Annotated in this window: 58 protein-coding genes and 3 tRNA genes (2 of these 61 running past the window's edge); 40 read left to right on the forward strand and 21 right to left on the reverse strand. The window is 70.3% G+C overall.

Going from position 1 to position 53,195, the window contains the following annotated elements; translation table 11 throughout:
- From HYN04_RS04490 to HYN04_RS13415, 7 genes are all read left to right on the forward strand, one after another.
- Nucleotides 1-469, forward strand: the 3' portion of a protein-coding gene (locus HYN04_RS04490) for a class I SAM-dependent methyltransferase (protein ID WP_110449650.1). 254 nt of this gene lie to the left of the window's left edge; only the last 469 of its 723 coding nucleotides appear in the window; the start codon falls outside the window, past its left edge; the stop codon is at nt 467-469.
- 110 nt (nt 470-579) lie between these two features.
- Nucleotides 580-2,088, forward strand: a complete 1,509-nt coding sequence (locus tag HYN04_RS04495; protein ID WP_162599539.1) for a hypothetical protein — start codon at nt 580-582, stop codon at nt 2,086-2,088.
- The gene (locus HYN04_RS04500) at nt 2,085-2,441 is read left to right on the forward strand and encodes a hypothetical protein (protein WP_110449652.1); all 357 of its coding nucleotides are present in this window, start codon (nt 2,085-2,087) and stop codon (nt 2,439-2,441) included. Before HYN04_RS04495 ends, HYN04_RS04500 begins: the two co-directional genes overlap by 4 nt.
- Entirely contained in the window at nt 2,441-3,589 is a 1,149-nt protein-coding gene (locus HYN04_RS04505) for a hypothetical protein (protein ID WP_110449653.1), read from the forward strand. The genes HYN04_RS04500 and HYN04_RS04505 overlap by 1 nt, the downstream gene beginning before the upstream one ends.
- Nucleotides 3,589-3,933 carry a hypothetical protein gene (locus tag HYN04_RS04510; protein ID WP_110449654.1) on the forward strand — a complete coding sequence of 115 codons (345 nt, stop codon included), beginning with the start codon at nt 3,589-3,591 and terminating at the stop codon, nt 3,931-3,933. The genes HYN04_RS04505 and HYN04_RS04510 overlap by 1 nt, the downstream gene beginning before the upstream one ends.
- A complete protein-coding gene (locus HYN04_RS13410) occupies nt 3,930-4,199 on the forward strand; it encodes a hypothetical protein (RefSeq protein WP_162599540.1) in 270 nt (89 codons plus the stop codon). Before HYN04_RS04510 ends, HYN04_RS13410 begins: the two co-directional genes overlap by 4 nt.
- Complete coding sequence (locus HYN04_RS13415) at nt 4,196-4,648, forward strand: hypothetical protein (RefSeq protein ID WP_162599541.1); 453 nt, start codon at nt 4,196-4,198, stop codon at nt 4,646-4,648. Before HYN04_RS13410 ends, HYN04_RS13415 begins: the two co-directional genes overlap by 4 nt.
- Nucleotides 4,649-4,758: 110 nt before the next feature.
- Here the strand turns inward: HYN04_RS13415 and HYN04_RS04525 are convergent, their stop codons facing one another.
- Complete coding sequence (locus HYN04_RS04525) at nt 4,759-5,307, reverse strand: DUF2239 family protein (RefSeq protein WP_110449657.1); 549 nt, start codon at nt 5,305-5,307, stop codon at nt 4,759-4,761.
- Nucleotides 5,308-5,946: 639 nt separating this feature from the next.
- A tRNA-Thr gene (locus tag HYN04_RS04530) sits at nt 5,947-6,021 on the reverse strand.
- Between the two features lie 311 nt (nt 6,022-6,332).
- Between HYN04_RS04530 and HYN04_RS04535 the strand changes: the two genes are divergently transcribed.
- The 8 genes from HYN04_RS04535 (at nt 6,333) to HYN04_RS04570 (ending at nt 10,955) form a co-directional block, all read left to right on the forward strand.
- Nucleotides 6,333-6,770 (forward strand): DUF2948 family protein, encoded by a 438-nt coding sequence (locus HYN04_RS04535; RefSeq protein ID WP_110449658.1) that lies wholly within the window; start codon nt 6,333-6,335, stop codon nt 6,768-6,770.
- A 75-nt stretch (nt 6,771-6,845) separates the two neighbouring features.
- Nucleotides 6,846-8,132, forward strand: a complete 1,287-nt coding sequence (gene hisD, locus HYN04_RS04540; protein ID WP_110449659.1) for a histidinol dehydrogenase — start codon at nt 6,846-6,848, stop codon at nt 8,130-8,132.
- A gap of 50 nt (nt 8,133-8,182) precedes the next feature.
- A complete protein-coding gene (locus HYN04_RS04545) occupies nt 8,183-8,662 on the forward strand; it encodes a UPF0262 family protein (RefSeq protein ID WP_110449660.1) in 480 nt (159 codons plus the stop codon).
- A gap of 131 nt (nt 8,663-8,793) precedes the next feature.
- Nucleotides 8,794-9,012 (forward strand): translation initiation factor IF-1, encoded by a 219-nt coding sequence (infA, locus tag HYN04_RS04550; protein ID WP_110449661.1) that lies wholly within the window; start codon nt 8,794-8,796, stop codon nt 9,010-9,012.
- A gap of 7 nt (nt 9,013-9,019) precedes the next feature.
- Nucleotides 9,020-9,598, forward strand: coding sequence for a Maf family protein (locus tag HYN04_RS04555; protein ID WP_110449662.1), 579 nt, complete (start codon nt 9,020-9,022; stop codon nt 9,596-9,598).
- Nucleotides 9,595-10,635: a ribonuclease E/G gene (locus HYN04_RS04560; RefSeq protein ID WP_110449663.1), complete on the forward strand. Its 1,041-nt coding sequence runs from the start codon at nt 9,595-9,597 to the stop codon at nt 10,633-10,635. The genes HYN04_RS04555 and HYN04_RS04560 overlap by 4 nt, the downstream gene beginning before the upstream one ends.
- 10 nt (nt 10,636-10,645) lie before the next feature.
- The gene (locus HYN04_RS04565) at nt 10,646-10,813 is read left to right on the forward strand and encodes a DNA gyrase inhibitor YacG (protein ID WP_110449664.1); all 168 of its coding nucleotides are present in this window, start codon (nt 10,646-10,648) and stop codon (nt 10,811-10,813) included.
- A gap of 66 nt (nt 10,814-10,879) precedes the next feature.
- Nucleotides 10,880-10,955 (forward strand) — tRNA-Phe (locus tag HYN04_RS04570).
- A 21-nt stretch (nt 10,956-10,976) separates the two neighbouring features.
- Here HYN04_RS04570 and HYN04_RS04575 read toward each other — a convergent pair.
- The 3 genes from HYN04_RS04575 to HYN04_RS04585 are packed head-to-tail and all read right to left on the reverse strand — an operon-like array spanning nt 10,977 to nt 14,244.
- Nucleotides 10,977-12,464 (reverse strand): bifunctional 3-(3-hydroxy-phenyl)propionate/3-hydroxycinnamic acid hydroxylase, encoded by a 1,488-nt coding sequence (locus tag HYN04_RS04575; RefSeq protein ID WP_241962711.1) that lies wholly within the window; start codon nt 12,462-12,464, stop codon nt 10,977-10,979.
- 11 nt (nt 12,465-12,475) lie between these two features.
- Entirely contained in the window at nt 12,476-13,309 is an 834-nt protein-coding gene (locus HYN04_RS04580) for a fumarylacetoacetate hydrolase family protein (RefSeq protein WP_110449666.1), read from the reverse strand.
- Nucleotides 13,309-14,244, reverse strand: a complete 936-nt coding sequence (locus HYN04_RS04585) for a VOC family protein (RefSeq protein WP_110449667.1) — start codon at nt 14,242-14,244, stop codon at nt 13,309-13,311. The genes HYN04_RS04580 and HYN04_RS04585 overlap by 1 nt, the downstream gene beginning before the upstream one ends.
- A gap of 106 nt (nt 14,245-14,350) precedes the next feature.
- On the opposite strand from HYN04_RS04585, the gene HYN04_RS04590 reads away from it, so the two are divergent.
- Nucleotides 14,351-14,986 (forward strand): TetR/AcrR family transcriptional regulator, encoded by a 636-nt coding sequence (locus HYN04_RS04590; RefSeq protein ID WP_162599543.1) that lies wholly within the window; start codon nt 14,351-14,353, stop codon nt 14,984-14,986.
- A gap of 27 nt (nt 14,987-15,013) precedes the next feature.
- On the opposite strand, the gene HYN04_RS04595 is transcribed toward HYN04_RS04590, so the two are convergent.
- Nucleotides 15,014-15,346 (reverse strand): hypothetical protein, encoded by a 333-nt coding sequence (locus HYN04_RS04595; RefSeq protein ID WP_110449668.1) that lies wholly within the window; start codon nt 15,344-15,346, stop codon nt 15,014-15,016.
- A gap of 519 nt (nt 15,347-15,865) precedes the next feature.
- Between HYN04_RS04595 and HYN04_RS04600 the strand changes: the two genes are divergently transcribed.
- From HYN04_RS04600 to HYN04_RS04625, 6 genes are all read left to right on the forward strand, one after another.
- Nucleotides 15,866-16,765: a MotA/TolQ/ExbB proton channel family protein gene (locus HYN04_RS04600; RefSeq protein ID WP_110449669.1), complete on the forward strand. Its 900-nt coding sequence runs from the start codon at nt 15,866-15,868 to the stop codon at nt 16,763-16,765.
- A gap of 5 nt (nt 16,766-16,770) precedes the next feature.
- Nucleotides 16,771-17,208 carry a biopolymer transporter ExbD gene (locus HYN04_RS04605; protein WP_110449670.1) on the forward strand — a complete coding sequence of 146 codons (438 nt, stop codon included), beginning with the start codon at nt 16,771-16,773 and terminating at the stop codon, nt 17,206-17,208.
- 10 nt (nt 17,209-17,218) lie between these two features.
- Nucleotides 17,219-17,899 (forward strand): energy transducer TonB, encoded by a 681-nt coding sequence (locus HYN04_RS04610; RefSeq protein WP_110449671.1) that lies wholly within the window; start codon nt 17,219-17,221, stop codon nt 17,897-17,899.
- Between the two features lie 118 nt (nt 17,900-18,017).
- Nucleotides 18,018-18,094, forward strand: a tRNA-His gene (locus HYN04_RS04615).
- 50 nt (nt 18,095-18,144) lie between these two features.
- Nucleotides 18,145-18,480, forward strand: a complete 336-nt coding sequence (locus tag HYN04_RS04620; protein WP_110449672.1) for a hypothetical protein — start codon at nt 18,145-18,147, stop codon at nt 18,478-18,480.
- A gap of 148 nt (nt 18,481-18,628) precedes the next feature.
- Nucleotides 18,629-20,116 (forward strand): carotenoid oxygenase family protein, encoded by a 1,488-nt coding sequence (locus HYN04_RS04625; protein WP_110449673.1) that lies wholly within the window; start codon nt 18,629-18,631, stop codon nt 20,114-20,116.
- On the opposite strand, the gene HYN04_RS04630 is transcribed toward HYN04_RS04625, so the two are convergent.
- Nucleotides 20,085-20,882: a DUF1295 domain-containing protein gene (locus HYN04_RS04630; protein ID WP_110449674.1), complete on the reverse strand. Its 798-nt coding sequence runs from the start codon at nt 20,880-20,882 to the stop codon at nt 20,085-20,087. The two genes, HYN04_RS04625 and HYN04_RS04630, sit on opposite strands and share 32 nt — an antisense overlap.
- Before the next feature lie 56 nt (nt 20,883-20,938).
- A complete protein-coding gene (locus tag HYN04_RS04635; RefSeq protein WP_110449675.1) occupies nt 20,939-21,388 on the reverse strand; it encodes a thioredoxin domain-containing protein in 450 nt (149 codons plus the stop codon).
- A 134-nt stretch (nt 21,389-21,522) separates the two neighbouring features.
- On the opposite strand from HYN04_RS04635, the gene HYN04_RS04640 reads away from it, so the two are divergent.
- Nucleotides 21,523-22,926 carry an AMP-binding protein gene (locus HYN04_RS04640; RefSeq protein ID WP_110449676.1) on the forward strand — a complete coding sequence of 468 codons (1,404 nt, stop codon included), beginning with the start codon at nt 21,523-21,525 and terminating at the stop codon, nt 22,924-22,926.
- Nucleotides 22,927-23,012: 86 nt separating this feature from the next.
- Complete coding sequence (locus HYN04_RS04645) at nt 23,013-23,294, forward strand: hypothetical protein (protein ID WP_110449677.1); 282 nt, start codon at nt 23,013-23,015, stop codon at nt 23,292-23,294.
- 9 nt (nt 23,295-23,303) lie between these two features.
- On the opposite strand, the gene HYN04_RS04650 is transcribed toward HYN04_RS04645, so the two are convergent.
- Complete coding sequence (locus HYN04_RS04650) at nt 23,304-24,113, reverse strand: DUF169 domain-containing protein (protein ID WP_110449678.1); 810 nt, start codon at nt 24,111-24,113, stop codon at nt 23,304-23,306.
- A gap of 181 nt (nt 24,114-24,294) precedes the next feature.
- Between HYN04_RS04650 and HYN04_RS04655 the strand changes: the two genes are divergently transcribed.
- The 7 genes from HYN04_RS04655 (at nt 24,295) to HYN04_RS04685 (ending at nt 34,060) form a co-directional block, all read left to right on the forward strand.
- Nucleotides 24,295-25,638: a L,D-transpeptidase family protein gene (locus HYN04_RS04655; protein WP_110449679.1), complete on the forward strand. Its 1,344-nt coding sequence runs from the start codon at nt 24,295-24,297 to the stop codon at nt 25,636-25,638.
- A gap of 71 nt (nt 25,639-25,709) precedes the next feature.
- Nucleotides 25,710-26,234, forward strand: a complete 525-nt coding sequence (gene mepK / locus HYN04_RS04660) for a peptidoglycan L,D-endopeptidase MepK (protein WP_110449680.1) — start codon at nt 25,710-25,712, stop codon at nt 26,232-26,234.
- Between the two features lie 26 nt (nt 26,235-26,260).
- Nucleotides 26,261-26,656, forward strand: a complete 396-nt coding sequence (locus tag HYN04_RS04665) for a hypothetical protein (protein ID WP_110449681.1) — start codon at nt 26,261-26,263, stop codon at nt 26,654-26,656.
- A 315-nt stretch (nt 26,657-26,971) separates the two neighbouring features.
- Nucleotides 26,972-28,042: a recombinase RecA gene (recA, locus tag HYN04_RS04670; RefSeq protein ID WP_110449682.1), complete on the forward strand. Its 1,071-nt coding sequence runs from the start codon at nt 26,972-26,974 to the stop codon at nt 28,040-28,042.
- 182 nt (nt 28,043-28,224) lie between these two features.
- Entirely contained in the window at nt 28,225-30,867 is a 2,643-nt protein-coding gene (alaS, locus tag HYN04_RS04675; protein ID WP_110449683.1) for an alanine--tRNA ligase, read from the forward strand.
- An 86-nt stretch (nt 30,868-30,953) separates the two neighbouring features.
- Nucleotides 30,954-31,772 carry an SDR family NAD(P)-dependent oxidoreductase gene (locus tag HYN04_RS04680; protein ID WP_110449684.1) on the forward strand — a complete coding sequence of 273 codons (819 nt, stop codon included), beginning with the start codon at nt 30,954-30,956 and terminating at the stop codon, nt 31,770-31,772.
- A 74-nt stretch (nt 31,773-31,846) separates the two neighbouring features.
- The gene (locus HYN04_RS04685; RefSeq protein ID WP_110449685.1) at nt 31,847-34,060 is read left to right on the forward strand and encodes a S9 family peptidase; all 2,214 of its coding nucleotides are present in this window, start codon (nt 31,847-31,849) and stop codon (nt 34,058-34,060) included.
- Nucleotides 34,061-34,320: 260 nt separating this feature from the next.
- On the opposite strand, the gene HYN04_RS04690 is transcribed toward HYN04_RS04685, so the two are convergent.
- Nucleotides 34,321-35,538 carry an NADP-dependent isocitrate dehydrogenase gene (locus tag HYN04_RS04690; RefSeq protein WP_110449686.1) on the reverse strand — a complete coding sequence of 406 codons (1,218 nt, stop codon included), beginning with the start codon at nt 35,536-35,538 and terminating at the stop codon, nt 34,321-34,323.
- 129 nt (nt 35,539-35,667) lie between these two features.
- Between HYN04_RS04690 and HYN04_RS04695 the strand changes: the two genes are divergently transcribed.
- From HYN04_RS04695 to HYN04_RS04710, 4 genes are all read left to right on the forward strand, one after another.
- On the forward strand, nt 35,668-36,453 hold the full coding sequence (locus HYN04_RS04695; protein ID WP_110449687.1) for an RNA methyltransferase: 786 nt from the start codon (nt 35,668-35,670) through the stop codon (nt 36,451-36,453).
- The gene (locus HYN04_RS04700; RefSeq protein WP_110449688.1) at nt 36,450-37,700 is read left to right on the forward strand and encodes a DUF1254 domain-containing protein; all 1,251 of its coding nucleotides are present in this window, start codon (nt 36,450-36,452) and stop codon (nt 37,698-37,700) included. The genes HYN04_RS04695 and HYN04_RS04700 overlap by 4 nt, the downstream gene beginning before the upstream one ends.
- A gap of 164 nt (nt 37,701-37,864) precedes the next feature.
- Nucleotides 37,865-38,482, forward strand: coding sequence for a 30S ribosomal protein S4 (rpsD, locus tag HYN04_RS04705; protein ID WP_110449689.1), 618 nt, complete (start codon nt 37,865-37,867; stop codon nt 38,480-38,482).
- 103 nt (nt 38,483-38,585) lie between these two features.
- On the forward strand, nt 38,586-38,957 hold the full coding sequence (locus HYN04_RS04710; protein ID WP_110449690.1) for a hypothetical protein: 372 nt from the start codon (nt 38,586-38,588) through the stop codon (nt 38,955-38,957).
- On the opposite strand, the gene HYN04_RS04715 is transcribed toward HYN04_RS04710, so the two are convergent.
- The 3 genes from HYN04_RS04715 to HYN04_RS04725 form a co-directional block, all read right to left on the reverse strand.
- The gene (locus tag HYN04_RS04715; RefSeq protein ID WP_110449691.1) at nt 38,926-39,369 is read right to left on the reverse strand and encodes an acyl-CoA thioesterase; all 444 of its coding nucleotides are present in this window, start codon (nt 39,367-39,369) and stop codon (nt 38,926-38,928) included. The two genes, HYN04_RS04710 and HYN04_RS04715, sit on opposite strands and share 32 nt — an antisense overlap.
- 10 nt (nt 39,370-39,379) lie before the next feature.
- Nucleotides 39,380-39,712, reverse strand: a complete 333-nt coding sequence (gene grxD, locus HYN04_RS04720; RefSeq protein ID WP_110449692.1) for a Grx4 family monothiol glutaredoxin — start codon at nt 39,710-39,712, stop codon at nt 39,380-39,382.
- A gap of 63 nt (nt 39,713-39,775) precedes the next feature.
- Nucleotides 39,776-40,018 (reverse strand): BolA family protein, encoded by a 243-nt coding sequence (locus HYN04_RS04725; RefSeq protein WP_110449693.1) that lies wholly within the window; start codon nt 40,016-40,018, stop codon nt 39,776-39,778.
- Nucleotides 40,019-40,102: 84 nt separating this feature from the next.
- Here HYN04_RS04725 and HYN04_RS04730 point away from each other — a divergent pair, with 84 nt between their 5' ends.
- Nucleotides 40,103-40,642: a hypothetical protein gene (locus tag HYN04_RS04730; protein WP_162599544.1), complete on the forward strand. Its 540-nt coding sequence runs from the start codon at nt 40,103-40,105 to the stop codon at nt 40,640-40,642.
- 7 nt (nt 40,643-40,649) lie between these two features.
- Here HYN04_RS04730 and HYN04_RS04735 read toward each other — a convergent pair whose 3' ends face one another.
- Nucleotides 40,650-41,879, reverse strand: a complete 1,230-nt coding sequence (locus HYN04_RS04735) for a serine hydrolase domain-containing protein (RefSeq protein ID WP_162599545.1) — start codon at nt 41,877-41,879, stop codon at nt 40,650-40,652.
- Nucleotides 41,880-41,982: 103 nt separating this feature from the next.
- Between HYN04_RS04735 and HYN04_RS04740 the strand changes: the two genes are divergently transcribed.
- Nucleotides 41,983-42,474 carry a CinA family protein gene (locus HYN04_RS04740; protein ID WP_110449696.1) on the forward strand — a complete coding sequence of 164 codons (492 nt, stop codon included), beginning with the start codon at nt 41,983-41,985 and terminating at the stop codon, nt 42,472-42,474.
- 3 nt (nt 42,475-42,477) lie between these two features.
- On the opposite strand, the gene purL is transcribed toward HYN04_RS04740, so the two are convergent.
- Nucleotides 42,478-44,673, reverse strand: a complete 2,196-nt coding sequence (purL, locus tag HYN04_RS04745; protein WP_110449697.1) for a phosphoribosylformylglycinamidine synthase subunit PurL — start codon at nt 44,671-44,673, stop codon at nt 42,478-42,480.
- A 110-nt stretch (nt 44,674-44,783) separates the two neighbouring features.
- Here purL and HYN04_RS04750 point away from each other — a divergent pair, with 110 nt between their 5' ends.
- Both HYN04_RS04750 and HYN04_RS04755 read left to right on the forward strand, forming a co-directional pair.
- Nucleotides 44,784-45,281, forward strand: a complete 498-nt coding sequence (locus tag HYN04_RS04750; protein WP_110449698.1) for a DUF4188 domain-containing protein — start codon at nt 44,784-44,786, stop codon at nt 45,279-45,281.
- A 98-nt stretch (nt 45,282-45,379) separates the two neighbouring features.
- The gene (locus HYN04_RS04755; protein WP_110449699.1) at nt 45,380-46,960 is read left to right on the forward strand and encodes an amino acid permease; all 1,581 of its coding nucleotides are present in this window, start codon (nt 45,380-45,382) and stop codon (nt 46,958-46,960) included.
- Between the two features lie 91 nt (nt 46,961-47,051).
- Here the strand turns inward: HYN04_RS04755 and purQ are convergent, their stop codons facing one another.
- From purQ to HYN04_RS04770, 3 genes are read right to left on the reverse strand one after another with little or no spacing between them, the layout of a single operon-like run.
- Nucleotides 47,052-47,714, reverse strand: a complete 663-nt coding sequence (purQ, locus tag HYN04_RS04760; RefSeq protein ID WP_110449700.1) for a phosphoribosylformylglycinamidine synthase subunit PurQ — start codon at nt 47,712-47,714, stop codon at nt 47,052-47,054.
- 2 nt (nt 47,715-47,716) lie between these two features.
- The gene (gene purS / locus HYN04_RS04765) at nt 47,717-47,956 is read right to left on the reverse strand and encodes a phosphoribosylformylglycinamidine synthase subunit PurS (RefSeq protein WP_110449701.1); all 240 of its coding nucleotides are present in this window, start codon (nt 47,954-47,956) and stop codon (nt 47,717-47,719) included.
- Nucleotides 47,956-48,714 carry a phosphoribosylaminoimidazolesuccinocarboxamide synthase gene (locus HYN04_RS04770; RefSeq protein WP_110449702.1) on the reverse strand — a complete coding sequence of 253 codons (759 nt, stop codon included), beginning with the start codon at nt 48,712-48,714 and terminating at the stop codon, nt 47,956-47,958. Before HYN04_RS04770 ends, purS begins: the two co-directional genes overlap by 1 nt.
- Before the next feature lie 221 nt (nt 48,715-48,935).
- Between HYN04_RS04770 and HYN04_RS04775 the strand changes: the two genes are divergently transcribed.
- Nucleotides 48,936-49,259: a DUF1476 domain-containing protein gene (locus HYN04_RS04775; protein ID WP_110449703.1), complete on the forward strand. Its 324-nt coding sequence runs from the start codon at nt 48,936-48,938 to the stop codon at nt 49,257-49,259.
- Nucleotides 49,260-49,440: 181 nt separating this feature from the next.
- Here HYN04_RS04775 and purB read toward each other — a convergent pair whose 3' ends face one another.
- The 3 genes in view from purB to HYN04_RS04790 are tightly spaced (at most 51 nt apart) and all read right to left on the reverse strand, a layout consistent with a single transcriptional unit that may run on beyond the window.
- A complete protein-coding gene (gene purB, locus HYN04_RS04780) occupies nt 49,441-50,745 on the reverse strand; it encodes an adenylosuccinate lyase (RefSeq protein ID WP_110449704.1) in 1,305 nt (434 codons plus the stop codon).
- Between the two features lie 51 nt (nt 50,746-50,796).
- Nucleotides 50,797-51,750: an aromatic ring-hydroxylating oxygenase subunit alpha gene (locus HYN04_RS04785; RefSeq protein ID WP_110449705.1), complete on the reverse strand. Its 954-nt coding sequence runs from the start codon at nt 51,748-51,750 to the stop codon at nt 50,797-50,799.
- Nucleotides 51,750-53,195, reverse strand: partial view of a spinster family MFS transporter gene (locus HYN04_RS04790; RefSeq protein WP_110449706.1) — the 3' portion only. 54 nt of this gene lie beyond the right edge of the window; the window shows 1,446 of its 1,500 coding nt (coding positions 55-1,500); its start codon lies off the right edge, out of view — the gene reads right to left on this strand; its stop codon occupies nt 51,750-51,752. The genes HYN04_RS04785 and HYN04_RS04790 overlap by 1 nt, the downstream gene beginning before the upstream one ends.

The following is a 53,195-nucleotide window of genomic DNA, read 5'->3' on the forward strand; positions in this document are numbered from 1 at the left end:
TTCAGCGAGAGAAGTTCTCAGTGAAGATCAGCTGAAACGAATTATCCTTGCCAAGAGAGATTCATCGAGCCTCGAATTCTTCGAGTGGGCAAGGTTAATGGGAGAAAAGGCTCGTTTTGTCCATGTAGATGGTAACCACACGAACCTAGCTGTACGATACGACATTATGCTTGCTGCGTCGCACATGGCTAAGGGGGGTGTCGTCCTTATCGATGATTTTCTACACGACTGGTATCCGGACGTGACAGAGGGGATCATCGAAGCGCTTAAAGTGATCCCGAATATCGCCCCTGTCGCAGTCATTCCCAGAAGCGGAAAACTCCTGAACGGTGGCACGAAGCTCTTGTGTGTCGAGCGAAGCGCGATCGAGGATTATAGAAATCTGATGATTTCTGAGTTTTCCGAGCTTAGGCCGCGCCGGATTATGCTGGCCGGTGCCACTGTAACGGCATTCATGAACGCCGATTGAGTCGCCGACAGACGTTCCTAGGCCCAGCCGGCCCACGGGGCCGGACCTGATTTCCTGACTTCATCGCCGCCCCGTGGGGCGGCGTCATCCCAATCGCGGGAGCCTTCACCATGCGTTTCATACTCGACCCGCCGCCAGGGCTGGCGGCGGATGACACTTCGTTTGCGGCGGCGGGGCGTTGGGCGGAGGGGTCCAATGTCCGGTTCTGGCGGGGGCGGCCCCAGGTGATCGGGGGGTGGGAGCGGTTGCACCCCGGGCGGCTGGACGGGCCCTGCCGGGGGCTTCTGGGCTGGAGCGACCTGTCGGGAGGGCTGATGCTGGCCTTTGGCGGGCCCTCGCGGCTGGAGGTCTGGCGCGGCGGGGAGCTGGCCGATGCGACGCCGCAGGGCCTGGCGCCCGGGGCGGCGGACGGCTCCGGCGGGCGGGGATACGGCACGGGCGCCTGGGGCGTCGGGGCCTGGTCGGAGCCCTCGGACGGGGAGCTGGCGCCGCGGACCTGGTCGCTGGCGGCCTGGGGCGAGACCCTGCTGGCGGCGCCGCGAGACGGGACCCTCTACCAGTGGTCGCCGGGACCGGGCGGGCGGGCGCGGCCCCTCGCGGGAGCGCCGGCGCGGATGAGCGCCATGCTGGTCTCGGCCACCGACCAGGTCTTCGCCCTGGGCTGCACCGAGGAGGTCTCGGGCCGGTTCAATCCCCTTTGCATCCGCCACGGAAGCGTGCGGCGGCTGGACCAGTGGACGACGGCGGCGGACACCACGGCGCGGGAATACGTGCTGCCGGGCGGCGGCCGGATCGTGGGCGGGCGGACCCTGGGGCCGCACCTGCTGGTCTGGACAACCCACGCCCTGTTCCTGGGGGTCTTCACCGGCAGTCCCGGCCAGCCCTGGCGGTTCGACCGGGTGGGGCAGGCCTGCGGCCTGATCGGCCCCAATGCGGCGACGGTGAGCGGGCAGACGGCCTTCTGGCTGGGGCCGGACCTGCAGGTCTGGCGCTATGCCCTGGGCGGGGCGCCAGAGTCACTGGGCTGCCCCCTGCGCACAGACCTGGCCGAGAACCTGGCGGCGGGGCAGGGGGACAAGGTGTTCGCCTCGACCCTGTCGGCCTTTTCCGAGGTGCGGTTCGACTATCCTGACCGGCGCGACGGTGCCGAGAACAGCCGTTGCCTGTTGCTGTCCCTGGCCGACGGGGCCTGGAGCCGGGGAGCGACGCCGCGGACGGCCATGATCGACGCCGGGCCCGCCGAGCATCCCGTGGCGACGGCGCCGGACGGCTCGATGTTCTGGTGCGAGCGGGGGGCGAGCGCGGACGGGGCGCCCTTCGCCTGGTTCCTGGAGAGCGCCGACCAGGTGCTGGACGAGGACCGCACGGCCCTGGTGCGCGGGGTCTGGCCGGACCTGGCCGGGCAGCAGGGGCCGGTGGTGCTGGAGGTCTCGGCCCGGCGCACGCCCCAGGGGCCCGAGCGGCGCGCACCGCCGGCCGCCCTGGCGCCGGGACAGGCGCGGACGGACCTGAGGCTGTCGGGACGGCTGTTCCGGGTGCGGCTGAGCGGCTTTTCCTCACCCACGGCGGGGCGGATCGGGAAGCTGGTCTTTGACCTTGCGCCGGCGGGGGGCCGGTGAGGGCGGAGGCTGAAGACCGGGAGGCCCTGGCCCTGGTGCTGGAGGCCCTGGCGACGGACGCCGGGCCGGCGGACCTGGCCGGGGCCCTGAGGACCGGGCGGGCGCGGATCTGGATGGGCGAGGGCGCCGTGCTGGCCACCGAGCTGGCGGACGAGCCCGAGGGGCCCTGCCTGCACGTCTGGCTGGCGGCGGGGCGGCTTGAGGCGGTGCTGGCCCTGAGGCCGGGCCTGGAGGCCTGGGCCCGGGGGGCCGGCTGCACGCGGATCACCCTGGACGGACGGAAGGGCTGGGCCCGGGTGCTGGCGCCCTTTGGCTACCGGCGGGCGGGAAACGAGATCGAGCGGAGACTGTGATGGGAAAGAAGAAGACCAAGACGAGTTCCACCGAGACGAGCCGGACGGTGACGACGCCGACCCGGCCGGACTGGGTGGACGCCCAGGCGAAGGGGCTGAACGACGCCCTGACGGACCTGGGGCGGGCGGACCCGGCGGCCTCTGTGGCGCCGCTCTCAGACCTGGAGCGGCGGGCGTCGGAGACGGCGGGCGGGCTGGGGGTCGGCGGCGGCTGGGGTTCGGGCTGGGGAAGCGGCGGGACGGACTGGGCCAACTGGGGTCGGGCGACCCCGGCGACCGGTCCGGCCCCGGCGGCGACGGCGCCTGACCTGTCCGGCGCGCGGCTGGAGGGGCGGGGCGAGGTTCCGCAGGCGGCCAGCGTGCTGGACAACCTGTCGGCCTACATGACCCCCTTCCGCGACCAGGTGCTGGCGGCGGCCATGGGCGACTACGACGCCGAGGCGGGACGCCGGCGCGCGGCCCAGGACCTGGAGATGGCGGGGCAGGGCGCCTTTGGCGGGTCGGGGGCGGCCCTGACGCGATCCCTGACCGAGGGCGAGCTGGCGCGGGGCCGCAACAGCCGGCTGGCGGGCCTGCTGGACCAGATGTTCGCGCAAGGGGCGAGCCTGTCGGCCGGGGATGCGGACCGGCGCCAGCAGGCCTCGACGGCAGCGGCCCAGCTGGGCCAGGCGCGGGAGATCGAGCAGGCCCAGCTGACCCAGGCCCGGGACATCGAGCGGGCGCGCCTGGCCCATGAGGGCGGGCTGGAGGCGGCGCGGCTGGCCCAGGCCGCCGAGGCGGGGCGGATGCAGGACGCCCTCGCCCGGGCCCAGCTGGGGCAGGAGGGCGAGCTGGCCCGCCAGCGCCTGGGCCTGGACGGGGCGGCCAGCCGCCGGGCCGACGCCGAGACCCAGGCGCGGATCGGGGCGCAGGTGCGGGCCGCCGAGCAGGCGCGGCTGTCGGCGTCCGAGCAGGCCCTGGCCCGGCGCATCGAGATGTTTTCGGGGCTTCCCCTGGGCCTGTTCCAGGGCAGCGTGACGGACAGCCAGGGCCAGAGGAACGGGACGGAGACGACCAGCGGGGCGACCCTGGGCGAGATCGCCCAGCTGGTGAACAGCCTGACCGGGTCGCCCCTGTCGCGGCTGTTCCAGAAGAAGGGACAGGCGTGATGGCGGAGACGGGAACCCTGGGCGAGGCCCAGCTCTTCGCCCTGAGGCAGATCAGCGACAACCTCGCGGCCCAGACCCGGCGGCTGGAAGGGCTGGGCGCCAAGGTGGACGACGTGCGCGAGCGGCTGGCCCGGCTGGAGGCGCAGGAGGCCGGCGTGCTGGTGGAGGCCGTGCGGCGCGAGCTGAAGTCGGCCCTGGCGCGTATCGACGCCCTGGAGGCCCAGCGCGACCGGGTGGCCGGGGCGGCGGCCTTCTGGACCTGGCTGGGGCGGCACGCGCCCTGGCTGGCGGCGGCCCTGGCGGCCTTTGGCGCGGGCCTGGTCTCGCGGGAGGCGGGACGATGAGCGGGGGCGGGCGCCCGCCGGTGGAGGTGACCTGGATCTGGCGGCGGGTCTTCACCTACCTGACCAGCCTGGCCAACGCCGGCCTGCTGGCGGCGGTGATCGCGAAGGTGAAGGACCCGCGGCACCTGGCGGCCCTGGGCCTGGCCCTGGTGGCGGCCAATGTGGTGCTGGCCACCCTCTACCTGGCCGGGGCGACCGTGACGGACTGGGCGCGGATCGCCGGGGCGGCCAGGGGGCTGCCGAAATCCGGGGAGGGCGGATCGTGATCCTCGCGAGCCTGAACGGGCTGAGGCTGGCGCTCGGCCTGGCGGCGGCCATGGTGCTGGCCCTCGCGGCGGGGCGGCTCTGGGAGGCGGGGCGACGGGCGGGGGCCGCGCCCCTGATCGCCGAGGCCGCCGCCCTGCGCGCCGAGGCGGCCCGCTCGGCCCTGGAGGCGGAGGGGGCGCGGGGCCAGCTGGCCCGGGCCGAGGCCGCCGCCCGCGCCTCCGCGCGGCTGGAAACCGAGACCCGGGCGCGGATCGACGCCCTCAACCGACTGGAGGACGCCGATGCGCCGCTGGATCCTGACCGCCTTCTTGAGCTTCGCCGGGCTGACCGGGGGCTGTGCGAGCCGCCCGGCGGCCCCGCCTGTCGCCCTGCCGCAGCTGACGCCCCCGCCGGCGGCGGAGGCGCCCTGCGAGGCCTACGTCCTGCCGCCGGACGCGACCCGGGCTGACCTTGACGAGGGCTATGTCCGCCGCGGCGCCCAGATCGCCGCCTGCGACGCCGCCCGGAGACTGGCCCTCGAGACCCTGAAGGCCGAGCACGCCCTGGAGGCGGAGACCCTCAGGCGGATGGGGCGGCGGCGGCGCTGAAGGCCGGGGCGGCGAGGTGGGCGAGGTAGTCGCGGACGTCGTCGGGCCAGGCGGCGGTCTCGCGCGAGAAGGTCGCGGGGTCGCCGGCGTAGAGGGCGCGGACGGCGGCTTCGGCGCCGGGGGCGTCTCCGGCCAGGGCCGAGAGGACGGCGCAGGCGGCGTCGGCGGCGCGGCGGCGGGCGGCTTCGGGGCTCTCCGGCGCGCGGGCGGCGGCCTCGACCAGGCGTCGAAGGGCGGCGGAGGCGCCGCCGGGCTGGGCGGACAGCCAGTCCCAGTGGCGGGGCAGGAGGGTGACCTCGCGGGCCGAGACGCCCAGGCGGGGCCGGCCGCGGCCGGCCTTGGCCGGAGTCGCGCCGGAAGGCGGCGCGAGGGGCTGGGCGGCGCCGGTCCTGTCGCTGAAGACCCGGGGCTCGACCGAGTCGCGGGTGAGGGCGGCCCAGGCGGCGGCGAGGACGGCTTCCGGCGCGCCCGAGGCGATGCGGCGGCCGTGGTGGAAGGCGGTGAAGGTGTCTTCAGTCATGGCCCGGGGATAGGCCGCGCCGGACGGAGAGTCAATAATACCCGGATAAAAAAGGTCGGAGGGGGTCAGCGGCGAGGGGGATTGACCCCCTCAGTCGGCTCCGCCGACAGCTCCCCCTTGGGGGAGCAATGGCTCTGAAATTCCTCCCCATCAGGGGGAGGTGGGCCGCGCAGCGGGTCGGAGGGGGTCTGCTGAGGGGCCGATGACCCCCTCACCGACCTTCGGTCGGAGCTCCCCCTTGGGGGAGCAATGGCTCTGTAATTCCTCCCCATCAGGGGGAGGTGGGCCGCGCAGCGGGCCGGAGGGGGTCTGCTGGGGGGCCGATGACCCCCTCACCGACCTTCGGTCGGAGCTCCCCCTTGGGGGAGCAATTGGCTGTGTAATTCCTCCCCATCAGGGGGAGGTGGGCCGCGCAGCGGGTCGGAGGGGGTCTACTGAGGGGCCGATGACCCCTTCACCGACCTTCGGTCGGAGCTCTCCCTTGGGGGAGCAATGGCTGTGTAATTCCTCCCCATCAGGGGGAGGTGGGCCGCGCAGCGGGCCGGAGGGGGTCTGCTGGGGGGCCGTCGAGATATTGCTCCGCCCCTGCGACAGGGGAGGGCCCCGGAGGGGAAGGGGAGGAACTGCGAAGGGAATGAATGGTGCCGCCGGGCAGGATTGAACTGCCGACCTCAGCCTTACCAAGGATGCGCTCTACCACTGAGCTACGGCGGCGAAAGGCGAGGCGCGGGCTATAGCCAAAGCCGCGCCGGACGGGAAGGGGAAAAACGAGGGCCGGCCGGGAGGGCCGGCTTGACCGGCGGGGGCGGGGACGGCATCCGGGGCGGGTGAAGACGCCCCCATCCCCTGAACCGACGGAGGCCGAACGGCGTGAGGCCCGGCGGGCCCAGGCCCTTCGGGTCAACCTGCGCCGTCGCAAGGCGCCGGCCCCGCCGCCGCCCGCCGATCCGGACGCGGCCGCCGATCCCCCTTGCGACTCCCGCCCGCCCGTCTAGAACCGGAGGGTGCGGCGGAGACGGATTGACGTGGCGAAGCAGCCCCCGAAGGCGAAGGCCCTGAAACTCCTGGCGCAGGACGCCGAGGACCTGGAGGTGGTGGCCGCCGCCCTGCAGGACGCCGTGCTGAAGATCGGCGACATCACCTGGGAGGCGAAGGCCCGGCGCCTGACCCTGCAGGTGAACCGCTATCGCTGGGGCGCCGAGGAGCCCGAACGGGTGCGCGCGGCGATCCAGGTGGGCTCGGTGCTGGGGGTGCAGGCCCGGCGCCTGCGGCGGGGCGCCTCCGAGGCGGTGGTCGAGATGCTGACCCTGGCCTTCGAACCGGGCGAGGCGCCGGGCGGGCGTCTGGTCTTCCGGTTCGCCGGCGACGCCGACCTGGCCGCCGAGGTGGAGTGCATCGACCTGGTGCTGGCCGACATCTCCGATCCCTGGGCGGCGAAGTCGGAACCCCGGCACGAGGACTGAGCCGACGACCGGATTTGCAGCGAGTGTGGCGCCGGCCCCATGGCCTCGCCGCCGCGCCGGGTCTAGATAGGCCCCATGCGCCGCTTCAACTTCCAGGACCCCGACTTCGACGCCCGCTTCGGCGCCTTCGCCGACGCCCGCCGGGACACGCCCGAGACGGTGGACGCCGCCGTGCGCGAGGTGCTGGAGGCGGTGCGGGCCCGTGGCCTGGAGGCGGTGCTGGACTACACCCGACGTTTCGACGGGGTGGAGCTGGACGCGGCGGGCCTGAAGGTCGGCGCCGACGAGATCGCCGAGGGCGCCGAAGCCTGCGCCCCGGAGGTGCGGGAGGCCATCGCCTTCGCCGCCCGCCGCATCGAGGCCTACCACACCCGCCAGAGGCCCGCCGACGCCCGGTTCACCGACGAGGCCGGCGTTGAGCTGGGCTGGCGCTGGACGCCGTTGGATTCCGTCGGGATCTATGTGCCCGGCGGTCGGGCGGCCTATCCCTCGACCGTGTTGATGAACGCCGTGCCGGCCCGCGCCGCCGGGGTGGGCCGGGTCGCCATGGTCACTCCGCCCGGTCGGCTGCAGCCTGCGGTGCTTGCGGCGGCCCAGGCGGCGGGGGTGAGCGAGATCTGGCGGGTGGGCGGGGCCCAGGCCGTAGCCGCCCTGGCGTATGGAGCCGGCCCCATCCGGCCCGTGGACAAGATCGTCGGGCCTGGCAACGCCTGGGTGACGGCGGCCAAGCGGCGGGTCTATGGCCAGGTGGGCATCGACGCCCTGGCCGGCCCTTCGGAGATCGTCGTGGTGGCCGACGCGGACAATGACCCCGCCTGGATCGCCGCGGACCTGCTCTCGCAGGCCGAGCATGACCCGGCGTCCCAGTCCATCCTGATCACGGATGACGTCGCCTTTGCTGACCGGGTGGTCGCCGAGGTGGAGGCCCAGCTGAAGACCCTGGCCACGGGCGAGACCGCCGGACGGTCCTGGGCCGACCACGGGGCGGTGATCCTGGCGCCGATGGACGCGGCCCCCGCCCTGGTCGACCGACTGGCGCCCGAGCACGTGGAGCTGGCCGTGGCCGATCCGGACGCCCTGTCGGCGAAGATCCGGCACGCCGGGGCCATCTTCCTGGGGCGGCACACGCCCGAGGCCCTGGGCGACTATGTGGCGGGCTCGAACCATGTCCTGCCCACCAGCCGGGCGGCGCGGTTCTCCTCGGGCCTGTCGCTCTATGATTTCCTGAAGCGCACCTCGCTGGTGAAGGCCGGCGAGGCGGGCTTCGCCGTCCTGGGTCCGCCCACCGTCGCCCTGGCCGAGGCCGAGGGCCTTCCCGCACACGCCCGCTCTGCCGCCCTGCGGCTGGGCCGGGACGGGTGACGGCGATGGTCGCCTCGGTCTAGGATCGGCGGGCAGCTTGCGAACCGGACATGGCCGAGCCTGACCGCACCCTCCAGCGCCTGCAGACCGTCGAGCTGGACCCGGAGTCCCTCGCGGCGGTCTCGCGCGACCAGGAGCAGGAGCGGAAGATCGCCATCTTCGACCTGCTGGAGCAGAACTATTTCGCTCCCGAGGGCGCGGCGGGCGGTCCCTACGACCTGAACATGGGCCTGATCGAGAACCGCCTCGTCCTGGACGTGACCGGGCCGGACTACCAGCGCCGGCACATCCTTTCTCTGTCGCCCTTCCGCGGCCTGATCCGCGACTACTTCATGATCTGCGAGAGTTATTACCAGGCCATCCGCCAGGCCACGCCATCGCAGATCGAGGCCCTCGACATGGGCCGGAGGGGCCTGCACAACGAAGCCAGCGAGCTGCTCCAGCGGCGGCTGGCGGGCAAGGTCGAGACCGACATGGACACGGCGCGCCGCCTCTTCACCCTGATCACCGCCCTGCACTGGAAGGGCTGAGAGGCCCCGCCTGCGCCTCGGCAGTCGACCTTGGCGGGCGAGTTAAGGTATAGACCCCTGCCTTCCGGCCCGGCCGCCCGCGATTCCGCGGGTCCGGCGCCGTTTTCGTCGACCCCAAGTCTGGAGCCTGCATGGCCAAGGAAGAACCCCTCGAGTTTCCGGGCACCGTCAGCGAGGTGCTGCCCAACGCCACCTTCCGCGTGAAGCTCGAGAACGATCACGAGATCATCGCCCACACCGCTGGAAAGATGCGCAAGAACCGCATCCGGGTGTCGGCCGGCGACAAGGTGCTCGTGGCCATGACCCCCTACGACCTCACCAAGGGGCGCATCACCTTCCGGGTCCGCTAGAGCGGCCATGCCGCCCCGGCTGGTCCTGGCGTCGGAGAGCCCGCGAAGGCGCGACCTCCTGGCCTCCATCGGCCTTTCGCCGGACCTCATCGCCCCCGCCGACATCGACGAGACCCCGCTGAGGGATGAAACTCCCCGACGGCTGGCCGCGCGCCTTTCGGCCGCCAAGGCCGAGGCTGTCTCCGCCCTCCATCCCGATGACTATGTCCTGGCCGCCGACACCGTGGTGTCGGTGGGACGCCGGATCCTGCCCAAGGCGGCGGACGCCGACGAGGTGGTCCAGTGCCTGAAGCTCCTGTCCGGCCGGGCGCACCGGGTCGTGACCGGGGTCAGCGTCCGCGGGCCCGGCGGCCGGCGGGGCGACCGCCTGGTGGAGACCCGCCTGAAGATGCGCCGCCTGTCCGAGGCGGACATCCGCGCCTATGCCGACAGCGGCGAAGGCGTGGGCAAGGCCGGCGGCTATGGGATCCAGGGACGGGCGGGGGCCTTCATCCTGTCGCTCAGCGGCTCCTGGCCCGCCGTGGTCGGCCTGCCGCTGCATGAGACGGAGACCCTGCTGAGGGGCCTCGGGTGGCGTAGGCCGTGAGCCAGCGCCGCGCCTACCTGGACATCGCCCCCGGAGAGGCGCGCGGCGTCGTCACCCTGGACGGGCGGCCCGAGCACCTGATCATCGTCCGCGATGATGACGACCCGAGGCAGGAGCCCGGCGCGCGGATCGCCGCCCGGGTCCGCAAGGTCGAGCCGGCCTTCGCCTCAGCCTTTGTCGACCTGGGCGAGGGCCTTGAGGGCCTGATGGACTATCCGCCCGACCGGCGGCCCGTGGAGGGCCAGATGCTGGAGGTCGAGGTGCGCGCCGCGCCACGTCCGGGCAAGCTGGCTGCCGTGCGCGGCGTCGGGCCGGCGGAGGCGCCGGTGCGGCTTCTGTCGCCGGCGCCAACCCTGGCGGACCGGCTGGCCGCCCTGGTGCGTGGCGGAGAGGTGGTGACCGGCCCGGAGGCCCGCCAGAAGGCGGATGCAGCCGAGGCCGCGGCCCTTTCGCCCCTGCACGTCCTGCCCGGCGGCGGCGTCCTGGCCATCGAGCCGACCCGCGCCCTGGTGGCGGTGGATGTCGACCTGGGGCCGCGAAAGGGACCCGATCCCAAGTCGGTCCTCCGCCAGCTGAACCTGACCGCCCTCTCCGAGACCGCGCGGCTCCTGCGCCTCAAGGGCCTGGGCGGGCTGGTGGTGATCGACCTTGCGGGGCGGGGGCATGACGGGACGGCCCTGCTGAACGCCGCCCGCGCCGCCTTCGCCGCAGACAATCCCGGCGTGGCCTTCGGGCCGGTCAGCCGGTTCGGGACCCTGGAGTTCACTGTACCCCGCCGGACCCGGGCCCTTGGCGAGGTCCTGCTGGCGTCGGGCGGCGACCCCACCGACCGGACCCTCGCCCAGAGGCTGGTGCGGGAGGCCGAGACCGCCGCCGAGGTGGAGACCGGCCGCAGGGTGCGGATCCAGGCCGCCCCGGCGCTCGCTCCCCTGGCCTGGCCCCTCGTCGACCGCCTCGCCGGGCGGATGGGCGCCCGGTTCGAATGCACGGTCGAGGCCGACTGGCCCCGGGACCGGTTTGAGATCAGCCTCCCCTGAGGGTTCCACCGTGACGACCGCCTGTCCCATCTGCAAGAAGCCCGCCGAGCCGAAGTTCCGGCCCTTCTGCTCCTCGCGCTGCGCCAATGTGGACCTTCAGCGCTGGCTGTCGGGGAGCTATGTCCTGCCGGGGGACGAACTGGACGATGAGGACCCCGGAAGGGACGCGGAAACCTAGGCCCGCCTCGCTGGACACGGCGCGGGGCCTCTTCTATAGAACCGCCTCCGACCCGCGAGGCGTCGCGCCTGGGTAGCTCAGTTGGTAGAGCAGCGGATTGAAAATCCGCGTGTCGCTGGTTCGATTCCGGCCCCAGGCACCACTTCCCTTCCCAGACGTTTTGTCAGGCCTCATCCGCCGCCAGGGCCCCGGCCCAGGCGCGCACCAGATGGTGGGCTTCGCCGGAACCAAAGACATAGCGGTCGGGCCGGACCAGTGCGGCGGAGACGCCTTCGCCGGCGAGCAGGACCGCGACCGCGGGGGCGAAATCGGCCAGGTGGGGCGAGTCCAGGGGCAGGTCGACCACATCCTCCGGCAGCCCTGCCGGCGCGGGCCCAGGCTGGCGGAAGAGCCAGGCGCCCCGGGGCAGGGCGTCATCCATCCGCCGTCCATCCTCCAGAACCGGCTGGGTGAGGGGCCAGCCGGCGGCGGGGGTTCCGGGCAGGATGCAGCCCTCGGTGATCGGGGGGTAGCCCGCCGGCCCTGCCGGGACGTTGCCGGCGGCGCGGTCGGCCAGCATGCGCCGGTCCCGCTCAGCGGCGGCCAGCGGATCGAGGATGCACACCGTGCGCCCCATCATGAGGGCCATGCCGATGATGGCCCGGACATTGGGCTCCCGCTCGGGCTGGTAGGTGTCCAGCAGGGCGTCGGGGGACTGGCCGCGCACCACCCGCCCCAGCTTCCAGGCCAGGTTGGCCGCGTCGCGCAGGCCCGAGCAGAGGCCCTGGCCGGCGAAGGGGGGCATCTGGTGGGCGGCGTCGCCGGCGAGGAGGAGCCGTTCCTGGCGCCACCGCTGGGCGACGAGGGCGTGGAAGCGATAGACCGCCGTGCGTTCGAGCCGCACGGCGCCCTCGACCTTCCAGGGCTTGAGGAGCTCGGCGACGAAGGCCGGGTCCTGGGCCTGCTCCGGCGTCTCGTCCGGGCGGAGCATGAACTCCCAGCGATGGCGGCCCTCGCCCATGAGGACGCAGGTCGTGGGCCGCGCCGGGTCGCAGATCTGGAGGTTCACTTCAGGCAGGCGGGCGGGATCGTCCACGAGGACGTCCACCACAAGCCAGGGCTCATCGAAGCCAAGGTCATCAAGGGAAAAGCCGCCCAGGCTGCGCACCGTGCTGCGGGCGCCGTCGCAGCCCACGACCCAGCCTGCGTGTACGCGGCGCGGGCCGTCGGGGGTCTCGAGGTCCGCCAGGACCCCATCCGGGGTTTCGGTGAGGGCGGCCAGGGTCCAATGGCTTCGAAGCTCGACCGGTCCCGCCGAGGCGAGCTGGCCCCGCAGGTAGCTCTCCAGCGAGGGCTGGTGGATCATCATCCCCGAGGGCCAGCCCATGCGGGTGCGGCCCATGACCGAGGGAAAAGACATCAGGACCTCGCCCTTCGCCGTCAGAAAGTCGTAGCGGCTCGAGGTGCGGGAGGTTGCGGCCACGGCGTCGGCGACGCCCAGGCCCTGCAGGAGGCGGATGACCTCGTCGTCGATGTGGGCGGCCCGGGGCAGGGGATAGAGGCCCGGCTCGCGCTCGGCGATGACCGTGCGGACGCCTTCCTTGCCCAGCAGGAGGCCGAGGGCGACCCCGACTGGCCCCCCGCCGACGACCAGGACGTCGCAACGTTCCACCGGCTCCAAGGTCAGGCCTCCGCCTCGATGCGGTTCTCGATGGCGCCGAGGCCCTGGATCTCCACCCGGACGACGTCGCCGGGCTTGAGGAACCGACGGGGGGTCATGGCCGCGCCGATCCCGCCGGGAGTGCCGGTGAAGATGACGTCGCCCGGCTCAAGGGTCATGGCCTGGGACAGGTGGGCGACCTGGTCGAAGACGTCGAAGACCAGGTGGCGGGTGTTCGAGGCCTGCCGCTCGTCGCCGTTGACGGTGCAACGGATGTCCAGGGCGTGGGGATCGACCTCGTCGCCGGTGGTGATCCAGGGTCCGAAGGGGGCGTGGGTGTCGAAGGACTTGCCCAGGCTCCACTGGGGCGTGGCGTGCTGCCAGGCCCGCTCGGTCACGTCGTTGCCGACGCAGTAGCCGAAGATGTGGGCGGCGGCGTCCTCGCGGGCGATGTGCTTGCCGCGCCGGCCGATCACCGCGACCATCTCGGCCTCGTAGTCCACCGCCTGGGAGACCCTGGGCGCCTGGACGGGATCGAAGGGCCCGTTGACCGAGGTCTGGGCCTTGGTGAACCAGACCTGGCGCTCGGGGGTCCCCATGCCGCTCTCGGAGATGTGGTCTGCGTAGTTGAGCCCGATGGCGAAGATCTTCCCTGGCCGGGGGATGGGCGCGCGGAGCCGGACCCCGGAGAGGGGGAGGCCCGAGGCGGGATCCAGTCCGGCGAGCCGAGGGGCGATTTCGGCCCAGGCCTCCAGGTGATCCATCAGCGGGCCGGCCAGGCCGGCGTCGACGATACGGTCGCCCAGGACGACGCCGATGCGTGGGCCGGAGCCCGCTTCGTAGATGGCGATCTTCATCAGCGCCCTCCCTGGGCCATCATCGGGTGAACGGCGCCCCACTGGACACCCAGGAGGTCGGCCAGGGTGGCCTTGCCGGGCGGTTCGGACGCCGTGAAGAGGTCGCCGTCGGTCCAGTGCTCGACCTCGTGGCCCCAGGGGTCCTTCCAGTAGTCGAAGACCTGGCTGCCGAGGATGTGCCGGCCGACGCCCCAGGCCGCCGTCCGGCCGTCACCCTTGAGGTGGGCGTGGCCGCGCATCAGGTCGTCGAGGCTCTCGACCTCGAAGGCGGCGTGGTTGTACCGGGGCCCGCCCGGCCCCTGGAGCAGGAAAAGGGTGTGATGGTCCGTCGGCCTGTCCCCGCGGTCGCAGCGCAGGAAGGCGCCGATGGCGAAGTCCGGGGCGGCCTCGATCTCGTCGCTGGTCAGGAGGCCGAACCGCGACTTGTACCAGGCCTCGGAGGCGCGGAAATCGCTGACCTCCAGGACGGCGTGCCCCAGACGGACCACCCGGGAGGGCCCAGCCTTCACCCGCACCCGGCTGGAAATCCGCGGGCGGGCCGCCGCCGTGTTTCGAACCGCCTCGGGGGCGGGGGGCTCTCCAGGAACCGGGGCCTGTCCGGCGACGACCTCGATGCAGAAGCCATCGGGGTCGGTGAGCCGGACCACGGATCCCCCGCCGGGCGTCGAGAGCGGCTCCACCCGGGCCCCCTCGGCCCGGGCGAGGACCTCGAGGGCCTCCGGGCTCTCGGCCCTGAGGCCCAGGGCGACGAAGCCCGCCGGGCCTTCCCCGGTCATGTGCAGGAAGGGCGCTCCACCCGTCCCCCGGCCGTAAAGGCGTCCCTGTCCGTCTCGGAAGGGGGTGAGGCCGAAACTGGCCAGGAACCGCTCCATCTCGTCGAGGTCAGGGGCGCTGAAGCGGACATGAGAGATGTCCTCGATACGGATCGTGCTCATCGGGGCGGGGTCTCCTTGGCGGCGGCTGGGCGGATTTTTTGACCATTTGGTCATTTCATGCAAGCGGGGATATCAGGGCGAGGAACAACGGAGTCGATCGAGGCCCATGTCGAGGATGTCCGGTCCGGACGACGCACGGCGCAGGCGCACGCGCCAGGCCCTGATCCGGGCGGGGGAAACCCTGCTTGCCGAACGCCCCGTGGACGCCATCGCCGTGGATGACATCGTCCGTGAGGCCGGGGTGGCCAAGGGCTCGTTCTTCAACCACTTCAGCGACAAGTCCGCCCTGGCCCTGGCGGTCGCGACGGAGGTCCGCCTGCGGATGGAGCAGAGGGTCGGCGCCGTCAACGCCGGCCTCGGCGACCCCGAGGAGAGACTGGTCCGCGGGGTCTGCGCCTTCATCCAGTACGCCCGCACCCATCCGGCTGAGGCCAGGGCCATGCTGCGGAGCCAGGACCGGCCGGCCCCGCCCGACCATCCTCTCAACGCCGGGCTCCGCGCCGACCTCGAGGCTGGACTGGAACGAGGGTCGTTCCGCGCACCCGGCCTGGACCCCGCTGTGCTGATGGTCAGCGGGGTCTGCCAGATCCTGCTGTCGTCGGTCCTCGACGGTCCGCGCAGCGCGGTCCGGGACCGGGGGCTGGTGGCGGAGACCCTGGCCCTGATGCTGGGCGGGCTGGGCCTGTCCGGCGAGGCGGCGGAGCGCCGGGCCCGTGACGCTGCGGAAGACCTGATCCGCTAGGACCCCGGAGGTCGGCCGGGGAAGGACTCAGCAGGGATTGGCGGCCCCGCCGCAGCCCGTTCCCTGGTCTCCCATCCGGCTCATCTGGTCGGCGTCCTTCCGCCGCCGCGCTTCCCAAGCCTCCGCAGTAGCGCAGACCTTCCTCCTGAAGTGCGATCCCATCTGCTGGACCTGTTCGCAGATGAGCTTCGGCTCGGCCTCCGTCGCCTGAGTGCGGGCGGGGGGCGCAGCCGAGGTCGCGGGGGGCGTCTCCTCCGGGGCTCCTGCCGGCGGCGCTCCGCCCGCCGGGGCGGCGCCCGCCAGGAGGACCAGGGCCGAGATCGCCGTGACCAAAGGGGGCGCGTGGCGGCTTCGTGTCATTTTGGTTTCCTTCCCTCGGCGCAGTCTGGTCCGGATACCCGGCGACTTCAATTCTCCTTCAGCCAGCCCCCATTGAGCGCTTCTGTCGTGGAATCGCCATCCATGCGTCGTCAATCCGCCATCCAGGCCCGCTTCCGGGCGAACAGGGCGGCCCAACCTCCCGGCAATCCGGCGGGAATGGCCCCACTGGACGCTGGGCGCGCCCCTATTCCACTTGACCGGACAAAAAGGGGTTGCCAAAGGACCCCTGCCGCAAGTCTAACTTGTCGGTAAGGTGCAGGCGGCTTCCGGGCCGGATGCGCCGCACCCGAATTCTGGACGCGATCGGGACTCCTCTGGGTCCGGGTTGATGTCAGGGGTCGGGATAGCGAAAGCGGCTCTATCGTCTTGGCGGGTGCGGCTCCGGTTTTCCGGCGCCCGGTCCCGGACAGGCGGCGGGCCATTCAATTGGGGTAGAGACGCTCTCGCGTGACGACCCTTAGGTCCTAACGTGCTAGACCAACCAGGAACTGGCGACAGATGATCGACAACAAGCTCAAGACTCCCTTCATCGCTCTCTTCGGCGCCGTGGCGCTGATGGCGAGCGCTCCGGCCTTTGCGCAGGCGCCCGCGCCCGCCGCCGAGGTCGCCGCCCCGGCCGCTGCGGCTCCCGCCGACGCCGCCGCTCCCGCTGCCGCTCCTGCTGAAGCCGCTCCGGCTCCCGAAGCCGAGCCGCCGCAAATCAAGAATGCCGGCAAGCTCACCGTCATGGGGATGTTCGCCGACTCCGACATCGTCGTGAAGGTCGTGATGCTCGGCCTGGTGGCCTGCTCGGTCATCTCCTGGTTCCTTCTGGTCACCAAGCTCATCGAGTTCAACGCGATGGAGCGCGTGGCCAACCAGTTCATCGACTCCTTCCGGGGCTCCAAGAGCTTCAGCGACGCCGGTCGCGCCGCCCTCTCGGAAGAGTTCTCCGGCAACCCGCTGGCCGACATGGCCGCTGCGGCCGTGCAGGAAGTGGAACTGTCCCGTCAGGCGGGCCTGAAGGTTTCCGGCGAACACCGGGAAACCACCCTGCACCGTGCGGAAGCCGCGGTGAGCGCCGTCCAGTCGACCCTGGGCAAGCGTCTCTCCTCCGGCATGCAGTTCCTGGCCTCGGTCGGTTCGTCCGGTCCGTTCATCGGCCTGTTCGGCACCGTCTACGGGATCATGAACTCCTTCATCGGCATCGCGAACACCAACACCACCAACCTGGCCGTCGTGGCGCCCGGCATCGCCGAGGCCCTGCTGGCGACCGGTATCGGTCTGTTCGCCGCTATCCCGGCGGTTATCTTCTACAACTACTTCCAGACCCGCATCTCGGGCTTTGGCGGCCGCACGGAGTCCTTCGTCGCTGAGCTGATGAACAGCATCTCGCGGCAGCTCGACAAGGGGGCCTGATCCAGATGGGAGCCAAACTCTCAGGTTCTGGGGGTGGCAAGTACGCGGTCGAGGCGAACAGCGAGATCAATGTGACGCCCTTCGTGGACGTCATGCTGGTTCTCCTGATCATCTTCATGGTGGCGGCCCCTATGGCGGCCGTTAACGTGAAGATCGCCTTGCCGAACGCGGTTGCGAAACCGTCCACCAACCCACCGAAGCCGGTGTACATCTCGATCCAGCCGTCGGGTCGCCTTTATATCGGCGACTTCAACACCGACCTGGCTGAGCTCGGGGACACCCTTCGCACCCAACTGGGCAGCAAGCGCAGCCCGGAGAAGGAGCGGATCTACATTCGTGCGGACAAGGACGTGCTGTATGGCGATTTCATGGGCGTGATGAACACGCTCCAGGACAATGGCTTCTACAGTGTGGCCCTCGTCGGCGAAGACAAGAAGGACTGAGGGGTGGAGCATGGCTGAAGACATCATCCAACCCGTTCATAACCCCTTCGACGTCCCGCCTCCGAAGCGCGGCAAGGGTTTCCTGATCGCCTTCCTCGTCGCTCTCCTGCTGCACGTCGTCATCGGCGTCGTGCTGTGGAAGCAGCGGTTCGAGCTCAAGATCAAGGAGTACTCGGACGACGTGACGGACGTGGAGATCATCAAGCCGATGGCTCCGCCTCCGCCCCCGCCGCCGAACACGCCGCCGCCGCCGCCGCCCAAGCTGCAGCCGCGTCCGCCTGTTGCGGTGCCGAACGCTCCGACGATCCCGCCCCTGCCGGTTCCCCCGGTGGAGAAGCGGATCGAGGATCCGAGGCCCCCGGCGCCGGCCCCCGAGCCGCCGCGTCCGTCGGTGATCACCAACCCCGACTGGGCCCGCAAGCCCTCGGGTGAGGACATCGCCCGCTACTACCCCGACCGCGCCCAGCGGATGGAGGTGGAAGGCCGCGTCACCCTGAGCTGCAAGGTCACCGCCAAGGGGCTGCTGGAAGGCTGCTCCGTGGTGTCGGAAGACCCTGCGGACCAGGACTTCGGTTCGGCCGCGCTGCGGATGACCAGGCTCTTCAAGATGCGCCCCCAGACCAAGGATGGCGCACCTGTTGAAGGCGGTACGGTCCGGATCCCGCTGAGGTTCCAGCTCCCCAAGGGCTGAGACCAGACGGGTCTGAATGGAATTGGCCCCGGGGTTCGCCCCGGGGCTTTTTCTTTGCCGGGTCAGCCGCCGCTTGATCGCCGCCGCCGTCCCGCCTAGAAGCTAGCCTCCGCGATGCGCCGCCTTAGCTCAGTTGGTTAGAGCGCTAGATTGTGGCTCTAGAGGTCCCCCGTTCGAACCGGGGAGGCGGTACCATCGCGGATTTCCTGGCTGGCCGGCGGGGCTGGCTCCTTTCCGGCAAGGCCATGACCGAGGAACCTCCCAAGCGCAGGACCCTGAGCCTCAAGCCAGGCGTTGAGGTCACACGGCCCCTGGGTCCCCAGCCGCTTGAGCCGCTCCGTTCGGATAGGCCCGCCCGTCCCCCGCGCCCGCCGCGGCCCTTCCGCGAGGCCAAGCCCGTCGAGCGGCCGTCTCATGGATGGAAGTGCAAGCCCTGCGGCGCCTTCTTCGATCCGCCAGCCGAGGGGCCGGATGACGAGGTGGTCAGATGCCCGGGCTGCAACGCCCGGATCGGGATCGCCGGCGACTTCCGCCAGACCCCGCCCCCGGCCCGCCTGCGCGCCCGGCCCATGCGCCACTGAGGCGCTTCGGATCCCGGCGGTCACCCGCCGTTCCCCCTTGCCGCTTCCAGTTCCTCCCCCAAGAGGCCTGTCGTCGGCTCCACGATGTGGATGCGCTCAAGGTGGATCCGTCCTAGTCTGGCGCTCCAGAGAGCCGCCGAGGTCCCCCATGCCCCTCCGTCGACAGCCTTCGGTCCTGACGACCCTCAAGGCGACGTCCCACCCCTACATGACCGGAGCCTGGACGCCGCTCCATGAGGAGGTGGATCTTCCTGACCCCGAGGTCCTGGAAGGGCGCATCCCGGACGACATCGAGGGCGTCTACCTCCGAAACACCGAGAACCCGGTCCACGAGCCCCTGGGGCGCTACCACCCCTTTGACGGGGACGGGATGATCCACCGGATGGTCTTCCAGGGCGGCCGGGCCAGCTACGCCAACCGTTTCATCCGCACGCGGGGCTTCCGGGCGGAGCAGGAGGCGGGCGGCTCGCTCTGGGGCGGCCTTGCCGATCCGGTCCAGCTGGCGAAGCGTCCGGGCTTCGGCGCCCACGGCGCCCTGAAGGACTCGTCCTCGACCGACATCGTCGTCCACGCCGGGACCGCACTGTCGACCTTCTACCAGTGCGGCGAGGGCTATCGGCTGGACCCGGTGACCCTGGACACCCTGGGAGTGGAGGGTTGGACGCCCATCGACGGCATCTCGGCCCATCCCAAGGTGGACGAGCACACGGGCGAGCTGATGTTCTTCAACTATTCGAAGCACGCCCCCTACCTGCACTACGGCCTGGTGGGGCCGGATAACCGCCTGAAGGTGCTCCAGCCCATCGACCTGCCTGGCCCGCGCCTGCCGCACGACATGGCCTTCACCGAACGCTTCGTGATCCTGAACGACCTGCCAGTCTTCTGGGATGCAGACCTCCTGGCCCGCGACATCCACGCCGTGCGCCTGCACGAGGGCCTGCCGAGCCGCTTCGCCATCCTGCCCCGCGAGGGGGGCGAGCCCCGCTGGTTCGAGGCCGCCCCGACCTATGTCCTGCACTGGCTCAACGCCTACGAGGACGGCGACGAGGTGGTCCTGGACGGCTACTTCCAGGACGAGCCCATGCCCCCGCCGAGGGCCGACGCGCCTCCCGGCTTCGGTCACATGATGGCCTACCTGGACGAGATGAGCTTCCGGCCTCACATGCACCGATGGCGCTTCAACCTGCGCGACGGATCGACCCGCGAGGAGAGGCTGGACCCGCGGATCATGGAGTTCGGCATGATCAACGGCCGCTACGCCGGCCGCCGCCACCGCTACGCCTACTCGACCCTGCCGGAGCCGGGCTGGTTCCTGTTCAACGGCTTCGTGAAGTCAGACCTCGAGACCGGTGCGTCCTGGGAGTACCGCCTGCCCCCGGGCGTCTTCGCCAGCGAGGCGCCCTTCGCCCCCCGGCGAAACGCGACCGCCGAGGACGACGGCTACCTGGTCAGCTTCCTCATCGACGAGAACCGGCAGGCTTCGGAGTGCGTCCTCATCGACGCCCAACGCATCGAGGAAGGCCCCGTCTGCCGGATCGCCCTGCCGCACAAGATCTCCAGTGGGACCCACGCCGTCTGGGCGGGGCCGGAGATGATCCCCGGCTTCAGCTCCCGCGCTTCGGCGGCATGGGAATGAAGCCCGAGGTCCGCGCCACGTAGGCCTCGTAGCCGGGCTTCTTGCGGCGCATCGGGCCCTCGGTGGTGGGCACGCCGCTCCAGCGGGTGAGCAGGAAGGTCAGGAGGATCGGGCCGACGATGGACAGGGCGCCCAGCAGCCCCGTCTCGGCGGCCACCAGGTACATGCCCCACCAGGCGCAGGCGTCGCCGAAATAGTTGGGGTGGCGGGTGTAGCGCCACAGGCCGGTGTCCAGCACCTTGCCGGCGTTCTCCGGATTGGCCTTGAAGCGCTCCAGCTGAGCGTCTCCGATGGTCTCGAACAGGATGCCGACCACCGCCACCAGGACGCCGGCCCAGGCCAGCGGGCCAAGGGCCGCCGGGGCGGACAGCTGGCCGAGCTGGATGGGCAGGCAGACGATGAACTGCAGGACGGCCTGGAGGGAAAAGACGTAGATCAGGCTGGCCTTGGCGAAGCTCCAGCCCTTCTTCTCCTTGGCGTCCGCCATCATGCGGGAGTAACGCCGGTCCGCGCCTTCCCGGCGCCAGCGACGGATCAGGTGGTAACCCAGCCTCAGTCCCCAGGCGGCGCAGAGCAGGGTCAGGACCAGGGCGTGGTCGCCGCCTTGCGACTGGAGGTAGGTGGTCACGGCGATCAGCACCATGCCGGCGCCCCACCAGCTGTCGATGAAGCTGGGATCCTGCTTGGCGACCGCGTAGCGCCATAGCCCCAGGAAGACGACCGCCGAAACGGCCGCGTTCACCGCCAGAACCGAAAGGATTTCCATCCCCGCCTCCCGAAGCTGAGTTCAGGGAGTCAGGTGAGGGGGCCGGCGGCGGTCTGTCAATGCGTGGCCGGGGCCCTGGCCAGGGCCTCACGGACCCACCGGCTGATTCCTGCGGCGTCCGAGGCTCCGGCCCGGCGCGCGATCTCCCGCCCATCCCGCCACAGGATCAGGGCCGGAATGCCCGACACCCGAAGGGTCGCGGCGGCCTCGGGGTGGGCCTCGGCGTCCAGCTTGAGCAGCCGCACGCCGGGCTCCAGCTGGGCGGCCGCGGCCTCGAATTGCGGCGCCATGGTCCGGCAGGGACCGCACCAGGGCGCCCAGACATCCACCAGCACGGCTGCGCCGAGATTCCCGTTGCGGTGCCGGTCCAGGCCGGGACCGTCGACCTCCACCGGCTGGCCTGTGAAAAGGTGCGCCCGGCACTTCCCGCAGCGGGCGTCACGCGGATCCCGGCCCTCGGGGGTCCGGTTGGCGGCGCGGCAGGCGGGGCAGACGATCTGGCGCATGGGGCGTTCCTTTGCTGCGCAGCCCTTCATATGGCGCGGCCCCGGGGGCGACGGAAGGGGCTGGGAGGCCCGCCGGGGGCATGCTACCGGCGAGGCAGCGGAGCGGGGTTCCGGCCGGCTCCGGGAGGAAGTCCATGTCCCAGAACCTCTACAGCCTCCTGTCCTCGCGGTTTCCCGCCGACATGTCGCGTGACGCCTTCCGGTCGCCGGGAGGCGTTCGGCTGTCCTACGCTGAGTTCGAGGCCGATACGGCCCGGACCGCCGCCGCCCTGCGCGCCGCGCGCGTCCAGCCCGGTGATCGGGTCGCCATGCAGGTGGAGAAGTCCATAGAGGCCGTCGTCATCTACCTGGCGACCCTGCGGATCGGCGCGGTCTTCCTGCCGCTGAACGCGGCCTACACCCCGTCTGAGGTCCAGTACTTCCTCGACGACGCCGAGCCGGCCATCTTCATCCAGGATGCCCAGGGCTTCGTGGCCGGGGCCCGGGACCTGGCGCCCGATCCCTGGATCGAGCCCCGGGGCGCCGACGACCTGGCGTCGATCATCTACACCAGCGGCACCACCGGCCGGTCCAAGGGGGCCATGCTGACCCACGGGGCCCTGGCGGCCAACGCCCTGGCCCTGCATGACGCCTGGGGCTTCACGCCCGACGACGTCCTGCTGCACGCCCTGCCCATCTTCCACGTGCACGGCCTGTTCGTGGCCCTGCACTGCGCCTTCCTGTCGGGCTGCCCCATGGTCTGGCTCAACCGCTTCGAAGAGGCGGCGGTGCTGGAGGCCCTTTCCGGGGCCACCGTGATGATGGGCGTACCCACCTTCTACACCCGCCTGTTGGCGCACCCCGGCCTGACCCGGGAGGCGACGGCCCACATGCGCCTCTTCATCAGCGGGTCGGCCCCCCTTCTGGAGAGCGCCTTCGAGGCCTTCGAGGCCCGCACCGGCCACCGGATCCTGGAACGCTACGGCATGAGCGAGGCGGTGATCATCACCACCAACCCGCTGGAGGGCGAGCGCAAGCCGGGTTCGGTGGGCTTTCCCCTGCCAGGGGTCGACCTGCGCATCGGGGGCGGGGAGGAGACCGGGGTCATCGAGATCCGCGGCCCCAGCGTCTTTTCCGGTTACTGGCGCATGCCGGAGAAGACCGCCGAGGAGTTCACGGCGGATGGCTTCTTCATCACCGGCGATGTCGGGCGACGGGACCCGGACGGCCGGCTCTGGATCTCCGGCCGGGCCAAGGACCTCATCATCTCGGGCGGCTACAACGTCTATCCCAAGGAGGTCGAGCTGGTCCTCGACGAGCAGCCGGGCGTCCGCGAGAGCGCCGTCATCGGCGTTCCCCATCCCGACTTCGGCGAGGGCGTGGTGGCCGTGGTGGAGGGGCAGGGGGACGAGGCGGCCCTGGTTTCGGCCCTCCGCAGTCGCCTCGCCGGCTACAAGACCCCCAAGCGCGTGGTCTTCGTGGACTCCCTGCCCAGGAACGCCATGGGAAAGATTCAGAAGGCCCTCCTTCGCCAGACCTACGCCCAGATCTTCAGCTGATCACAAGCCGGTGAGGCTGGATTGACCCCCGCAGGCGTCTGTGGACTTACTGGTTAAGGGTTGTTCACTTTTCAGGGGCGGGCGCATTGGGCGCGGATATTCTCGTTCTGATTGTCCAGGTCGTCGGCGGGATTGTCGGCGGCTGCATGGTGTCCAACCTGCTGCGCTCGGTCGACACGGGCCCGTTCGGCAACGCCGTGCTCGGCGCCCTGGGCGGCGTCTCCGGCGCAGGGCTGGTGGCCGCGCTTTCGCCCGGGCTCTCCACCCTTCCCGGCCTGTCGGGAATGCTCCTGGCGGGGATGCTCGCCGGCGGCCTTTCCTCCACCCTGGGCGGCCTTGCCGTCAGGGCCCTTCGCCGCCGCGCCTGAGGCGGCCTCTCAGTCCTTGCCGTAACTCACCGCCATGCCGGCGCGGACATCCTGCTGCACGCCATACTGCGGGAAGGGATAGCGGAAGCCGTTGCGGGCCAGGGCCTTCATGCCGGCCAGGGCCTTGACCAGGTATTCCGGCGGGGCCGCCATCAGCATCTCGTCGTCCAGAACGCCGCCGTAACGGCGCTCGGCGAAGCAGGGAATGGACAGGCTGGGCGTGCGGGTGGTCAGGGCCCGGCCCCAGGAGTCTGCACAGGCGGACTCGCCCACCACGCCCCAGTCGAAGCGCTTGTAGCCCGACCACTGCAGGCCGTTGATGAAGTACATCATGGCCCCCGGCGTGGCGTAGAAGAGGGCGATGTCCGGGACGCCCAGGCGTCCGCTGGCCAGGGGGGAGACGGCCAGGGCCTCGAACCGGCCGTCCGGGACGCAGTGCATGGCCGCCTGATGCGCCGCGGCGCCAGCCTCGTCCTCGAACCAGACCCCCTGCATGTGACGCCCTGAGCGCCAGTCGTCGGTCTTGGCGCCGCCCAGGCCCACGACGGCGCGGCACTGGGCGCCGACCAGGTCGTCCGAGGTCACGCCCACCGTCCATCCCAGGCGCGAGGCCTGTCCCACCACCTGGTCCAGGGTATGGACCGCGCTGGGGCGGCGGATGCGCGGAATGGCCTCCATGTCCTCGCGCCGCTCGAACATCTTCATGGCGAAGGGGATGGAGCGCAGGCGGAGGGCCTGTTCCAGCTCGGCCGACAGGGCGGCCCAGTTCGTGTCCGGCGGAAGGGTCCCGGGGGGCGAGGATTCCGGCGCTTGTGTCATGTCAGGGGCTCCTCCCAGTGTTGGCCCCATCCTTCACCCGGAGCCGGAAAGAGGGAAGGGGAAAGCCGGGGGTCCGGTCCGGCCTCAGGGATTGTCCCGGGATTGCCCCTGCAAGCCGGCGCGGCCTAGGGTCAATCCGTCGCGGGGCTAGGCGGCCGCCTTCGCCCTCGGGAGCCCGGACATGAAGCCGAACCGCCTTCTCGCCGTCGTCGCCCTTGTTCTCGGGCTCGCGGGACCCGTCCGGGCGGCGGCGCCCGAAGGCCTGGTCCTCACGGCCGGCGATCGTTCGGCCCTGGTCGGGGCCTTCGGACGCGCGGGCCTGGCGCCGCCCGCCGCTGATACCGGAGACGCCGCCCTCTGGAACGCCGTCGAGCGGCTGGCCCGGGTTGAGTTGGGGCAGTCCCTGCGGCCTTCCGAAATCGATCCGCTCTGGGATCTTGCAGCCCCGTCCCGCAGGGTGGAGGCGGAAATGCTCCAGGCGCATGCCCAGGGCCGGCTGGCGGCCTGGGCGGGGTCGATCTCGCCGGACGCGCCGGCCTATCTGGCCCTCGCCAGGGCCCGGCTCCGGTACGCAGCCATCGCCGCCGAGGGCGGCTGGCCCGCCCTGTCCGCCAACCTTCGTCTCAGGCCGGGAGACTCCGGCGAGGGGGTCGAGGCCCTGCGTCGGCGGCTCGCGGCAGAGGGCGATGCGCCGCAGGATCCGCCCCGCCCGGACCGCTTTGACGCCCCCCTGCGAAAGGCCCTCGCCGGTTGGCAGGCCCGGAACGGCCTTGACGACGACGGGGTGCTTGGGCCCGCGACCCTCCGCCGGCTGAATGTCCCGGTCCAGGATCGGCTGGGGCGGATCGAGGCCAACATGGAGCGCTGGCGCTGGATGCCCCGCGCCCTTCCCGCCGACAGGCTCGAGATCGATACGGGCGGCGCCGTCGGCGCGCTCTACCGGGACGGCCGAGTGGTCCACGCCTTCCGGGTGATCCCCGGCGCAGTGAAGGACCCCACCCCGATCTTCCAGTCCCGCCTGAACGCCGTCGTCCTCAATCCGCCCTGGAACGTGCCCGACCGAATCGCCCGGGAGGAACTCCTGCCCCGGGCCGCCCGCGACCCGGACTATCTCGCCCGCAATGGCTTCATCCAGACCGGCGGACGGCTGCAGCAGAAGCCGGGCCCCAAGAGCGCCCTCGGCCGGGTCAAGTTCGACCTGGTCAGCCCCTTTGGCGTCTACCTGCACGATACCCCCGGGCGCGACGCCTTCCAGAGGGCCGAGCGTCACCTCAGCCACGGGTGCATGCGGGTGGAATCCCCCCTGGTCCTGGCGGACCTGCTGCTGGCCCCCCAGGGCCGGGGCGGAAGCCGGATGCAGTCTGACCTGGCGGCTGGTGCGACCCTGCGCGTCGCACTGGTCCGGCAGGAGCCCCTTTTCGTCGTGCACTGGACGGTGAAGACGGAGCCCGATGGCCGGGCCGGTTTCCTCGACGATGTCTATGGCTGGGACGCCCGGTTGGCGACGGAGCTTGCGCGAATGTGATCGACTCCCGGCTTGCCAGGGCGGCCGGCGACGGGCAGAGAGCGCCCCGGGGCTTACGAGGAGACTGGCGCATGCTTGATCGCCGCCGCGTCCTGGCCGCTGGCCTCGGACTGGCCGTCCCGGCCCTGGGCGCTTCCGCCGCCGCCGCTTCGGCGCCCCGCAGCCTCTCAGTCCTGAACCTGCATACCGGCGAGAAGCTGGCCGCCACCTATTTCGAGGGCGGCCGATACCTGCCCGACGCCCTGGCGGCCCTGGACCGGGTGCTGAGGGATCATCGCACCGGGGAGGTGCATCCGATCGCGCCGGGCCTGATCGACCTCGTCGCTGATCTTGCCGGCCAGTTCGGGCGTCCGGACGCCGTCCAGATCATTTCCGGCTACCGCTCCCCTGCCTCGAACGCGGCCCTCCATGCCCGCTCAAGCGGCGTGGCGACACGGAGCCTCCACATGCAGGGCATGGCCATGGACATCCGCGTTCCCGGCGCCCCGCTCGAGCGCCTGCGTAATGCGGCCCTCGCCCTGCGCCGTGGGGGCGTTGGCTACTATCCCGCCTCGAATTTTGTTCATGTGGATGTCGGAAAAGTGAGGCAATGGTAATTTCCTAACCTGAGGGAGATTGACCCATGGACATCAACGACATCATCGCCGGCGTCAGCCAGAACCCCGCCCTCGCCGAGACCATCGGCAAGCTGGGCATCGATCCTGCCATGGCCCAGACGGCCCTCAGCGGCGTGCTGGGCCAGCTCTCCCAGGGTGGAGACATCACCCAGATCGCTTCCGGCGTGGCGGAGTCCGCCGGCCTGGACGTCTCGCAGGTGATGGCCCTCCTGCCGGGCCTGGTTTCCGCGCTGCAGGGCCATGCGGGCGGTGCTGGCGGCGACCTGATCAACAGCCTGCTCGGCCAGCTCCAGGGCGGTCAGTTCGGCGACGTTCTCGCCATGCTCGACACGAACAAGGACGGCAGCGTGGTGGATGACGCCCTGAACCTCGTGAAGGGCCTCTTCAGCCGCAATGCCTGAATGGTCGCCCGCCTGACCGGGTCAGGCGGGCCTCCAGGCGGGCCGGTGGGGGTCGCCTGAGTTGCCGAAGCCCCCCCGTCAGCTTCGCTGACAGCTCCCCCCTTTGTGGGGGGAGCCGCCGGGGTACTCATTCCGCACCCATGGAAGAGACGGACGCCTTCAATCCGTGGCGTCAAAAACGGACGTAACGCGGGGGTTGCGGTGAAAGAGAACATCTTGCGAACTCAGAACAAAAGGGGTACCCCTTTCGTCATCGGCGGCAGGCGCCGACGGGCGGCCCCGGGCCGCGGAATCATGGGATAAGGACCCCGGATCATGACCAATCAGGCGGCGTTGAGGCTCGTGGTGAAAGAAGACGGTGAGAAGCAGCGGGCCCTAGAGGCGGCGCTGACCCAGATTGACCGGGCCTTCGGCAAGGGCGCCGTCATGAAGCTTGGCGACAAGGCGGCCATGGAGGTCGAGGCGGTGTCCACGGGCTCCCTCGGCCTGGACATCGCCCTCGGGATCGGCGGCCTGCCCAAGGGGCGGATCATCGAGATCTACGGGCCGGAAAGCTCGGGCAAGACCACCCTGGCCCTGCACGTGGTGGCCGAGGTCCAGAAGGCCGGCGGCGCCGCCGCCTTCATCGACGCCGAGCACGCCCTCGACCCGGCCTACGCCCGCAAGCTGGGCGTCAACCTGGACGAACTCCTTGTCGCCCAGCCCGACACGGGCGAGCAGGCCCTCGAGATCACCGACACCCTGGTGCGCTCCAACGCCATCGACGTGATCGTGATCGACTCGGTGGCGGCCCTGACGCCCCGGGCCGAGATCGAGGGCGAGATGGGCGACTCCCTGCCTGGCCTCCAGGCCCGCCTGATGAGCCAGGCCCTGCGCAAGCTCACGGCTTCGGTCTCCAAGGCCAAGACCATGATCATCTTCATCAACCAGATCCGGATGAAGATCGGCGTCATGTACGGCTCGCCCGAGACCACCACGGGCGGCAACGCCCTGAAGTTCTACGCCTCGGTTCGCCTCGACATCCGCCGCACCGGCTCCGTCAAGGCCCGGGACGAGATCATCGGCAACAATGTCCGCGTGAAGGTGGTCAAGAACAAGGTCGCACCCCCGTTCCGCGAGGTCGAGTTCGACATCATGTACGGCGAGGGCATTTCCAAGCTGGGCGAGATCATCGACCTGGGCGTCAAGGCCGGGGTGATCGAGAAGTCCGGCTCCTGGTTCTCCTGGAACAGCCAGCGCATCGGCCAGGGCCGGGACAATGTCCGCGAGTTCCTGCGGGCCAACCCGGACATCGCCGGCCAGATCGAGGCCCAGGTCCGCGGCGCTCGCGAGGTGATCGAGGAAGAACTCCTGGTCGGCCCCACCGCCGAGGACGACGCGGGCTGATCCCCCTGAAGGGTGTGGGACCCGGGCCTCAGCGCCGGGGTCCCGGACCCGAGGGGCGGCGGCGTGCGGCCTTGATCTTGGCGGCGCCGTTCAACTCCCGTAAACCCTCTGGCTTCCGCGGTGCAGCAAGGGTCCGGCCCTCGGGTCCTTGACCACCGCTCCGACAGTCCAGAAGCCGCGCCATGCCCAGTCTGAATGATATCCGCTCGACCTTCCTGAGCTACTTCCAGGCGAACAACCACCAGGTCATCCCCTCGGCGCCCCTCGTGCCGCAGAACGACCCGACCCTTTTGTTCGTCAACGCCGGCATGGTGCCCTTCAAGAACTACTTCACAGGCGCCGAGACCCCGCCCACCCTGCGCGCGGCCTCGTCCCAGAAGTCGGTCCGGGCCGGCGGCAAGCACAATGACCTGGACAACGTCGGCTACACGGCCCGCCACCACACCTTCTTCGAGATGCTGGGGAACTTCTCCTTCGGCGACTATTTCAAGGAAGGCGCCATCGAGCTGGCCTGGGGGCTCCTGACCCGCAACTTCGGCATCCCGCCCGAGAAGCTCTGCGTCACGGTCTATCACACCGACGACGAGGCGGCCGACCTGTGGAAGCGTATTGCAGGCCTGCCGGACCACAGGATCATCCGCATCGCCACCAACGACACCTTCTGGTCGATGGGCGACACCGGTCCCTGTGGTCCGTGCTCCGAGATCTTCTACGACCACGGCGAGCACATCTGGGGCGGCCCGCCCGGGAGCCCCGAGGAGGATGGCGACCGGTTCGTGGAGATCTGGAACCTGGTCTTCATGCAGTTCGAGCAGCTGGCTGACGGGACCCGTCGCCCCCTGCCCAAGCCCCAGATCGACACCGGCATGGGCCTGGAACGCATCACCGCCGTCCTGCAGGGCGTGCACGACAACTATGACACCGACCTCTTCCGCACCCTGATCTCGGCCTCCCAGGGGCTGGTGGGTCCGGGCGGGGAGGCGGCCTCCCACCGGGTCATCGCCGACCACCTCCGCTCGTCCAGCTTCCTGATCGCCGACGGCGTCTCGCCCTCCAACGAGGGCCGAGGCTATGTCCTGCGCCGCATCATGCGCCGGGCCATGCGCCACGCCCATCTGCTGGGCGCCCAGGAGCCCCTGATGCACCGGCTGGCGCCGACCCTGGTGACCGAGATGGGCGAGGCCTATCCCGAGCTCCGCCGCGCCGAGCCCATGATCGTCGAGACCCTGCGCCAGGAGGAGGAGCGCTTCCGTCGCACCCTCGGCCGCGGCATGGCCCTCCTGGAGGAGGCGTCGACCGGCCTGGGCGAGGGCGACCGCCTGCCGGGCGAGGTGGCCTTCCGTCTTTACGACACCTATGGCTTCCCCCTCGACCTGACCCAGGACGCCCTGCGCGCCCGGGGCGTGGCCGTGGACCTGGACGGGTTCCAGGACGCCATGCGCCGCCAGCGGGAGATGGCCCGCGAGGCCTGGACGGGCTCGGGCCAGGCGGCCGCCGCCGCCGAGTGGTTCGGCATCCGCGAGCGCCTCGGCGCCACCGAGTTCCTGGGCTACGACCGCACCGAGGCCGAGGGCGAGCTGGTCAGCCTGGTGAAGGGGGGCGGCGAGGCGGGGTCCGCCGGCGCCGGCGAGACGGTCTTCGCCCTGTTCGACTGCACCCCGTTCTACGCCGAGAGCGGCGGCCAGGCGGGGGATGTCGGCCTGGCCTCCTGGCTGGGCGGACGCGGCAAGGTGCTCGACACCCAGAAGCAGGCGGGCGACCTTTTCGTCCATGAAATCGAGGTCCTGGAGGGTGAGCTTCAGGTGGGTTCCCGCGTCCTGCTGGCGGTGGACGCCGACCTGCGCCGGACCACCCGGGCCAATCACTCCGCGGCCCACCTCCTGCATTCGGCCCTTCGCCGGGTCCTCGGCCCCCACGTGGCCCAGAAGGGCCAGATGGTGGACGGTGAGCGGGTACGCTTCGACTTCAGCCACGGCGGTCCGGTGACCGCCGCCGAGATCGAGGCCATTGAGGCCGAGGTCAACGCCGTCATCCGCCAGAACCACTCGGCGCGGACCGCGGAAATGGCCCCTGACGAGGCCATCGCCGCCGGCGCCGTGGCCCTTTTCGGCGAGAAGTACGGCGAGTCCGTCCGGGTCCTGACCCTGGGCGAGGCCCTGGAGGGCGAGGGCGCCTATTCCGTCGAGCTCTGCGGCGGGACCCATGTGGACCGCACTGGCGACATCGCCCTCTTCAAGATCGTCTCCGAAGGCGGCGTGGCGGCGGGCGTCCGGCGGATCGAGGGCCTGACCGGCGAGGCGGCGCGGCGCTGGTTGATCGACCAGGCCTCGGTGGCGCGCAGCCTTTCCGAACAGTTCCGTACGCCGGTCTCCGAGGTCCTGGCCCGGGTCGAGGCGCTGGAATCCCAGCGCCGCAAGCTTGAGAAGGACCTGGCCGACGCCCGGCGCCAGCTCGCCATGGGCGGTGGCGGCGGTTCGGCTGCAGGCGGCGGCGTCGAGGACATCGGCGGCGTGAAGCTCCTGGCCCGCGTCATGGACGGGGTGGGGGGCAAGGACCTCCGGCCCATCGCCGAGGAGTTCAAGAAGCAGCTGCCCGACGGCGTCATCGCCCTGGTGGGAACCGCCGACGGCAAGGCGGCGGTCACCGTCGCCGTCACCGGCGCCGCGGCCCAGAGCCTCAGTGCGGTGGACCTGGCCAAGGCCGCCGTCCTGGCCCTCGGCGGGCAGGGGGCGGGCGGCCGTCCGGACTTCGCCCAGGGCGGCGCCCCCGAGGCGGCCCGGGCCGAAGAGGGCCTGGCGGCCATCCGGGCGCTTCTGCAGGGCTGAGGCGGCGCAGCGGGCCTTGCCTCGGGCGCCGTCCGGGGCGAGGGTTCAGGCATAGCTTGAACCATAAAAGGTCCGGGAGGCCGCCCATGTCTTCGCCTGTCATCAATCCCAACGGAACCCTCAAGGGCAAGGTCGCCGTCGTGACCGGCGCCAGCCGGGGCATCGGCGAAGCGATCTGCGCCCGTCTGGCCATGGAGGGCGCCCGGGTCGTGGCCTCGGCGCGCACGGCGGAGTCCGGCGAGAGCCGCCTGCCCGGCACCCTGCACGACACGGTGGACCGCCTGCGCCGGGCCGGCGCCGACGCCGCCTTCATCAAGGCCGATCTCGCCCTTGCCGCCGACCGTGAGCGCCTGATCGATGAGACCGAGGCCCTGTTCGGGCCGGTCGACATCCTCGTCAACAACGCCGCCATCACCTACTTCATGCCGGTCGTCGACTTTACCGAGAAGCGCTTCAAGCTGATGATGGAGGTGCAGGTCTACGCCCCCTTCCACCTGTCGCAGCTCGTCCTGCCGTCGATGATCGAGCGCGGCTCGGGCTCCATCGTGAACATCTCCTCGCCGGCGGGTATCCACCCCAAGCCGCCCTATCGCGGCGGTCGCGGCGGCACGGTCTACGGCCTGTGCAAGGCGGCGCTGGAGCGGTTCACCACGGGCCTCGCGTCCGAGGTCCAGGCGAACGGGATCGCCGTCAACGTGGTCTCGCCGGGCCTCGTGGACACCCCCGGGGTTGCTGTCCACGGCCTGATCAACGAGCAGTCGAAGGACCGGGTCCAGCCCATCGAGTACATCGCCGAGGCGGTCTACCAGCTGGCCAAGGCCGATCCCGCCACCATGACCGGCCGGGTGGACTATGCCGAGCCCCTGCTCAAGGAGCTGGGCCTGGAGCCTTCCGCCCTCATCTGACGCTGGCAAGGCGCCCGGGGCCTTGCCATGTTCCGGGAACGCCCTTCTTGATCGCCCTCCTGGAGGAGTGCGCAATGAAGCTTGCAGCAGGACTGGCGGCCCTGGCCCTGAGCGCCAGCGCGGCGACCGCGGCGGACCTGACCCTGGACCGCGTCTATGCGGCTCCCGACCTGACCGGCCCCAGGGCCCGGGGCGTGGCCCTGTCGCCCGACGGGACCCTGGTCACCTATCTCCGCGCCCGGCCCGACAATCCGCGGGTCACCGACCTCTGGGCGGCCGATGTCGCCGGCGGCGCACCCCGGCGGCTGATCGACGCCGCGGCCCTCATTCCGACCGGACGCGATCTCTCCGAGGCCGAGAAGAGCCGCCGTGAGCGCCAGGGCGTCCAGACCTCGGGCGTGGTGGCCTATGACTGGGACGACGAGGGCCGGTTCATCCTTGCGCCGGTCGAGGGCGACCTCTGGCTCTGGACCCGGGCCGACGGGTCCGTGCGCCGGCTGACCGAGACCCCGGAGGACGAGATCGACGCCCGCGTGTCCCCGAAGGGCGGCTTCGTCTCCTTCGTCCGCGGCGACAACCTGTGGATCGCCCCGGCAGGGGGAGGGGAGGCCCGCGCCCTGACCCGCGACGGAAGCGAGCTGCGCAGCTGGGCGACGCCCGAGTTCATCGCCCAGGAGGAGATGGACCGGCAGACAGGCTACTGGTGGAGCCCGGATGAGAGCCGCATCGCCCTGACCCGGGTGGACCTGACCCCTGTCGATGTCGTCGAACGGTTCGACGTGAACGCCGCCGGCGCCGTTATCGTGCCGCAGAGATACCCCCGGACCGGCCGTCCCAACGCCCGGGTGGAGCTGTTCGTCCAGTCCCTGGCGGACGGCGCCCGGGTTCCCGTGGACCTGGGACCGGACCCTGACATCTACCTCGCCCGGGTCGACTGGTCCCGCGATGGCCGCACCCTGTACGTGCAGCGACAGTCCCGGGACCAGAAGCGGCTGGACCTGCTGGCGGTGGACCCGGCGACCGGTGTGTCGCGGGTCCTGCTCACGGAGACGAGCGCGCACTGGGTCGAGCTGACCGACGACTTCCGCCCCCTTAAGGACGGGTCCTTCCTCTGGACCTCGGAGCGGTCAGGCTGGAAGCACATCGACCTGCACGGCGCCGATGGGCGCCGGATCCGCCAGGTCACCCGGGGCGACTGGCCCGTCGACGCCATCCAGGGGATCGACGAGGACCGCGGCGTGGTGCTGTTCACCGCCAACCGGGACTTGCCCGTGGAGCGGCGGCTCTACGAGGCCTCCTGGAAGCGTCCCGGCGCTCCCCGCGCCCTGACGCCCGCCGGGGGCTGGTGGACCGTCAAGGTTGCGGCCCGCGGCGGCGCCTTCGCCGGGACCTACGAGGATCCCGCCACCCCGCCCCGGACCGGCCTCTACCGGGCCGACGGCGAGCTTGTCCGGTGGATCGAGGAGAACCCGCTGGACGCCAGCCATCCCCTCGCGGCCTACCGGGACCGGCTGCGCACCCCGACCTACGGAACGATCAAGGCGGCGGACGGGTCCGACCTCTGGTGGTCCATGCGCACCCCGCCCGGTTTCGATCCGTCGCGGAAGTATCCGGTTGTGGTCCGTGTCTATGGCGGGCCGGGCAACGCCCAGGTGCGCAAGGTCTGGCATGATCCCGCTGACCAGCTCTACCTGCAGGCGGGCTTCATCCTGTTCTCGCTGGACAACCGAGGTACGCCCAACCGCTCCACCGCCTTCAAGACCGCCATCGACCGTCGCCTTGGGCAGCTGGAGGTGGACGACCAGATCGCCGGCGCACGCTGGCTGGCGGCACAACCCTATGTCGATCCGGCCCGGATCGCCGTTACCGGCTGGTCCTACGGCGGCTACATGGCCCTGATGCTGCTCACGGCGCCGGACACCCCCTTCGCCGCCGGGGTCTCAGGGGCGCCGCCCACCGACTGGACCCTGTACGACACCCACTACACCGAGCGGTTCATGGGAAAGCCCTCCGAGAACCCGGGTGGATATTCCGCGTCGGAGGTCACTGCGCGCCTGGGACGGCTGAAGCCGGGAAGCCTGCTGCTGATCCACGGCATGGCCGATGACAACGTCACCTTCGACAACGCCACGCGTGTGATGGCCGACCTGCAGGCGCGCGGGACCCCCTTCGAGACCATGGTCTATCCCGGCCTGCGCCATCGCGCCGGCTGGACCCAGGCCCACCTGAAGCACCGGACCCAGGCGACCCTGGACTTCTTCAGGCGCAAGCTGCAACCCGATCGCTAGGGCGCCAGGCGAACCGCCGCCGCCCCCCTCGCCGGGCTCCGCCTAGGGGGATGAGCGCTCTAATTCCTCCCCCCAGGGGGAGGTGGACCGCGCAGCGGGCCGGAGGGGGTCAGCTGAGACGGGGATTGACCCCCTCAGTCAGCTTCGCTGACAGCTCCCCCTTGGGGGAGCAATTGAGCGCTCTCATTCCTCCCCCTAGAGGGAGGTGGCGCGCGGAGTGCGGCGGAGGGGGTCAGCTGAGGCGCTGTTGACGGGCGCGTTCAGCCCGCCGCCAGGGCCTTGTCGAGGTTGGCGGCGACCTTGTCGATGAAGCCTTCGGTGGTCAGCCAGCCCTGGGAGTCGCCGACCAGCAGGGCCAGGTCCTTGGTCATGGCGCCGGCCTCGACCGTCTCGACGCAGACCCTCTCCAGCGTGTGGGCGAAGTTGGCCAGGGCCTCGTTGCCGTCCAGCTTGGCGCGGTGCTCCAGGCCCCGGGTCCAGGCGAAGATCGAGGCGATGGAGTTGGTCGAGGTCGACTCGCCCTTCTGGTGCTGGCGGAAGTGGCGGGTGACGGTGCCGTGGGCGGCCTCGGCCTCCATGGTCTTGCCGTCGGGCGTCAGCAGCACCGAGGTCATCAGGCCCAGCGAGCCAAAGCCCTGGGCGACCTGGTCGGACTGGACGTCGCCGTCATAGTTCTTGCAGGCCCAGATGAAGCCGCCGTTCCACTTCAGGGCGGAGGCGACCATGTCGTCGATCAGGCGGTGCTCGTAGGTCAGGCCCGCTTCCTTGTACTGGGCGGCGAACTCGGCCTCGTAGATCTCGGAGAAGATGTCCTTGAACCGGCCATCGTAGGCCTTGAGGATCGTGTTCTTGGTCGACAGGTAGACCGGGTAGTTCCGCTGCAGGCCATAGGCGAGGGAGGCGCGGGCGAACTCGCGGATCGACTCATCGACGTTGTACATGGCCATGGCCACGCCGGAGCCGGGGAAGTCGAACACCTCATGCTCGATCTCCTGGCCGTCCTCGCCGGTCCACTTGACCGTCAGCTTGCCCTTGCCGGGGACCCGGAAGTCCGTGGCGCGGTACTGGTCGCCGAAGGCGTGGCGGCCGATGATGATGGGCTGGGTCCAGCCCGGGATCAGGCGGGGCACGTTGCGGCAGATGATGGGCTCGCGGAAGACGACGCCGCCGAGGATGTTGCGGATCGTGCCGTTCGGCGACTTCCACATCTTCTTCAGGTTGAATTCCTTCACCCGGGCCTCGTCCGGCGTGATGGTGGCGCACTTGACGCCGACGCCGTGCCGCTTGATCGCCTCGGCGGACTCGATCGTGACCTTGTCGTCCGTGGCGTCGCGGTGCTCCATCCCCAGGTCGTAGTAGTCGAGGTCGATCTCGAGGTAGGGGAAGATCAGCTTGTCCTTGATCCACTGCCAGATGATGCGGGTCATTTCGTCCCCGTCGAGATCCACGACAGGGTTGGCGACTTTGATCTTGGCCATGGCGGGCGCGCACTCCTCGGCGAAAACGGGTCTGTTGTGCGGGAGCTATACCTGCCCCCGCGCCCGGCGCAAAGGCTGCGGGCGGGCTTGCGCTTGCGCCGGCGGGCCTGAGGCCCGAAAAGGGCCGCCATGGACCCCATCGCGCCCGCCATCATCCTCGATCGCCCCCAGCTGGCCGAGAACATCGGGGCCGTGGCCCGGGCCATGGCGAACTTCGGCCTTTCGGACCTCAGGCTCGTGGCGCCCCGGGATGGCTGGCCCCAGGAGCGGGCGTGGGCCTCGGCCTCTGGCGCAGACTGGCCCCTCAACGCCGCCCGTGTCTACGATACGGTCGCTGAGGCCATCGCCGACCTGACCCTCGTCCAGGCCACCACCGCCCGGCCGCGGGAGCTGCAGCTGCCGGTCCTGACCCCTCGAGAGGCGGTGGAAGAGGCGCACGCCGAGGCCGTCCAGGACCGGCGCACCGGCCTGCTTTTCGGCGCCGAAAGGGCCGGCCTGGAAACCGCCGACATCGCCCTCTGCCAGACCGTGGTGACCCTGCCGGTCGATCCGCGCTTCCGGTCGCTGAACCTGGCCCAGGCCGTGATCATCCTGGCCTACGAATGGCGCATGCGCATCGACGCCGCCGCCCCTGCGAACTTCCGCCCCGGCCCCGAGCCCGCCGAGGCCTCGAGCGTGATGGGGCTCTACGGCCACCTGGAGGATGAACTCGAAGCCGCCGGCTTTTTCCATCCGCCGGAAAAGAAGGCCTCCATGGTCCAGAACCTGCGCTCGGCCCTGGGCCGGGCCCGGTTCAGCGAACAGGAGGTGCGGACCTTCCGGGGGGTCGTCACGGCCCTGTCCCGCGGGCGAGGGCGTGTGCTGGAAAAGATCGCCCGCCAGAAGGCCCAGTCCTCCGGAAAGGAAACCGCATGAGCGACCTTGAAGCCCTTCGCGAGGCCGCCCGCACGGCCTACGTCTTCACCCTGCCGCTGATCGAGATCGCCACGACCCGAAGCCGGGGCCTGGCCGTCGGCTCGCCCATGAACACCTTCGGGCACATGCGCAGGCTGGCCGACCATACCTCCCGGGCGGTGACGACGCCGAACAACGACACCTTCTACTCCACCGCCCAGGTGGACCTGTCCGACGGGCCGGTGAGCCTGACCCTGCCGCCGTCTGGCGACCGCTATCTCTCGGTCCAGTTCATGGACGCCTACAGCAACACCTTCGCCATCCTCGGCACGCGCACCACGGGCGGGGAGGGCGGAACCTACACCCTGGTCGGGCCTTACGACGCCGCCTCCCCGGGGCCGCGGGTCCTGCGGGCGCCGACCCGGCACGTCTGGGTCCTGGCCCGGATCCTCGTGGCGGGACCGGACGACGCGGCCGACGCCAAGGGGGTGCAGACGGGCCTGTCCATGCAGGGGCCGGCCACCGCCGATCCGGGGGCCTTCGCCCACCGTGGGGCCGACTGGCGGGACTATCTGGCGTCCGCCGCCGAGCTGGTGAGGCTCAATCCGCCGCCGGCGACGGACGGGCAGGTTCTTGCGCGCATGGCGCCCCTGCGCCTGGAGGCCTTCGATCCCGACCGGTTCTCGCCGGACGAGGCGGCGGCGATTGCCGAAGGCCTGGAGGCGGGCCGTCGCTTCGGCCGCAGCGCCGGCGGCCTGACGGGCCCCAGCTTCATCGACGGTTGGTCCTATCCCGACGGCCGGCTGGGGAATTTTGGCCAGAACTACGCCCTCAGGGCGGCGGTCGCCGTGGGCGGGCTGGCGGCGCTGCCGCCGGAGGAAGCCATGTACATGCGGGCCGAGGGCGACCTGCCCCGGGCCCTCTTCGACGGCGCCCGCAACTGGCGCCTGCACTTCGCCGCCGACCGGCAGATCCCGGTGGACAGCTTCTGGTCCCTCAGCCTCTACGAGGCGACCGAGGACGGACAGTTCTTCTTCACCCGGAACGACCTCAACCGCTTCGCCATCGGCGACCGGACCCCGGGCCTGGCCTACAACCCCGACGGCTCCCTCGACATCTGGATCGGCGCCGTCTCGCCGGGTGCGGAGCGCGAGTCCAACTGGCTGCCGGCGCCGGAGGGCCCCTTCGCTCTCTTCATGCGCGCCTACCTGCCGCGGCCCGAGCTGCTGGACGGGCGCTGGCGCCTGCCGCCGGTAGAGCCGGCCTGAGGGCGTCGCCGTTGCAATCTGGGCTCCGGTGAGGTAAGGACCGCGCCTTCCGCGCGCGTGGCCTCCGGGCCCTGCGCCGGCATGACGGGCAGATGCAGAGCCGCCGTTGCAATCGCGGTCCTCAAGGGGGCCGCCGGCCTGCGTCAAATGAAGAGAGACGACACATGTCGAAGCGCCACTCGGCGAAGTACAAGATCGACCGGCGGATGGGCGAGAACATCTGGGGTCGCCCCAAGTCCCCCGTCAACCAGCGCTCCTACGGCCCCGGCCAGCACGGCCAGCGCCGGAAGCAGAAGACCTCTGACTTCGGCCTGCAGCTCCGCGCCAAGCAGAAGCTGAAGGGCTACTACGGCAACCTGACCGAGAAGCAGTTCTCGCGGACCTACGACGAGGCCGCCCGCCGGAAGGGCAACACTGCCGAGACCCTGATCGGCCTCCTGGAGGCCCGGCTGGATGCGGTGGTCTACCGCGCCAAGTTCGTGCCCACCGTCTTCGCCGCCCGCCAGTTCGTGAACCACGGCCACGTGACCGTGAACGGCAAGCGCGTGAACATCGCCTCCTACCGCGTGAAGATTGGCGACGTCGTCCAGGTCCGTGAGCGTTCGCGCAACATGGCCCTGGTGCTCGAGGCCCTGCAGTCGGCCGAGCGCGACACGCCGGACTACATCGAGGTCGACGCCAAGGCCATGTCGGCCCGCTTCGTCCGGACCCCGGAGCTGGCGGAAGTGCCCTATCCGGTGAAGATGGAACCGAACCTCGTGGTCGAATTCTACGCGTCCTGATCCGGACGCCGACCTGAGACGAACAGGGGCCCCGGAGCGATCCGGGGCCTTTTTCGCATGTCCGGCGCTTGCAGTCGGCGGCCCTTTGGAGGCGAATGGCGGCGTGCTGTCCCGTCGTTTCCTCCTTGCCGGAACCCTGGCCCTGGCCGGCTGCGCCAGCCTGCCGCGGTCGCAGGCCTGGCCGTCGACGGGACCGTTTCCAGAGCTTGAGGCGGTCCGGTCGGTCAGGGTCACGCCCGGGGGGCTGAGCGTCGAGGTGGCCAGCCGGGGCTGTGCGGCGCCTCCGGACCTGGCCTTCTTCGTCGAGCGCCGGGACGGAGTCGCCACCGTCGCCTTCGCGCGGCGGCGGCTGCTGACCTGCCGCGAGGCGCCTGGAGGCTGGGTGGAGGTCGCCTTCCCGCGCGAGGCGCTTGGGCTCAGGCCGGACGAGCCGGTCTTTGTTCTCAATCCGCTGTCGTCGGGACCGGATCGATGAAACGGGCGACCATTTCCGGCGGCACCCGGCGGGGGCGTCCGCCCTCGCGCTCGATCAGGCACCAGGTGGTGCGGACCTGGGCGCACATGGCGCCGTCCGGGCCATCGATCCGGACATAGCGGTCAAAGCGCGGCCCCTCGGCCTCGCGCGCCACCCAGGTGCGACCGGACGCCGTCTCCCCGGGCAAGAGGGCGCGGCGATAATCGACCTCGTGGCGCAGGCAGATCCAGGCCCATCGGGCCTGGTCTTCGTCTGGCTGGCGGGCCGCCCAGTGGGAGATGGCCAGGTCCTGGGCCCAGGACAGGTAGACGACATTGTTGACGTGGCCGTTGGCGTCGATGTCCGCCGGCCCCGGCGCAAAGTCGCGGCGGAAGACCTGCTGGCCCTCTGGTGGCTCGAACAGGCGGCTCACGGCGCGCCGGTCAGGCGAGGAGGCCCTGGTCGGCCATGTGGGTCTTCAGCTCGCCGGACTGGAACATCTCCTTGATGATGTCCGCGCCGCCGATGAACTCGCCCTTCACGTAGAGCTGGGGAATGGTCGGCCAGTCCGAGAAGGACTTGATCCCCTCGCGCAGGTCCTGGTCCTGCAGCACGTCCACGCCGACATAGTCGACGCCCATGTGGTCGAGCACCTGCACCACCAGGGCCGAGAAGCCGCAGCGGGGCTGGTCAGGGACGCCCTTCATGAAGAGCACCACCTCGTTCTCCGCGATGGTCTTGCCGATGAAGTCGTGGACCGGATTGTCGGTGGACATGTGGGATCTCCCGAAGGCTGGTTTCCAGCTAGGCGCCCTGCGGCGCCGGGTCAAGCGGCAGCTTCAGCCCGCCTTGTCCGGCGTCAGGGTTTCAAGGGCCAGGGCGTGCAGCTCGCCGCCCATCTTGCCCTTGAGGGCGGCGTATACCAGCTGGTGCTGACGCACCCTGGGCAGGCCGGCGAAGGCGTCCGAGACGATCCGCGCCCGGTAGTGGTCGCCGTCGCCCGCCAGGTCCACGATCCGGATCTCGGCGTCGGGGAAGGCCTCGCGAAGCTCGGACTCGAGGTCTTGCTGGGACATGGGCATCGAAACATCTCCTGGGGCGGACCGGCGCCGCATGATGGCATGTAGGGACGGCATAGGTGATTCCCAGACCGGGAGGCGGACGGAATGGTATTGGCGGCGATGGCGGCTGCAGCGGCGCTGTTCAGCTTCCCCGGCGGGCAGGCGGTCTCCGCTGCGCCCCTGCTGCCCGCCGCCCCGGCGTCGTCCCCGAAGCCCCGACCGGGGCTTTGGACATTGGCCATGGCGGAGTGCCGCTTCAACCTTCGCGCCGAACTGGACCGCTGGCCGGATTGCGCGGATCCCGTGCAGATGGGGCAGACGGCCCTTTCCCGTCCGTCGCCCGGCCAGCCGGGTTCCGCCCTGAAGTACGTCTATGCCGAGGGCGATCCGGGACTCCTGCAGGTCGAGACCGGCCGGGGCGGGCCGGAAGCCTGGAGCTACTATGGCTTCCGGCCCCTGGCCTCGGACGCCGACGGCGAGGTCATCCGCGCGCGGATCTGGCCGGTGACCTGTCCGGCCAGGGGATGCCGGCTGAAGACCGCCAAGGAGCTCCTGGCCGCCGCACGCGCGTCTGAGGCGCAGGCCTTCACCGAAGCGTCGGAGGACCCTGGGCGCACCGCCGTCTGGGTGCGGCGCGCCCAGTAGGCCGGCCTCAGTCGACGATGGCCGAGTAGACCAGGTTCTTCAGCTGGCCCCGGAAGTTGAAGGTTCCCGAGGGCATGAGCTGGGTCATGAAGACCATGGTCATGTCCTCCTTGGGGTCGACCCAGAAGATGGTCGACGCCGCACCCCCCCAGTAGTAGTCGCCGACGCCGAGGCCGCCGGTCTCCACCACCCCTTGCGTGGAGGCGAAGCCCAGGCCGAAGCCCACGCCCTCGTTCGTCGTCTCGGAGAAGGCGCCGATGGCCAGCTGGGTCAGGTCCTTGCCGCCGGGCAGGTGGTTCATGTGCATCATCTCCAGGGTCCGCGGCCCCAGGATGCGCACGCCGTCCAGCTCGCCGCCCCGGCGCAGCATCTCGCAGAACCGCATGTAGTCGGCCGTCGTGCCCGTCAGCCCGCCGCCGCCGGACTTGAAGGCCGGGTTGCGGGTGAAGTTGCTGGCAGACGGGTCGTCGATCAGCTTGAGCGCCTTGTCCGGCCCGCGCTGGTAGTTGGCGCAGAAACGATCGACCTTGTCGGGGGCCACATGGAAGGCGGTGTCCACCATGCCGAGGGGCTCGAAGATCTCTTCCCGCAGGAAGTCCTCGAAGGGACGGCCAGAGATGATCTCGACCAGGGCGCCGCAGACGTCGGTGGCCAGGGAGTACATCCAGCGCTCGCCCGGATGGTAGCGGAGCGGGACCTGGGACAGCTTGTCCATGAACTCGACCATGCTGTCCGTCGTGTCGGCCGAGCGGATCTTGAGTGCGCGATAGGTCTTGTCGATGGGGTGCTGGATCCCGACCCCCGGAAGACCGCCGCCATAGGTCAGGCCCGCCGTGTGCGACAGGACGTCCCGGAAGGAAGCCGGCCGGTGCGGGCGCTCGGTGACCATGTCCTCGCCTTCGCCGGACACCCAGACCCGGTGGTTCTTCCACGAGGGGACGTAGCGGCTGACCGGGTCGTTCAGCTGGAAGTAGCCCCGCTCGTACAGCATCATCAGGGCCACCGAGGTGATCGGCTTGGTCATCGAATATATGCGGAAGATGGCGTCGTCGCGCATGGCCTTGCCGCGCTCGAGGTCCATGCTCCCGAAGGATCCCGAATAGGCCGGGACGCCCCGCCGGGCGATGGCGACCTGGCAGCCGGCGATCTTCTGCGGGCCGATATAGTTGCGCTCAAGATGCTCGCCGATGCGCTTCAGGCGCGACAGGTCAAATCCGGTTGCGTGCGTCGCCGTCATGGCCCTGGGCCTCCCCCTGTGTTTGTCTCTCGGACTTTCCGGGGCATCATGCCTCCGACAGGCGGGGCGTGGCCAGCCCCCGCGACGCTTTGGGAGCCGCACCATGACCGCCATCCTCGACACCCTCGCCGACGCCATCGCCGAACGCCTGAAGGCGCGGGGCGAGACCGTGGCGGTGGCCGAAAGTTCCTCCGGGGGGCTGATCTCGGCGGCCCTGCTGGGCGTGGGCGGCGCCTCGGCCTACTACCTCGGCGGCGGGGTCATCTACACGGCCAAGGCCCGCTTCGCCCTGCTGGACATCCCCAGGGAGGCCACGGCGGGCATGCGCTCGTCCAGCGAGCCTTACGCCCTGCTGCTGGCCCGTTCGATCCGCGAGCAGTTCGGCGCCAGCTGGGGCGTGTCCGAGACCGGAGCGGCCGGGCCGACCGGCAACGGCTACGGCGATGCGGCGGGACACACCTGCGTGGCCATCTCCGGGCCCATCGAGACGGTGATCACCCTGGAGACGGCCAGCAGCGATCGCCGCGCCAACATGGAGGCCTTCGCCGCCGCCGCCCTGGACCTGCTGGACCGCGGGCTGCAGGCGGCGGGCTGAGCCTCAGGCCATGTAGCCGGGAAGCCATCCCTCGTGCCCGGCCTTCAGGGCGTCGAGGGGGAGGGTGAAGACCCCCGTACAGGACAGGTCTCGTCCGCCCGCGGCGCCCACCACCCGGGCCGGGACCCCGGCTGAGGTAGCTGCGGACAGCACGGGGCCAGGGTCCGCACAACCGACCAGGTATCGCCCCTGGTCCTCGCCGAAGAGCCAGGCCTGGGCGGGCAGGGCGCCCTCTACCGCCAGTGTGATCCCCAGGTCGGAGGCCATGGCCATCTCGGCCGCCGCCGCGACAAGGCCGCCGTCAGAGAGATCGTGGACCACGCGGGTCAGGCCTGTCCGGATCAGCTGGCGCACCAGGTCGCCATTGCGGCGCTCGACGGCCAGGTCCACCGGCGGCGGCGCGCCATCCTCACGGCCCAGGACCTCGCGCAGGTACATCGACGCGCCGAGCTGGCCGCGGGTCTCGCCCAGGAGGACCAGGCTCATGCCCGCTTCCAGCCCGGCGAAGTCCGCCCGCTGGCCATAGTCGGGGATCAGACCGACCCCGCCGACCGTCGGCGTGGGAGGGATCGCTGCGCCGCTGGTCTCGTTGTAGAGGCTGACATTGCCGCTCACGACCGGGAAGTCGAGGACCCGGCAGGCCTCGGCCATGCCGTCGATGGCCCGGACGATCTGGCCCATGATCTCGGGCCGCTCCGGATTGCCGAAGTTGAGGTTGTCGGTGATGGCGATGGGGTCCGCGCCCACCGCCGTCAAGTTCCGCCAGGACTCCGCCACGGCCTGCTTGCCCCCCTCGTAGGGGTCGGCCTGGACGTAGCGGGGGGTGCAGTCCGACGTCGCGGCGATGGCCTTGCGCGTCCCGTGAACGCGCACCACGCCGGCGTCGGCGCCCGTGGCGCTGTCCTCCAGGGTGTCGGCCATGACGTGCCGGTCGTACTGCTCCCAGAGCCAGCGCTTGGAGGCCATGTCCGGGGCCGACATCAGCGTCAGCACCGCCGCGGCGAAGTCCGTCGGCGCGGGCACGCTGGCGGCCTCGAGCCGGGGCTGCAGGACGGGCTGGGTCCAGGGCCGGTCGTAGAGGGGGGCGTCGTCCGACAGGGGCGCGAGGGGCAGGTCGCAGACCACCTCGCCCTGGTGGCGAAGGATGATCCGGCCGGTGTCCGTGGTCTGGCCGATGACGGCGGCGTCCAGTCCCCACTTCTCGAAGATCCGGCGGCCATCGTCCTCGCGGCCGGGCTTGAGGATGGCCAGCATGCGCTCCTGGCTCTCGGAGAGCATCATCTCGTAGGCGCTCATGCCGGTCTCGCGCTGGGGCACCTTGTCCAGGTCCAGTTCGATGCCGACGCCGCCCTTGCCGGCCATCTCGACGGAGGAAGAGGTGAGGCCCGCCGCGCCCATGTCCTGGATGGCGGCCACGGCGCCGGAGGCCATCAACTCCAGGGTCGCCTCGATGAGCAGCTTCTCGGCAAAGGGGTCGCCGACCTGGACGGTGGGGCGCTTCTCTTCCGAGGCCTCGTCGAACTCGGCCGAGGCCATGGTGGCGCCATGGATGCCGTCCCGGCCGGTCTTGGACCCGAAATAGACCACGGGCAGGCCGGCGGCCGGGGCGGCCGAGTAGAAGATGGCGTCGGCATCCGCCAGGCCCACACACATGGCGTTCACCAGGATGTTGCCGTCGTATCCGCGATGGAAGTTGGTCTCGCCGGCGATGGTGGGCACGCCGACGCAGTTGCCGTAGCCGCCGATGCCCGAGACCACGCCGGCCAGGAGGCGTCGGGTCCGGGGATGGGCGGGGTCGCCGAAGCGCAGGGCGTTCAGGAGTGCGATGGGCCGGGCGCCCATGGTGAAGACATCGCGCATGATGCCGCCCACGCCCGTCGCCGCGCCCTGGTAGGGCTCGATGAACGAGGGGTGGTTGTGACTCTCCATCTTGAAGATGCAGGCCTGGCCATCGCCGATATCCACCACCCCGGCGTTCTCGCCGGGGCCGCAGATCACCAGCGGGCCCGTGGTGGGGAATTTCGACAGGTGCCGGCGGCTCGACTTGTACGAGCAGTGCTCGGACCACATCACCGAGAAGACGCCAAGCTCGACCAGGTTCGGCTCACGCCCGAGGCGCTTCAGGATGAGTTCGTACTCGTCGGGCTTGAGCCCGAACTCGGCGGCCGTCTGGGCCATGGACTGGGGCGCTGAGGTCATGTGCCGCTTCTATCCGGACTCGCGCGCGAGGGCGATAGCCACGGCGATCCGCCGGGTTGACGTCTAACATTTACGTCGTATATTTTCAGCGCAACCTCGGGAGGCCGCCCATGACCGCCATCATCGACAAACGTGTCTGCGCCGAGATCGAGGGCGACTTCGTCCTCTTCCTGATCGGCATGCGGGTGAACCGCCCACTGAAGTTCTGGAAGTGGTGGCCGGTGGCCAAGGCCATGCCGAAGATGATCATCGAGCTCTCCAAGCGGCCAGAGCTCGGCATGCTGCACGCCCGGACCCACTTCGGCTTCCCGAACATCTTCCTGGTCCAGTACTGGCGTAGCTTCGACCACCTCGAGGCCTACGCCCGGTCCCGGGAGCTGGAGCACCTGCCCGCCTGGCAGGCGTTCAACAAATCCGTGGGCTCGAACGGCGACGTCGGGATCTGGCACGAGACCTACCTGATCCGGAACGGCGCCTACGAGAACGTCTACAACAACATGCCCGCCTTCGGCATGGGTGTGGCCGGCGAGCTGCGCGACGCCACCGGCGCCCGGAAGGAAGCGCGGCAGCGCATCCAGGCGGCGGCGGAGACGCCCGAGGCCTCCTGAGGCGCTGGGCGCCTCTCAGAGATTGCCCCTCGCCGCAATGCTGGCTAGCGTCCCCCCCAAAGAAGCTTCGCAGGCGCGGGGCGAACCAGGAGACCTAGATGGCCAACGGGGGCATATTCCGACGTAAGTCCGTCGCCCAGATCCAATCCGAGCATGAGCATGGCGAACTGAAGCGGACGCTGGGGGCGCTGAACCTCACCCTGCTGGGGATCGGGTGCATCATCGGAACGGGCATCTTCGTCCTGACCGGACGGGCCGCCGCCGAGTTCGCCGGCCCGGGCATCATGATTTCCTTCATCATCACCGGCACGCTCTGCGCCTTCGTGGCGCTCTGCTACGCCGAGCTGGCCTCAGTCCTGCCGGTCTCCGGATCGGCCTACTCCTACTCCTATGCCTCGATGGGCGAGATCATGGCCTGGATCATGGGCCTGCTCCTGATCCTTGAGTACGGCCTCGCGGGATCCACCGTGGCCGTGGGGTGGTCCGGCTACCTGGTCAGCCTCCTGAAGGACATCGGAATTACATTTCCTCCCGCACTGACCGCGGCGCCGGGCGTCGAGGTGAAGGACGCAGCTGGGAATGTCGTGGCGACGGGGATCATGAACCTGCCCGCCATGGTCGCCCTCCTGGCCGTCACCGGCCTGCTGGTCCGCGGCGTGACGGAGTCCACGACCGTCAACAACATCGTCGTGGTCATCAAGGTGGCGGTGGTCATCGCCTTTATCGGTATCGGGGCCTTCTATGTGAACCCCGACCTCTGGAGTCCCCTGATCCCGCCGCAGGAGCCGGCCCCGCCCGCCGGCACGCCCATGGACATCTGGAGCCAGATCTGGCGCGCCCTTGCCGGCATTGTCTCGGGCGAAACTGAGTCCCGGTTCGGAGTCAGCGGCGTCATCCACGCGGCTGCAGTGATCTTCTTCGCCTATCTTGGCTTCGAGGCGGTCTCCACCGCCGGGGCCGAGAGCCGCAACCCGGCGCGGGACATGCCGATCGGAATCCTCGCCTCCCTCGCCATCTGCACCGTGCTCTACATCCTCACCTCGGCGGTCCTCGTCGGGATCGTCCCCTACCACTCGCTGGACAATCCCGCGCCCATCGCCCTGGCGGTGAACGAGATCGGCCTGGGCTGGTTCGCCATCCTGGTGAAGATTGGGGCGCTGGCGGGCCTGTCGTCCGTGATGCTGGTCCTGCTCTACGGCCAGACCCGGATCTTCTACACCATGAGCCGCGATGGCCTCCTGCCGGACATCCTCTCGCGGGTCCATCCGAAGTTCCAGACGCCCTGGGTCAACACGGTCGTCGTCGGCCTCCTGGCCTGCGCCGCCGCCGGCTTCATGTCGCTGGACAAGCTGGCGGACCTCTCGAACGTGGGCGCCCTGACCGCCTTCGGTGTGGTCTGCGCCACCGTGATCTACCTGCGGTTCACCTCGCCGGACCTCGCGCGTCCCTTCCGGGTCCCGCTTTATCCGGTGGTTCCGATCCTCGGGGTCCTGATGTGCGGCCTGCTGCTCCTGACCCTGATGCGGACCGAGCACACGCGGAACTTCTTCCTCGGCTACCTGGCGATCGGCATCCTGGTCTACTTCGTCTACAGCATGCGCAGCTCCAAGCTGGGCAAGGGGGTGCTGGTCTCGGGCCATGAGGCCGAGCCCATGGAGTTGCCCCACAAGGACAACTGACCGGGCTGAGATGGCCTGAAACGGAAGGGGCCCCTCCGGATCCGGAGGGGCCCCTTTTCATGTCCGGGATATCCTGCGAGACGACGCCGCGTCAGGCGGTCTCGAGAAGGCTCTGGAAGAGCAGGGCGCCGTCCGCCGAGCCCAGTTCCGCCTCGAAGGAACGGTCCGGATGGGGCATCAGTCCCAGAACATTTCCGGCCCCGTTGATCAGCCCCGCGATGTCGTTCAGCGAGCCGTTGGGATTGTCGGCGTAGCGGAAGACCACCTGGCCCTCGCCCTCGACGCGGGCCAGGGTCTCGGCGTCCGCGAAGAAGGCGCCCTCGCCGTTGCCCACGGTCATCACCGCCTTCCGGCGGCTGCCGAAGGCGCGGGTGAAGCGGGTGTCCGGCCGGACGATGTCCAGCTCCACTGGCTTGCAAACGTACTTCAGGGCGGCGTTGCGCAGGAGGGCGCCCGGCAGGAGGCCGGTCTCGCACAGCACCTGGAAGCCATTGCAGATGCCGACCACGGCCACGCCGCGCCCGGCCGCCGTGCGCACCTCGGCCATGACCGGCGAGAGCGCCGCCATGGCGCCGCAGCGCAGGTAGTCGCCATAGGAGAAGCCGCCCGGCAGGACGATCAGGTCCAGGCCGGCGGGCAGGGAGGTCTCGGTGTGCCAGACCATGTCGACGGCGGCGCCGGTGGAGCGCTCGACGGCGACCTTGCAGTCCCGGTCGCAGTTCGATCCCGGGAAGACGATGACGGCGGCCTTCATGGTCAGGACAGCTCGATCCGGTAGCCTTCGATCACCGTGTTCGCCAGCAGGGTCTCGCACATCTTGCGGACTTCCGCCTCAGCGGCCGCCGGCTCCACCCCGGCGAGATCGAACTCGAGGGTCTTGCCGACCCGGACGTCGGAGACCCCGCCCCAGCCCAGGCCGTGAAGGGCGTTCTCGACGGCCTTGCCCTGGACGTCGAGGACGCCCGGCTTGAGAAACACGTGGACCCTGGCGCGCACTAGTGCAGCCCTCCCTGGATGACGGTCGGCATTTCCTTCATGATCCCGAGGCGCCGCGCGATCTCGGCATAGCCTTCGATGGCGTCGCCCAGGTCGCGGCGGAAGCGGTCGAGGTCCAGCTTCTCGCGGGTCTGGGTGTCCCAGAGGCGGCAGTTGTCGGGGCTGATCTCGTCGGCCAGGACCACGCGGGAGAAGTCGTTCTCCCACAGGCGGCCGAACTCGACCCGGAAATCGATCAGCGAGATCCCCACCGCCCCGAAGGCGCCGTTCAGGAAGTCGTTCACCCTCAGGGACAGGGCCATCATGTCGTCGATCTCCTGGGTCGAGGCCCAGTTGAAGGCGGTGATGTGCTCCTCGGTGACCATCGGGTTCCCGAGCTTCTCGTCCTTCAGGTAGAATTCGATGATGGAGCGGGGCAGGGGCTGCCCTTCCGGCAGGCCGAACCGCTGGGAAAGGGAGCCGGCGGCGGCGTTCCGCACCACCACCTGCAGGGGGATGATCTCGAGCTCGCGGATCAGCTGCTCGCGCAGGTTCAGGCGGCGGATGAAATGGTTCTGGACTCCGATCGTGTTCAGCCGGGTCATGAAGTACTCGCTGATCCGGTTGTTCAGCACGCCCTTGCCCTCGAGGACCGCCCGCTTGGCGTTGTTGTAGGCGCTGGCGTCGTCCTTGAAGTACTGGACCAGGGTGCCGGGCTCGGGCCCCTCATAGAGGATTTTCCCGTGCCCCTCGTAGATCTTCTTGCGGCGGGTGCTCATCGTCGCCTTCTCCAGGCCTCGGGGTCGGTGTGCGTCATCCGGAGACAAAAAGGCGCGGGAGCTGGGACCCGCGCTTGCCCGGACGACTCGACGATCGCGTCCCGTCGAGGCGGGGTGAAACTAGCCGAACCGGGGGGCGTTCGCAAACGGCGCCGCTTTCCATTGCGGACCGGCGGTGCAGCGGATAGACAGCCCTTGTAAAGCCTGTTTTTGGGATCGCCATGACCACCTTTGAAAATCGCGAGCGCGGGTTCGAGAGCAAGTTCGCCCTCGACCAGGAGCAGGAGTTCAAGGCGGCCGCCCGGCGCAACCGCATGCTCGGCGAGTGGGCGGCGGGCCTGATGGGTCTCCAGGGCGACCATGTCGCCGAATACGCAAGGGCGGTGGTGAAGTCCGACCTGGAGCTGCCGGGCGACGACGATGTCCTGCGCAAGGTCTTCGAGGACCTCAAGGGCGCCGGCGTGACCGTTACCGAGGGCGATGTCCGCAATAAGATGGGCGAGTACCTCGCCGTGGCGCGCCAGCAGATCAAGGACGGCAAGTAGGACGCCGCCCGGCGAGGCCCAATCCCGGTCGCCGCAGACCCCCTCCGGCCCGCTGCGCGGTCCACCTCCCCCTTGGGGGAGGAATGATGAGCGAATTGCTCCCCCCAGGGGGAGCTCCCGGCGAAGCCGGGTGAGGGGGTCAATGCCCGTCTCAGGAGACCCCCTCCGGCCCGCTGCGCGACTAGCGGCTGAAGACCCGGGCGAACACCGTATCCACGGCCTTGAAGTGGTAGCCGAGGTCAAACAGCTCGGCGAGTTCCGCGTCCGAAAGGTGCGGGCGGATGTCTGCGTCCGCCTTCAGGAAGCCCAGGAAATCGCCTTCGCCCCGCCAGACCTTCATGGCGTTGGTCTGGACGGCCGAGTAGGCCGCCTCCCGGGACATGCCCTTCTGGGTCAGGGCCAGCAGCACCCTTTGTGAGTGCACCAGTCCGCCCAGGCGGTCGAGGTTGCGCATCATGTTGTCGGGATAGACGACCAGCCGCTCGACCACCCCGGCCAGCCGGCGCAGGGCGAAGTCCAGGTGAATGGTGGTGTCCGGGGCGATGGCCCGCTCGACGCTGGAATGGCTGATGTCGCGCTCGTGCCAGAGGGCGACATTCTCCAGCGCCGGGGTCACCGCCGAGCGGATCAGGCGGGCGAGGCCGGTGAGGTTCTCGGTCAGGATGGGGTTGCGCTTGTGCGGCATGGCGCTCGATCCCTTCTGGCCCGGGTCGAAGGGCTCCTCGGCCTCCAGGACCTCGGTGCGCTGCAGGTGGCGGATCTCCACCGCCAGGCGCTCGATGGCGCTGCCGGCCACGGCGAGGGCGGCGAAGTAGGCGGCGTGCCGGTCACGGGGAATGACCTGGGTCGAGACGGGCTCCACCTCCAGGCCCATCTTTCCCGCCACGTGGGCCTCCACCTCGGGGGCGACGTTGGCGAAGGTCCCGACCGCGCCGGAGATGGCGCAGGTGGCGATCTCCGCCCGCGCGGCCACAAGCCGCTGGCGCGTCCGCTGGAACTCGGCGTAGTGGCCCGCCAGCTTGAGGCCGAAGGTCGTCGGCTCTGCGTGGATGCCGTGGCTGCGGCCGACGCAGGGCGTCATCCGGTGCTCCATCGCCCGGCGCTTCAGGGCCGCCAGCACCAGGTCGACGTCCTCGATCAGGAGGTCGGTGGCCCGGGCCAGCTGGACGGCCAGGGCCGTGTCATTGACGTCCGAGGAGGTCATGCCCTGGTGCAGGAAGCGCGCCTCCGGCCCCACCAGCTCGGTGACGTGGGTGAGGAAGGCGATGACGTCGTGCTTCACCTCGCGCTCGATCTCGTCGATCCGGTCGACGTTGAAGATCACGCCGCGGCCCTTCTCCCAGATGGTCCGGGCGGCTTCCTTCGGGATCACGTCCAGCTCGGCCATCTTGTCGGCGGCGTGAGCCTCGATCTCGAACATGATGGTGAAGCGCGTCTGAGGCTCCCAGATGCGGGCGAATTCGGGGCGGGCGTAGCGAGGGATCATGGCCGGGACTTCTAGGCCGAGGCGGCCCTGGATGCAAAGCCGGCGGCGGCCTCAGCCGGCGGAACCGCCCTTGAGGACCTCGAGGTAGTACTTCCGGAAGGCCAGGGTCGCCCGGTCGGAGCCCACGGAGTGTTCCTCGGAGGGATGCGGGGCCTCCTTGGGCCAGGAGCTCTCGACTACGTCCCGGTCCTCGTCGGCGATCTTCGCGGCGTTGCCCTCGAACAGGCCGGTGAACCCCTTCCATTTCAGGAAGCTGCGGGCGCCGACCACAAAGAGGCGGGTGTGGGTGGCGTCGATGGGCACGACCAGGGCGTGGATCTTCAGCCGCATCCGCGGGATCGGGATGTGCAGGGTCATCATGTTCGGGCGGTGGAAGTCCAGGCGTCCGCCGCTGTCCCGGCCGTCCAGCAGGGCGTGGGTGACGCCGCCGAAGTCGGTGTCCTCCCAGCGGACCTCCATCTCGGAGTCCGGCTTCATGTAGCGGCTGACAAACCTGCCGATGGTCTTGCGGTGGACGAAGGGCAGGTGCGGGCTGTCGAGCATGTTCTCCATGGCCCGCGTCCAGTGGCAGTTCCAGGTCCGCGCCACGATGATCCGGGCGAGGCTGGGATCCGTCAGGGTCTCTGGAACGCAGGGTTCGCTGTCGGGCGGCCCGGCCGGGTCGGTGAAGACCCAGACAAAGTCGCCGATCGCCCGGGCGGGCAGGGCGGTCGCCCCCAGGGTCTCCAGCCGGGCGCGGGGATTCAGGGGAACCCCCTCGTTGGCGCCGTCCGTCCCGAACCGCCAGCCGTGGAAGGGACATTCCAGGCATCCCTCGGGCGTGACTCGGCCGAGGGACAGGCGGACGCCGCGGTGCGGGCAGCGGTCGACGAGGACGCCGGGCTTTCCGTCCGCCCCCAGGAAGACCGCCAGGCGCTCGCCCGCGAGTTGGACGCCCACCGGCCCCGCCGCAAGGCTGCGGAGGGGGACCAGCGGGGTCCAGACCCGGGCGAAGTCCTGGAACATCAGTCCTCGCCGCGGCCCTTCCGGGCCTCAGCAAGGGCCTTCACCAGGCCGATGGAGCCCAGGAAGTAGTGGAAACCGGCCCAGAGGTAGAAGCAGAGCGAGATGATGACGCCCGAGCGGGTCGCCTCCACCAGGCTGACATGACACCGGTCCGCCAGCGCCGCAGACGCACCGGCCGGGGCAGCCCCGCCGGGACAGGCCTGGGCGAAGCTCTCGCCGCCGCCCAGCCCGCCCAGCATCTGGCCGAGGGAGGCGAGAATGCCGTGGTGCGCGCCCTGCGTGAAGTTGAACTGGGCGAAGTGGTCGATGACCCACCCGGTGAAGGGCGGGCCTCCGCCCAGGGCGATCAGGTTCAGGAAGAACAGCATGATCGCCGCCGCCGTTGCCCGCCGCCGGGTCTCCACCATGTTCTGCACGACGCCGAAGGTCGGGCCCAGGTAGACGTAGTGGAAGATGCCGGGGACCAGCAGAATAAGGGCCGCGGCCTGCCAGGACGGCTGCAGGTAGGCGACGATGTAGATCGGCGTTGCGATGGCGAGGCCGATGGCGGGGGTCAGGGCGTACCAGCGGGGGCTGCGCAGGGCGAGCCGGTCGGTCACCACCCCGCCCAGCAGGGTCCCGATGCCCGCCGATATGCCGCCCACCAGACCGGTGATCAGGCCGACCTGGGCGTAGTCCAGGCCGAAGGCACGGGAGAAGTAGGGTGGGACGAACTGGCCGGATCCGTAGGAACCGAAGGAGGCGATGGTCACGCCCAGGATCATGTGAAGCACCGGCCACTTGCCGAACAGGGTCTTCACGATGGCCCACATCTCGCGGAACTCGCCCGCCATCGAGAAGGGCGGCTGCACCGCCAGCGAGGCCCCGCCATCCGCCTCCGAATGTCCCCGGGGCGGTTCCTTGATCATCAGCTTGATGGCGATGGCGATGACGAGGCCCGGCAGGCCCACCAGCATGAAGGCGACCCGCCAGGAGAAGTTCTGGGCCAGCCAGCCGCCCGCCACAGCGCCGAGCATGGTGCCGATGGGGATGCCGAGGGCGTAGACCGCCAGGGCGCTGGCCCGCTTCTTGGGTTCGAAATAGTCGCTGATCAGCGAGTGGGCGGGCGGGTTCAGCCCCGCCTCGCCGAAGCCCACCCCGAACCGGTAGGCCGCCAGCATGGCGAAGCTGGTCGCCGTGCCGCACAGGGCGGTGAAGCCCGACCAGATGACAATGGCCGCCGAGATGATGTTGACCCGGTTGAAGCGCTCGGCAAACCGGGCGATCGGGATGCCCAGGAAGGTGTAGAGGAGGGCGAAATACAGCCCTCCGAGCAGGCCCAGCTGGGTGTCGGTGATCTTGAGGTCGACCTTGATCGCCTGACCGATGGTCGAGATGATCGTCCGGTCGATGAAGTTGAAAGTGTAGGCCGTGACCAGCAGGGTCAGGACCACGGACTTGTAGCT

Source organism: Phenylobacterium parvum (assembly GCF_003150835.1).
GTDB classification, from domain to species: Bacteria; Pseudomonadota; Alphaproteobacteria; order Caulobacterales; family Caulobacteraceae; genus Phenylobacterium; species Phenylobacterium parvum.

What these genes read in the sequence shown, in the direction of transcription:
- HYN04_RS04495 (WP_162599539.1), top strand. Translation starts at nt 580, where the DNA reads ATGCGTTTCATACTCGACCCGCCGCCAGGGCTGGCGGCGGATGACACT.
- HYN04_RS04505 (WP_110449653.1), top strand. Translation starts at nt 2,441, where the DNA reads ATGGGAAAGAAGAAGACCAAGACGAGTTCCACCGAGACGAGCCGGACG.
- HYN04_RS04510 (WP_110449654.1), top strand. Translation starts at nt 3,589, where the DNA reads ATGGCGGAGACGGGAACCCTGGGCGAGGCCCAGCTCTTCGCCCTGAGG.
- HYN04_RS13410 (WP_162599540.1), top strand. Translation starts at nt 3,930, where the DNA reads ATGAGCGGGGGCGGGCGCCCGCCGGTGGAGGTGACCTGGATCTGGCGG.
- HYN04_RS04525 (WP_110449657.1), bottom strand. Translation starts at nt 5,307, where the DNA reads ATGACTGAAGACACCTTCACCGCCTTCCACCACGGCCGCCGCATCGCC.
- hisD (WP_110449659.1), top strand. Translation starts at nt 6,846, where the DNA reads ATGCGCCGCTTCAACTTCCAGGACCCCGACTTCGACGCCCGCTTCGGC.
- HYN04_RS04545 (WP_110449660.1), top strand. Translation starts at nt 8,183, where the DNA reads ATGGCCGAGCCTGACCGCACCCTCCAGCGCCTGCAGACCGTCGAGCTG.
- infA (WP_110449661.1), top strand. Translation starts at nt 8,794, where the DNA reads ATGGCCAAGGAAGAACCCCTCGAGTTTCCGGGCACCGTCAGCGAGGTG.
- HYN04_RS04555 (WP_110449662.1), top strand. Translation starts at nt 9,020, where the DNA reads ATGCCGCCCCGGCTGGTCCTGGCGTCGGAGAGCCCGCGAAGGCGCGAC.
- HYN04_RS04580 (WP_110449666.1), bottom strand. Translation starts at nt 13,309, where the DNA reads ATGAAGATCGCCATCTACGAAGCGGGCTCCGGCCCACGCATCGGCGTC.
- HYN04_RS04585 (WP_110449667.1), bottom strand. Translation starts at nt 14,244, where the DNA reads ATGAGCACGATCCGTATCGAGGACATCTCTCATGTCCGCTTCAGCGCC.
- HYN04_RS04590 (WP_162599543.1), top strand. Translation starts at nt 14,351, where the DNA reads ATGTCGAGGATGTCCGGTCCGGACGACGCACGGCGCAGGCGCACGCGC.
- HYN04_RS04595 (WP_110449668.1), bottom strand. Translation starts at nt 15,346, where the DNA reads ATGACACGAAGCCGCCACGCGCCCCCTTTGGTCACGGCGATCTCGGCC.
- HYN04_RS04600 (WP_110449669.1), top strand. Translation starts at nt 15,866, where the DNA reads ATGATCGACAACAAGCTCAAGACTCCCTTCATCGCTCTCTTCGGCGCC.
- HYN04_RS04605 (WP_110449670.1), top strand. Translation starts at nt 16,771, where the DNA reads ATGGGAGCCAAACTCTCAGGTTCTGGGGGTGGCAAGTACGCGGTCGAG.
- HYN04_RS04610 (WP_110449671.1), top strand. Translation starts at nt 17,219, where the DNA reads ATGGCTGAAGACATCATCCAACCCGTTCATAACCCCTTCGACGTCCCG.
- HYN04_RS04620 (WP_110449672.1), top strand. Translation starts at nt 18,145, where the DNA reads ATGACCGAGGAACCTCCCAAGCGCAGGACCCTGAGCCTCAAGCCAGGC.
- HYN04_RS04625 (WP_110449673.1), top strand. Translation starts at nt 18,629, where the DNA reads ATGCCCCTCCGTCGACAGCCTTCGGTCCTGACGACCCTCAAGGCGACG.
- HYN04_RS04630 (WP_110449674.1), bottom strand. Translation starts at nt 20,882, where the DNA reads ATGGAAATCCTTTCGGTTCTGGCGGTGAACGCGGCCGTTTCGGCGGTC.
- HYN04_RS04635 (WP_110449675.1), bottom strand. Translation starts at nt 21,388, where the DNA reads ATGCGCCAGATCGTCTGCCCCGCCTGCCGCGCCGCCAACCGGACCCCC.
- HYN04_RS04640 (WP_110449676.1), top strand. Translation starts at nt 21,523, where the DNA reads ATGTCCCAGAACCTCTACAGCCTCCTGTCCTCGCGGTTTCCCGCCGAC.
- HYN04_RS04650 (WP_110449678.1), bottom strand. Translation starts at nt 24,113, where the DNA reads ATGACACAAGCGCCGGAATCCTCGCCCCCCGGGACCCTTCCGCCGGAC.
- HYN04_RS04655 (WP_110449679.1), top strand. Translation starts at nt 24,295, where the DNA reads ATGAAGCCGAACCGCCTTCTCGCCGTCGTCGCCCTTGTTCTCGGGCTC.
- mepK (WP_110449680.1), top strand. Translation starts at nt 25,710, where the DNA reads ATGCTTGATCGCCGCCGCGTCCTGGCCGCTGGCCTCGGACTGGCCGTC.
- HYN04_RS04665 (WP_110449681.1), top strand. Translation starts at nt 26,261, where the DNA reads ATGGACATCAACGACATCATCGCCGGCGTCAGCCAGAACCCCGCCCTC.
- recA (WP_110449682.1), top strand. Translation starts at nt 26,972, where the DNA reads ATGACCAATCAGGCGGCGTTGAGGCTCGTGGTGAAAGAAGACGGTGAG.
- alaS (WP_110449683.1), top strand. Translation starts at nt 28,225, where the DNA reads ATGCCCAGTCTGAATGATATCCGCTCGACCTTCCTGAGCTACTTCCAG.
- HYN04_RS04680 (WP_110449684.1), top strand. Translation starts at nt 30,954, where the DNA reads ATGTCTTCGCCTGTCATCAATCCCAACGGAACCCTCAAGGGCAAGGTC.
- HYN04_RS04685 (WP_110449685.1), top strand. Translation starts at nt 31,847, where the DNA reads ATGAAGCTTGCAGCAGGACTGGCGGCCCTGGCCCTGAGCGCCAGCGCG.
- HYN04_RS04690 (WP_110449686.1), bottom strand. Translation starts at nt 35,538, where the DNA reads ATGGCCAAGATCAAAGTCGCCAACCCTGTCGTGGATCTCGACGGGGAC.
- HYN04_RS04695 (WP_110449687.1), top strand. Translation starts at nt 35,668, where the DNA reads ATGGACCCCATCGCGCCCGCCATCATCCTCGATCGCCCCCAGCTGGCC.
- HYN04_RS04700 (WP_110449688.1), top strand. Translation starts at nt 36,450, where the DNA reads ATGAGCGACCTTGAAGCCCTTCGCGAGGCCGCCCGCACGGCCTACGTC.
- rpsD (WP_110449689.1), top strand. Translation starts at nt 37,865, where the DNA reads ATGTCGAAGCGCCACTCGGCGAAGTACAAGATCGACCGGCGGATGGGC.
- grxD (WP_110449692.1), bottom strand. Translation starts at nt 39,712, where the DNA reads ATGTCCACCGACAATCCGGTCCACGACTTCATCGGCAAGACCATCGCG.
- HYN04_RS04725 (WP_110449693.1), bottom strand. Translation starts at nt 40,018, where the DNA reads ATGCCCATGTCCCAGCAAGACCTCGAGTCCGAGCTTCGCGAGGCCTTC.
- HYN04_RS04730 (WP_162599544.1), top strand. Translation starts at nt 40,103, where the DNA reads ATGGTATTGGCGGCGATGGCGGCTGCAGCGGCGCTGTTCAGCTTCCCC.
- HYN04_RS04735 (WP_162599545.1), bottom strand. Translation starts at nt 41,879, where the DNA reads ATGACGGCGACGCACGCAACCGGATTTGACCTGTCGCGCCTGAAGCGC.
- HYN04_RS04740 (WP_110449696.1), top strand. Translation starts at nt 41,983, where the DNA reads ATGACCGCCATCCTCGACACCCTCGCCGACGCCATCGCCGAACGCCTG.
- purL (WP_110449697.1), bottom strand. Translation starts at nt 44,673, where the DNA reads ATGACCTCAGCGCCCCAGTCCATGGCCCAGACGGCCGCCGAGTTCGGG.
- HYN04_RS04750 (WP_110449698.1), top strand. Translation starts at nt 44,784, where the DNA reads ATGACCGCCATCATCGACAAACGTGTCTGCGCCGAGATCGAGGGCGAC.
- HYN04_RS04755 (WP_110449699.1), top strand. Translation starts at nt 45,380, where the DNA reads ATGGCCAACGGGGGCATATTCCGACGTAAGTCCGTCGCCCAGATCCAA.
- purQ (WP_110449700.1), bottom strand. Translation starts at nt 47,714, where the DNA reads ATGAAGGCCGCCGTCATCGTCTTCCCGGGATCGAACTGCGACCGGGAC.
- HYN04_RS04770 (WP_110449702.1), bottom strand. Translation starts at nt 48,714, where the DNA reads ATGAGCACCCGCCGCAAGAAGATCTACGAGGGGCACGGGAAAATCCTC.
- HYN04_RS04775 (WP_110449703.1), top strand. Translation starts at nt 48,936, where the DNA reads ATGACCACCTTTGAAAATCGCGAGCGCGGGTTCGAGAGCAAGTTCGCC.
- purB (WP_110449704.1), bottom strand. Translation starts at nt 50,745, where the DNA reads ATGATCCCTCGCTACGCCCGCCCCGAATTCGCCCGCATCTGGGAGCCT.
- HYN04_RS04785 (WP_110449705.1), bottom strand. Translation starts at nt 51,750, where the DNA reads ATGTTCCAGGACTTCGCCCGGGTCTGGACCCCGCTGGTCCCCCTCCGC.